55 protein-coding genes, 1 tRNA gene and 1 pseudogene (2 of these 57 only partly in view) are annotated in these 54,299 nt (G+C 69.6%); 34 read left to right on the forward strand and 23 right to left on the reverse strand.

From position 1 onward, the window contains the following. Positions 1-180, reverse strand: partial view of a PLP-dependent aminotransferase family protein gene (locus ACGFN2_RS17285; RefSeq protein WP_362602794.1) — the beginning only. 1,041 nt of this gene lie to the left of the window's left edge; the window shows 180 of its 1,221 coding nt (coding positions 1-180); it begins with the start codon at positions 178-180; its stop codon lies off the left edge, out of view. Positions 181-342: 162 nt separating this feature from the next. Between ACGFN2_RS17285 and ACGFN2_RS17290 the strand changes: the two genes are divergently transcribed. Next, positions 343-1,221 (forward strand): hypothetical protein, encoded by an 879-nt coding sequence (locus tag ACGFN2_RS17290; RefSeq protein WP_393361016.1) that lies wholly within the window; start codon positions 343-345, stop codon positions 1,219-1,221. A 147-nt stretch (positions 1,222-1,368) separates the two neighbouring features. Here ACGFN2_RS17290 and ACGFN2_RS17295 read toward each other — a convergent pair whose 3' ends face one another. From ACGFN2_RS17295 to ACGFN2_RS17305, 3 genes are all read right to left on the reverse strand, one after another. Next, complete coding sequence (locus tag ACGFN2_RS17295) at positions 1,369-1,578, reverse strand: DUF397 domain-containing protein (protein ID WP_362602788.1); 210 nt, start codon at positions 1,576-1,578, stop codon at positions 1,369-1,371. 235 nt (positions 1,579-1,813) lie between these two features. Continuing rightward, positions 1,814-2,680, reverse strand: a complete 867-nt coding sequence (locus ACGFN2_RS17300; RefSeq protein WP_362602785.1) for a helix-turn-helix transcriptional regulator — start codon at positions 2,678-2,680, stop codon at positions 1,814-1,816. 261 nt (positions 2,681-2,941) lie between these two features. Then, complete coding sequence (locus ACGFN2_RS17305; protein ID WP_362602782.1) at positions 2,942-3,709, reverse strand: GPP34 family phosphoprotein; 768 nt, start codon at positions 3,707-3,709, stop codon at positions 2,942-2,944. A gap of 222 nt (positions 3,710-3,931) precedes the next feature. Here ACGFN2_RS17305 and ACGFN2_RS17310 point away from each other — a divergent pair, with 222 nt between their 5' ends. Together ACGFN2_RS17310 and ACGFN2_RS17315 are read left to right on the forward strand one after the other, a co-directional pair. Continuing rightward, positions 3,932-7,126, forward strand: a complete 3,195-nt coding sequence (locus ACGFN2_RS17310) for a D-alanyl-D-alanine carboxypeptidase (protein WP_393361020.1) — start codon at positions 3,932-3,934, stop codon at positions 7,124-7,126. A gap of 358 nt (positions 7,127-7,484) precedes the next feature. Then, positions 7,485-8,903, forward strand: a complete 1,419-nt coding sequence (locus ACGFN2_RS17315; RefSeq protein ID WP_393361457.1) for a hypothetical protein — start codon at positions 7,485-7,487, stop codon at positions 8,901-8,903. Positions 8,904-8,978: 75 nt separating this feature from the next. Here the strand turns inward: ACGFN2_RS17315 and ACGFN2_RS17320 are convergent, their stop codons facing one another. After that, positions 8,979-9,368, reverse strand: coding sequence for an ADP-ribosylation/crystallin J1 (locus ACGFN2_RS17320; RefSeq protein WP_393361023.1), 390 nt, complete (start codon positions 9,366-9,368; stop codon positions 8,979-8,981). Between the two features lie 168 nt (positions 9,369-9,536). Here ACGFN2_RS17320 and ACGFN2_RS17325 point away from each other — a divergent pair, with 168 nt between their 5' ends. Then, positions 9,537-10,373, forward strand: coding sequence for an isocitrate lyase/phosphoenolpyruvate mutase family protein (locus ACGFN2_RS17325; RefSeq protein WP_393361026.1), 837 nt, complete (start codon positions 9,537-9,539; stop codon positions 10,371-10,373). Between the two features lie 95 nt (positions 10,374-10,468). Here ACGFN2_RS17325 and ACGFN2_RS17330 read toward each other — a convergent pair whose 3' ends face one another. From ACGFN2_RS17330 to ACGFN2_RS17345, 4 genes are all read right to left on the reverse strand, one after another. Next, entirely contained in the window at positions 10,469-10,753 is a 285-nt protein-coding gene (locus ACGFN2_RS17330; RefSeq protein WP_393361029.1) for a hypothetical protein, read from the reverse strand. Positions 10,754-10,940: 187 nt separating this feature from the next. After that, entirely contained in the window at positions 10,941-12,977 is a 2,037-nt protein-coding gene (gene recQ, locus ACGFN2_RS17335; protein WP_393361032.1) for a DNA helicase RecQ, read from the reverse strand. 323 nt (positions 12,978-13,300) lie between these two features. Beyond that, on the reverse strand, positions 13,301-13,867 hold the full coding sequence (locus tag ACGFN2_RS17340) for a hypothetical protein (RefSeq protein ID WP_393361035.1): 567 nt from the start codon (positions 13,865-13,867) through the stop codon (positions 13,301-13,303). After that, positions 13,864-14,526 (reverse strand): hypothetical protein, encoded by a 663-nt coding sequence (locus ACGFN2_RS17345; protein ID WP_393361038.1) that lies wholly within the window; start codon positions 14,524-14,526, stop codon positions 13,864-13,866. The genes ACGFN2_RS17340 and ACGFN2_RS17345 overlap by 4 nt, the downstream gene beginning before the upstream one ends. Positions 14,527-15,218: 692 nt before the next feature. On the opposite strand from ACGFN2_RS17345, the gene ACGFN2_RS17350 reads away from it, so the two are divergent. Together ACGFN2_RS17350 and ACGFN2_RS17355 are read left to right on the forward strand one after the other, a co-directional pair. Further along, positions 15,219-16,634 carry a sensor histidine kinase gene (locus tag ACGFN2_RS17350; protein ID WP_393361041.1) on the forward strand — a complete coding sequence of 472 codons (1,416 nt, stop codon included), beginning with the start codon at positions 15,219-15,221 and terminating at the stop codon, positions 16,632-16,634. Next, positions 16,631-17,302 (forward strand): response regulator, encoded by a 672-nt coding sequence (locus ACGFN2_RS17355; protein WP_393361044.1) that lies wholly within the window; start codon positions 16,631-16,633, stop codon positions 17,300-17,302. Before ACGFN2_RS17350 ends, ACGFN2_RS17355 begins: the two co-directional genes overlap by 4 nt. Positions 17,303-17,367: 65 nt before the next feature. Here the strand turns inward: ACGFN2_RS17355 and ACGFN2_RS17360 are convergent, their stop codons facing one another. Further along, the gene (locus ACGFN2_RS17360) at positions 17,368-20,112 is read right to left on the reverse strand and encodes a KGGVGR-motif variant AAA ATPase (RefSeq protein ID WP_393361047.1); all 2,745 of its coding nucleotides are present in this window, start codon (positions 20,110-20,112) and stop codon (positions 17,368-17,370) included. 20 nt (positions 20,113-20,132) lie between these two features. Further along, entirely contained in the window at positions 20,133-20,555 is a 423-nt protein-coding gene (locus ACGFN2_RS17365) for a hypothetical protein (protein WP_393361050.1), read from the reverse strand. Between the two features lie 273 nt (positions 20,556-20,828). On the opposite strand from ACGFN2_RS17365, the gene ACGFN2_RS17370 reads away from it, so the two are divergent. Further along, positions 20,829-21,554, forward strand: a complete 726-nt coding sequence (locus ACGFN2_RS17370; RefSeq protein ID WP_393361053.1) for a DUF6333 family protein — start codon at positions 20,829-20,831, stop codon at positions 21,552-21,554. Between the two features lie 619 nt (positions 21,555-22,173). On the opposite strand, the gene ACGFN2_RS17375 is transcribed toward ACGFN2_RS17370, so the two are convergent. Beyond that, positions 22,174-22,953, reverse strand: a complete 780-nt coding sequence (locus tag ACGFN2_RS17375; RefSeq protein ID WP_393361056.1) for a hypothetical protein — start codon at positions 22,951-22,953, stop codon at positions 22,174-22,176. 337 nt (positions 22,954-23,290) lie between these two features. On the opposite strand from ACGFN2_RS17375, the gene ACGFN2_RS17380 reads away from it, so the two are divergent. After that, positions 23,291-23,800: a DUF4236 domain-containing protein gene (locus ACGFN2_RS17380; RefSeq protein ID WP_393361059.1), complete on the forward strand. Its 510-nt coding sequence runs from the start codon at positions 23,291-23,293 to the stop codon at positions 23,798-23,800. A gap of 589 nt (positions 23,801-24,389) precedes the next feature. Here the strand turns inward: ACGFN2_RS17380 and ACGFN2_RS17385 are convergent. Beyond that, complete coding sequence (locus tag ACGFN2_RS17385) at positions 24,390-25,145, reverse strand: GntR family transcriptional regulator (RefSeq protein WP_393361062.1); 756 nt, start codon at positions 25,143-25,145, stop codon at positions 24,390-24,392. A gap of 78 nt (positions 25,146-25,223) precedes the next feature. Between ACGFN2_RS17385 and ACGFN2_RS17390 the strand changes: the two are divergent. From ACGFN2_RS17390 to ACGFN2_RS17415, 6 genes and pseudogenes are all read left to right on the forward strand, one after another. Beyond that, positions 25,224-25,501, forward strand: a pseudogene (locus ACGFN2_RS17390) (hypothetical protein). A gap of 262 nt (positions 25,502-25,763) precedes the next feature. Then, positions 25,764-25,988: a hypothetical protein gene (locus ACGFN2_RS17395; protein ID WP_393361065.1), complete on the forward strand. Its 225-nt coding sequence runs from the start codon at positions 25,764-25,766 to the stop codon at positions 25,986-25,988. Beyond that, positions 25,988-26,728 carry a GntR family transcriptional regulator gene (locus ACGFN2_RS17400; protein WP_393361068.1) on the forward strand — a complete coding sequence of 247 codons (741 nt, stop codon included), beginning with the start codon at positions 25,988-25,990 and terminating at the stop codon, positions 26,726-26,728. Before ACGFN2_RS17395 ends, ACGFN2_RS17400 begins: the two co-directional genes overlap by 1 nt. Then, positions 26,725-27,039: a hypothetical protein gene (locus ACGFN2_RS17405; protein WP_393361071.1), complete on the forward strand. Its 315-nt coding sequence runs from the start codon at positions 26,725-26,727 to the stop codon at positions 27,037-27,039. Before ACGFN2_RS17400 ends, ACGFN2_RS17405 begins: the two co-directional genes overlap by 4 nt. 343 nt (positions 27,040-27,382) lie before the next feature. Further along, the gene (locus ACGFN2_RS17410) at positions 27,383-28,729 is read left to right on the forward strand and encodes an AAA family ATPase (RefSeq protein WP_393361074.1); all 1,347 of its coding nucleotides are present in this window, start codon (positions 27,383-27,385) and stop codon (positions 28,727-28,729) included. Next, positions 28,726-29,571 (forward strand): hypothetical protein, encoded by an 846-nt coding sequence (locus tag ACGFN2_RS17415; RefSeq protein WP_393361077.1) that lies wholly within the window; start codon positions 28,726-28,728, stop codon positions 29,569-29,571. Before ACGFN2_RS17410 ends, ACGFN2_RS17415 begins: the two co-directional genes overlap by 4 nt. A 461-nt stretch (positions 29,572-30,032) precedes the next feature. Here the strand turns inward: ACGFN2_RS17415 and ACGFN2_RS17420 are convergent, their stop codons facing one another. Then, positions 30,033-30,500, reverse strand: coding sequence for an NUDIX hydrolase (locus ACGFN2_RS17420; RefSeq protein ID WP_393361080.1), 468 nt, complete (start codon positions 30,498-30,500; stop codon positions 30,033-30,035). A gap of 18 nt (positions 30,501-30,518) precedes the next feature. On the opposite strand from ACGFN2_RS17420, the gene ACGFN2_RS17425 reads away from it, so the two are divergent. From ACGFN2_RS17425 to ACGFN2_RS17470, 10 genes are all read left to right on the forward strand, one after another. Next, the gene (locus ACGFN2_RS17425) at positions 30,519-31,298 is read left to right on the forward strand and encodes a GntR family transcriptional regulator (protein ID WP_393361083.1); all 780 of its coding nucleotides are present in this window, start codon (positions 30,519-30,521) and stop codon (positions 31,296-31,298) included. 139 nt (positions 31,299-31,437) lie between these two features. After that, positions 31,438-31,794, forward strand: a complete 357-nt coding sequence (locus tag ACGFN2_RS17430; protein ID WP_311626120.1) for a hypothetical protein — start codon at positions 31,438-31,440, stop codon at positions 31,792-31,794. A 2-nt stretch (positions 31,795-31,796) separates the two neighbouring features. Beyond that, positions 31,797-33,152, forward strand: coding sequence for an FtsK/SpoIIIE domain-containing protein (locus ACGFN2_RS17435; RefSeq protein ID WP_393361086.1), 1,356 nt, complete (start codon positions 31,797-31,799; stop codon positions 33,150-33,152). An 81-nt stretch (positions 33,153-33,233) separates the two neighbouring features. Further along, entirely contained in the window at positions 33,234-33,902 is a 669-nt protein-coding gene (locus tag ACGFN2_RS17440) for a DUF2637 domain-containing protein (RefSeq protein ID WP_393361089.1), read from the forward strand. Between the two features lie 18 nt (positions 33,903-33,920). Further along, positions 33,921-34,112, forward strand: coding sequence for a mobile element transfer protein (locus ACGFN2_RS17445; RefSeq protein ID WP_393361092.1), 192 nt, complete (start codon positions 33,921-33,923; stop codon positions 34,110-34,112). A gap of 17 nt (positions 34,113-34,129) precedes the next feature. Then, entirely contained in the window at positions 34,130-34,285 is a 156-nt protein-coding gene (locus ACGFN2_RS17450) for a hypothetical protein (protein WP_328547736.1), read from the forward strand. A 23-nt stretch (positions 34,286-34,308) separates the two neighbouring features. Further along, positions 34,309-34,617: a SpdD-like protein gene (locus ACGFN2_RS17455; RefSeq protein WP_393361095.1), complete on the forward strand. Its 309-nt coding sequence runs from the start codon at positions 34,309-34,311 to the stop codon at positions 34,615-34,617. 89 nt (positions 34,618-34,706) lie between these two features. Further along, positions 34,707-36,119, forward strand: a complete 1,413-nt coding sequence (repSA, locus tag ACGFN2_RS17460; protein WP_393361098.1) for a replication initiator protein RepSA — start codon at positions 34,707-34,709, stop codon at positions 36,117-36,119. After that, positions 36,116-36,304 (forward strand): AlpA family transcriptional regulator, encoded by a 189-nt coding sequence (locus ACGFN2_RS17465; RefSeq protein ID WP_109891876.1) that lies wholly within the window; start codon positions 36,116-36,118, stop codon positions 36,302-36,304. Before repSA ends, ACGFN2_RS17465 begins: the two co-directional genes overlap by 4 nt. Next, complete coding sequence (locus ACGFN2_RS17470; protein ID WP_393361101.1) at positions 36,304-37,455, forward strand: tyrosine-type recombinase/integrase; 1,152 nt, start codon at positions 36,304-36,306, stop codon at positions 37,453-37,455. Before ACGFN2_RS17465 ends, ACGFN2_RS17470 begins: the two co-directional genes overlap by 1 nt. Positions 37,456-37,523: 68 nt before the next feature. On the opposite strand, the gene ACGFN2_RS17475 is transcribed toward ACGFN2_RS17470, so the two are convergent. The 3 genes from ACGFN2_RS17475 to ACGFN2_RS17485 form a co-directional block, all read right to left on the reverse strand. After that, positions 37,524-37,599: transfer RNA gene (locus ACGFN2_RS17475), tRNA-Arg, on the reverse strand. 191 nt (positions 37,600-37,790) lie between these two features. Continuing rightward, positions 37,791-38,108, reverse strand: coding sequence for a hypothetical protein (locus ACGFN2_RS17480; protein WP_393361104.1), 318 nt, complete (start codon positions 38,106-38,108; stop codon positions 37,791-37,793). Then, positions 38,108-38,305 carry a hypothetical protein gene (locus tag ACGFN2_RS17485; protein WP_393361489.1) on the reverse strand — a complete coding sequence of 66 codons (198 nt, stop codon included), beginning with the start codon at positions 38,303-38,305 and terminating at the stop codon, positions 38,108-38,110. The genes ACGFN2_RS17480 and ACGFN2_RS17485 overlap by 1 nt, the downstream gene beginning before the upstream one ends. A 67-nt stretch (positions 38,306-38,372) precedes the next feature. Here ACGFN2_RS17485 and ACGFN2_RS17490 point away from each other — a divergent pair, with 67 nt between their 5' ends. Next, the gene (locus ACGFN2_RS17490; protein ID WP_393361107.1) at positions 38,373-39,053 is read left to right on the forward strand and encodes a TetR family transcriptional regulator; all 681 of its coding nucleotides are present in this window, start codon (positions 38,373-38,375) and stop codon (positions 39,051-39,053) included. A 108-nt stretch (positions 39,054-39,161) separates the two neighbouring features. Here the strand turns inward: ACGFN2_RS17490 and ACGFN2_RS17495 are convergent, their stop codons facing one another. Then, a complete protein-coding gene (locus tag ACGFN2_RS17495) occupies positions 39,162-40,409 on the reverse strand; it encodes a M6 family metalloprotease domain-containing protein (protein WP_393361110.1) in 1,248 nt (415 codons plus the stop codon). 345 nt (positions 40,410-40,754) lie between these two features. On the opposite strand from ACGFN2_RS17495, the gene ACGFN2_RS17500 reads away from it, so the two are divergent. Both ACGFN2_RS17500 and ACGFN2_RS17505 read left to right on the forward strand, forming a co-directional pair. Next, the gene (locus tag ACGFN2_RS17500) at positions 40,755-41,429 is read left to right on the forward strand and encodes a TetR/AcrR family transcriptional regulator (protein ID WP_393361460.1); all 675 of its coding nucleotides are present in this window, start codon (positions 40,755-40,757) and stop codon (positions 41,427-41,429) included. 165 nt (positions 41,430-41,594) lie between these two features. Then, complete coding sequence (locus tag ACGFN2_RS17505; RefSeq protein ID WP_393361113.1) at positions 41,595-43,133, forward strand: MFS transporter; 1,539 nt, start codon at positions 41,595-41,597, stop codon at positions 43,131-43,133. A 165-nt stretch (positions 43,134-43,298) separates the two neighbouring features. Here ACGFN2_RS17505 and ACGFN2_RS17510 read toward each other — a convergent pair whose 3' ends face one another. Continuing rightward, positions 43,299-43,796: a MarR family transcriptional regulator gene (locus ACGFN2_RS17510; RefSeq protein WP_362602685.1), complete on the reverse strand. Its 498-nt coding sequence runs from the start codon at positions 43,794-43,796 to the stop codon at positions 43,299-43,301. A 179-nt stretch (positions 43,797-43,975) separates the two neighbouring features. Here ACGFN2_RS17510 and ACGFN2_RS17515 point away from each other — a divergent pair, with 179 nt between their 5' ends. Then, positions 43,976-44,743: a DODA-type extradiol aromatic ring-opening family dioxygenase gene (locus tag ACGFN2_RS17515; RefSeq protein ID WP_393361463.1), complete on the forward strand. Its 768-nt coding sequence runs from the start codon at positions 43,976-43,978 to the stop codon at positions 44,741-44,743. Positions 44,744-44,807: 64 nt separating this feature from the next. Here ACGFN2_RS17515 and ACGFN2_RS17520 read toward each other — a convergent pair whose 3' ends face one another. Then, positions 44,808-45,860 carry a questin oxidase family protein gene (locus ACGFN2_RS17520; protein WP_393361116.1) on the reverse strand — a complete coding sequence of 351 codons (1,053 nt, stop codon included), beginning with the start codon at positions 45,858-45,860 and terminating at the stop codon, positions 44,808-44,810. Positions 45,861-46,071: 211 nt separating this feature from the next. On the opposite strand from ACGFN2_RS17520, the gene ACGFN2_RS17525 reads away from it, so the two are divergent. Then, positions 46,072-46,617, forward strand: a complete 546-nt coding sequence (locus ACGFN2_RS17525; RefSeq protein ID WP_393361119.1) for a pyridoxamine 5'-phosphate oxidase family protein — start codon at positions 46,072-46,074, stop codon at positions 46,615-46,617. A gap of 20 nt (positions 46,618-46,637) precedes the next feature. Here ACGFN2_RS17525 and ACGFN2_RS17530 read toward each other — a convergent pair whose 3' ends face one another. From ACGFN2_RS17530 to ACGFN2_RS17540, 3 genes are all read right to left on the reverse strand, one after another. Next, positions 46,638-47,150 (reverse strand): PPOX class F420-dependent oxidoreductase, encoded by a 513-nt coding sequence (locus ACGFN2_RS17530; protein ID WP_393361122.1) that lies wholly within the window; start codon positions 47,148-47,150, stop codon positions 46,638-46,640. A gap of 88 nt (positions 47,151-47,238) precedes the next feature. After that, positions 47,239-47,817 carry a hypothetical protein gene (locus ACGFN2_RS17535; RefSeq protein ID WP_393361125.1) on the reverse strand — a complete coding sequence of 193 codons (579 nt, stop codon included), beginning with the start codon at positions 47,815-47,817 and terminating at the stop codon, positions 47,239-47,241. A gap of 126 nt (positions 47,818-47,943) precedes the next feature. After that, entirely contained in the window at positions 47,944-48,546 is a 603-nt protein-coding gene (locus ACGFN2_RS17540; protein ID WP_393361128.1) for a GNAT family N-acetyltransferase, read from the reverse strand. Between the two features lie 183 nt (positions 48,547-48,729). On the opposite strand from ACGFN2_RS17540, the gene ACGFN2_RS17545 reads away from it, so the two are divergent. The 5 genes from ACGFN2_RS17545 to ACGFN2_RS17565 all read left to right on the forward strand — a co-directional run. After that, positions 48,730-49,731, forward strand: coding sequence for an RNA polymerase sigma factor RpoD/SigA (locus tag ACGFN2_RS17545; RefSeq protein ID WP_393361131.1), 1,002 nt, complete (start codon positions 48,730-48,732; stop codon positions 49,729-49,731). Positions 49,732-50,064: 333 nt separating this feature from the next. Beyond that, positions 50,065-50,844 (forward strand): DeoR/GlpR family DNA-binding transcription regulator, encoded by a 780-nt coding sequence (locus tag ACGFN2_RS17550; RefSeq protein WP_393361134.1) that lies wholly within the window; start codon positions 50,065-50,067, stop codon positions 50,842-50,844. Next, entirely contained in the window at positions 50,841-51,788 is a 948-nt protein-coding gene (gene pfkB, locus ACGFN2_RS17555; RefSeq protein WP_393361136.1) for a 1-phosphofructokinase, read from the forward strand. Before ACGFN2_RS17550 ends, pfkB begins: the two co-directional genes overlap by 4 nt. Positions 51,789-51,993: 205 nt before the next feature. Next, the gene (locus ACGFN2_RS17560) at positions 51,994-54,021 is read left to right on the forward strand and encodes a fructose-specific PTS transporter subunit EIIC (protein ID WP_393361139.1); all 2,028 of its coding nucleotides are present in this window, start codon (positions 51,994-51,996) and stop codon (positions 54,019-54,021) included. A 180-nt stretch (positions 54,022-54,201) separates the two neighbouring features. Further along, positions 54,202-54,299 carry the beginning of a helix-turn-helix domain-containing protein gene (locus ACGFN2_RS17565; protein WP_393361142.1) on the forward strand. The gene runs 745 nt beyond the window's last position, so 98 of the gene's 843 nt are visible here — the first part of the coding sequence; its start codon is at positions 54,202-54,204; its stop codon lies off the right edge, out of view.

Genomic DNA, 54,299 nt, shown 5'->3' on the forward strand with positions numbered 1-54,299 from the left:
GGCGGCCGCGAGCCCCGCCGTGTCGAACAGCTCGGGCGCGGGCAGCCCGCCGGCGAACGAGATGACCTCGGGCCGCGCGGTGAGCGCCAGGATGTCGCGTACCGGCGAACTGCCGGTCCGTGCCGCACGGGCGGCGAGCCCGGGGACGGGGGCGGTGCGGTCGACTATCGCGTCCGGCATGACGACTCCTGTCACTCGTGTTCTGCACATAACCCTCGTTCACCGCATATGCGCGGCAGCTTAGGCGGCCCGGGGCGGGAGCGCAGGGGTGACCGCATGATGAGCCGGGCGGGGGCGCGGGCCCCTCCCCATCTGATGCGACGTCAGCTACACCTGTCTGTCATGACCGCAGACAGCGAACGAACGCCAGAGGTCACCACCGCCGCGGCCGCCGACGGGCCCGCCGCCTACGCCGAGCTGGCCGCCGTCGGCCCCTACGGCGTGCGCCCCGGCCATGCGCTGATCACCATGGTCGAACCGCACCCCGGCCATGAACACGCCTACAACCGCTGGTACGAGGACGACCACTACATCGCGGGCGCGATGGCGATGCCATGGATCTTCGCGGGCCGCCGCTGGGTCGCCACCCGCGAGCTGCAACTGCTGCGCCGCCCCGAGAAGTCCGCCGTCGCCAGTCCCGTCACGGCCGGCTGCTACCTCTCCACGTACTGGCTCACCGAGGGCCGCTACGACGAGCACATGAAGTGGACCGTCGGCATCAACACCCGCCTCAACCGGGACGGCCGGGTCTACCGGCACCGTACCCATGTCTTCACGGCCTTCCAGGACCATCTGGCGACCGTCTACCGGGACGGCGCGGCGGGCCCCCGCGACTTCCACGCCCTGGACCACCCGTACGCCGGGCTGCTGCTGGAGGTGATCGACGCGGACGGCCCGGAGCAGCGGGACCAGCTGCTGGAGTGGCTGTGCGCCCGGCATCTGCCGCGGCGGCTGCCGGGGTCGTCCGCCGCGATGGTCACGGTCTTCCGGCCGACGCCGCTGCCGGGGGACCGGATGTCGTACGTGCGGCAGGTGGAGGGCGTCGACACCCGGCTGACCCTGCTCTGGTTCCTGGAGCAGGACCCGCGCGAGGGCTGGACCGAACGGTTCGCCGGCCTGGAGGAGGAGGTCGCGGAGTCGGGGCTGGGGCGGGTGGAGCTGGTGGCTCCGTTCCTCCCGACCGTGCCCGGGACCGACCGTTACGTGTCCGAACTGCGCTGACCGGTACGGCCGGCGGCCGCACCCGGACGTCTGCCGGCCCACCGGTCCGCCGGAAGCCGAGGCGGGCATGGCCGAGCCCCCTCGGCCGGGACGGCGATCCAGTCGAGAGGGCTCACATCTGCGGAGTGCGGACGGTGACGGCTCAGGTCACGCCGCGTCGAACGCGCCACCGGCGACGTCCGACACAAAGTGGCTCCAGCAGGAGTTGTCGAAGGTGAGGCGCGGACCGTCGGGGTCCTTGGAGTCCCGCACGGCGATGGCCGCGGCAGTCGGCACGGCGATCTCCACGCAGGCGCCGTTGCCACCGGAGTACGAGGACTTGGTCCAGGAGAATGCGGAATTGGGCTGCACGGCCATGTTCACTCCAGCTCACTCTGAGTTACCGGGGATTCGGTACCGACGACGCTACGCGCCAACATCACGAGCCGCAGAGGCCGTTCACCCGTACGAAGGGCATATTTCTTGATCTCTTTTCACCGGGGCGACGGCAGGTGTACCGTGCGATCCCACTTCTCCGGAATCCCGGATTCCGTGCAATTGGCGCCCTGGATTGCCCTCCGGATTCACCGCCCGGACGGTCTCCCGGCGGGCGTCAACTCATCGCATCCGCATGAGATTTCGCCGCATCCGCGATGAACTCCCGGCTGTGCTCCGCACTCAGCGCCTGCGCACGCAAATGCTCGTACATGATCGTGTATTTGTGCACATCGTTGGTCTTCTCCAGATAGAGGTCACTGGTGACGCCCTCGATGTACACCACGCTGGAATCGGCGGCATCGTCGAATTCCAGGATGGAGAACGTTCCCGACATGCCGGCGTGCGCACCGGTGTCGTACGGGAGAACCTGGACCGTCACATGCGGCAACTGGCTCATCTCGACGAGATGGTCCAGCTGCTCGCGCATGATCAGGTGGCTGCCGACCACCCGTCGCAGCGCACTCTCGTCCAGCACCACCCACAGCCGCAACGGGCGCTCGGGGTCGGTGACCCGTTCCTGGCGGCGCATCCGCACCTGGATGCGCTTCTCCAGATGGTCGGGCGCCAGCTCGGGGACCGTGCCGGGAATGACCGCCTCGGCGTAGCCGGGGGTCTGCAGCAGACCGGGCACCAGCAGGGACTCGTAAATCCGCAGTGAGGCCGCCTCGGTCTCCAGGCCGATGTAGACGCTGTAGGGGATGTCGCCGAAGGCGTGCCACCAGCCCTGCTGACGCGAATCCTTGGCCATCTGCATCAGCGAATCCACAATGCGGTGGTCCTCGACCTCGTAAACCCCGCACAGATCGCGCACATCGCGCTGACTGATGCTGCGGCGGCCGTTTTCCAGTCTGCTGATCTTCGACTGCGAGACCAGCAAACGCTCGGCCACTTCCTCCGCCGTCATGCCTTTGAGCTCACGGAGCCTTCGCAGCTCCTGGCCCAATCGGCGTCGCCTGACGGTGGGATTGACATGGGACGCCACGGGACGTGCACCTCCGGCTCCGTACTGCTGTCGTTTTCTGTTCAGCAGACTGCCACTCCGAGGTGACACCGCGCAGTGAAATGCACACAGAAGGCGAGCGAACGCAGGCGCGGGGTGGCGGACCGGCCGTTGTCGGTAACGGTCGGCCCGCCACCCCGCGCGTGGTGCTGCGGCTCCCGGACGGGACGTCGGGAACGGGTGGTACGAGCGGCGCGAGTGCCGCGCCGGGTGGTGCGAGAGGCCGTACGGCGTGCTCCCGCGTCAGCGGGCGCCCACCCGGGCCATCCGGCCGTGGCCGTGCCGTGACGGGACCGGCGCGCCGGCCGGGTCCGCCGTGGCCCGTGCGGCCGGTTGCCGGACGGCTCCCGCGCCGGCGGCCGCCGCCTGGGGCCGCCGGGGTTGGGCCGCGACGCCGTTCTGCACATCCATGACGGCATGTGCGACCAGGCCGCCCATCGGGTCGTGCCGGATCAGATCCCGGAGACGGGAGCGCGATGAACGCCCTTCGTTCCCTGGATACAGATGCTTGCCGAGCCCGACCGCATGGGCCAGCGCGGCGAGTGCCGCGGTCCGCGGGTCCGGGGGTACGCCGGTGCGGATCGCGTTGTCCAGCCGGGCCCTGATTTCCCGGCTGATGGCCGTCTCCGTCGCCTGGTAGCGCGTCGTCGGCAGTACTCCGCACATCTGGCCCGCCACGGCATGCACCATGCCGCACCGTTCGAGATGCGTGAGGTAGGTCTGGCGCAGCCCGAGTCGGGGCCCGCCGATCCAGTGGACCGCGCGCACCGGACTGCCGCGTCGGCGCAGCAGTTCGAGCGCGGAGTCCAGAGTTGGATCTCCTGTCGGCCGTGCCATCACCACGGCGATACGATCCCCGTCTGGGGCTATCCGTCCTGCCAGAGCCAGCTCTACTAGCTGTGCCCCGGCCAGGCCGAGGTCGAGCGACTGCGGCTGCGCTGTGGTACCCGTTGCCGGGTCCAGAGCGAGCAGCAGAAGCTCCTCCGGAATTGTTCTGCGGCTCCTGCCCATCCATGCCTCCCCGCGTGGATGAATGACAGGGTGACCCCTCTCACATTCATCTGTCGAGAGTGCGTGGGGGGTTCGGTATGGAACCGGTAGGTATGTCGTTCTCGTCTTGCACCTCGGCGACATCTTTCTGAGGGGTGCGGTACCTACCGGTACGCGTGGCGGCGAGATGGGGCCACGTGGACACAGGACACTTGGGAACACTGGGCCAGCAGCGTGGGACGTATGAAGGAGACATCGGTGGCGGGCGAGTCCCCCGACAAGTCGGACAAGAAGCAGTCGTCGGGGAAGACGGCGCGGAGCGAACGCGATCCGCGGCTGTCGGCCTTCCGCGGGAAGCCGGACGAACCGGCGAAGGAATCGGGTTCCGGGAAGAACCCGAAGCCTGAGGACGGGGCGGAGGCCGCGGCGGAGCCGAAGCCTGCTCCGGCGCCGGAGTCCACGGCGAAGAAGAAGCCGGCGGCCAAGGCGAAGTCCGGGGCGAAATCCACGTCCGGGGCGAAGGCGAAGCCCGGGACGGACGGTGCGGAGAAGCCGGAATCCGGGGCTGAGCCCGCTTCGGCGGACGATGCCGGGGCCGGGGCCGCGTCGGGGTCCGAACGCGCGTCTGAGGAGCCTCAGGGGGCCGAGGAGGGCACTGAGGGCGCCGAGGGCTCCGGGGGCGGCGACGAGCGGCTGCGCGCCGCTGTGGCCGCCTGGGTGGCGAGCAAGGACGACGAGGACGCCGAGGATGCCGAAGCGGGCGCCGAGGCGGGTGAGGGCGGCGACAGCGGCGTCGATGCCGCCGCGGCGTCGGATGCGGAGTCCGAGGACGCGGACGGGGATGCCGAGGGTGCTGCCGCAAAGACGGCAGCAAAGGCGGAGGTGCAAGCGAAGGTCGGCGCCGACGTGCCTGCCGACGCCGACGTGCCTGCCGACGGTGACGCCGAGGCCGACGGTGACGCCGACTCCGGTCGTGGCGACGCCAAGGCCGATGCCAAGGTCGGTGCCAAGTCCCAGCCGGAGCCCAAGGGTAAGAGCGAGCCCAAGGGGAAGAGCGAGGGCAAGGGCGGCCAGGGCAAGGCCGAGCCCGCGGTCGAGCCCGCGGCCGGGGAGGAGCCCGAGTCCGGGGCCCAGGGTGAGTCGCGGTCCGAGGACGCCGAGGTCGTGGACCAGCCGACCGCCGTGTTCAAGACCGTCGGGCCGCAGAAGGGCAAGCCCGGTGGGGCTGCCGCTGCGGCGGGTGCGGGCAAGAGCGGTGGCAAGGGTGACAGTGTCGGTGAGGGCAAGGGCGGCGAAGAGGCCGCTGCCGGTGCCGAGGAGTCGGAGGTCGACAACGCGACCCGGGTCTTTGCCTTCGCGAAGCTGAAGGGGAAGGGTGCCGAGGTCGAGGCCGTCGATCAGGCGACCACCGCGTTCAAGATCTCCCCGCCCGCCAAGGGCGGCGACGCGGCCACGAGCAAGGCCAAGGACAAGGACAAGGCGGACGCCAAGGCGGAAGCCAAGGCCGACACCAAGGACAAGCCGGAGAACGTCGGCAAGCCCGGGAGCAAGGGCGCGTCCGGGAGCAAGGGCGCCTCCGACGCCATGGACAAGGCCGGTGCCGAGGGCAAGGCCGGCGCCGAGTCCAAGAGCGGTTCCCAGAGCGCGTCCAAGCCCGAGGCCAAGACCACGGCCAAGGAAGATCCCAAGGCCGCGGCCAAGGACGACGCCAAGGCCAAGACCGAGACCAAGGACGATGCCAAGGCCAAGGCCAAGGCTGCGAACGTCGCCGAGCGGGACTCGGAGCGGACCAGCCAGTTCGTGGCGCTGAAGTCGGCGGACGACGGCACGGCGGGCAAGTCGCTGGGCAAGACGGCGCCGAAGACTCCCGCCCGTACGCCCGACAAGGCCGGCGACAAGGCCGAGGAGAAGCCCGGGGAGAGCGACGAGCCCGGGGAGAAGGCGAGCGACAAGGCCGGTGCCGAGCCGGCCGGCAAGGCGAGCGGTGCGCTGCCGGCCGCCGAGCCCGCGAAGTCCGCGAAGGCCGCCGCGCCGTCCAAGCCCGCGGACCGGCCGGGCACCGTGCCGCCCGCCGCCACGGCCGCCCCGTCCGAGCTGCCCGAGGCCGAGCGCACCAAGCAGCAGCCGCTGCCGCCGCTCGACCTCCTGGCGCAGCTCACCAACACCCCGCCGCCGCCCGAGACCCCGCTGCGTACGGTCGTCCGCCGGTTCAAGATCTGGACCCCGCTGGCGGCGCTGCTGGTGATCGTCTTCGTGGTCGCCCAGGCGGTGCGCCCGCTGCCCGACCCGACGCTCACCGTCGGCGACGCCAAGTCCTCGTTCACCTTCGAGGGCGGCAAGCTCGCCGTCCCGTGGCCCGCGAAGGGTCAGGCGGCGGTCAAGGTGGTGGGCTCCGGGGACGTGGGGACGTTCGGCCCGCAGAAGCCGGTGCCGACCGCGAGCGTGGCCAAGATCATGACGGCCTATGTCATCCTCACGGACCATCCGCTCAAGAAGGACGACAAGGGCCCGCAGATCGGGGTCGACGCCAAGGCGGTGACCGAGGGCGGCTCCACGGACGAGTCGCGGATCGAGGGGCTCAGGGCGGGACAGAAGTTCAGCCAGCAGGACATGCTGAAGATGCTGATGATCCCGTCCGGCAACAACATCGCCCGGCTGCTGGCCCGTTGGGACACTCAGTCCGCCAATGAGGGGGCGTTCGTCAAGAAGATGAACGCCGCCGCCAAGGACCTGGGCATGAAGAACACCACCTACACCGACCCCAGCGGCCTGGACCCCAAGACGGTGAGCACCGCGGTCGACCAGCTCAAGCTGGCCGAGGCCGTCATGAAGTTCGACGCCTTCCGGCCGATCGTCGCCATGCCGAACGCCGAGATCCAGGGCCTGCCGGAGCGGATCAACAACAACAACGACGATCTGCTGCTGGCCGGGCTGAGCATCAAGGGCATCAAGACCGGCTCCAGCACGGCGGCCGGCGGCGCGCTGTCCTGGGCGGCCTACAAGACCGTCGACGGCAAGGACCAGCTGATACTGGGCACGATGATGGACCAGCACTTCAAGGGCCTGGACCCGAACGCCTCCAACAGCCTCACCATGGTCAAGAACAACAGCAAGAAGGTCATCGAGGCCGTACGCAGCGCGCTGACCTCGGCCACGGCGGTGAAGAAGGGCCAGGTCGTCGGGTATGTCGACGACGGCCTGAACGGACTCACGCCGGTCGTCGCCACCAAGGACCTGAAGGCGGTCGGAGTCCCCGGCCAGAAGCTGACGTTGAGCGTCGGTGACGGGGGCAAGACCGTCCCGCACACCGCTAAGGCCGGTACCGAGGTCGGTGTGCTGACCGTCGGCAACGGCGAGAGCATGCAGAAGGTGCCGGTCGCCCTGCAGAAGGACCTCGTCGAGCCGTCCTTCGGAGCGAAGCTCATCCGCATCACCTGAGCGTGACGGGGGCCGCGGGTGTCCGTCCCGCGGCCCCCGGATCACCGCCCGCGGGCCCCTGGTTCACCGGTTCCGACCGGTGAACCAGGGGCCTGGTTCCTTCTTGCCCCGCGGCCCTCGTGTGCGTTCCTCCCCGGCTGCGGCCCCGCTCGCCCGTCTGGTTGTCCACAGGCGGCCCGGCGGCCCGGCGGTACGCCTTATCGTGAGCCTGCCTTTCTGACTGTCTGTCCGTCCGTCCCGCGCGTGACCGGAGTCCGTCATCGACGTAGCGCAAGCGCAGAAGACGTATGTGTCCCCCGTCGCCGCCCGCGGCACCTGGGTGGCCCAGGGCGCGGTGGTGCTGGTGCCCTCCGGGTTGATGCTGTTCCTGGGGGCGTGGGGAATCCGCCGGCAGGACGCCATATGGCGGGACGAGGCCGTCACCTACGACATGGCGCACCGCGGCCTCGCCGGTCTGTGGTCCACGCTCCAGCACGTCGATGTCGTGCACGGCCTCTACTACGCGCTGATGCACCTCTGGTTCGCCGGCTACGACGCCACCCTCCGCGGCGCCCTCGGCGACGCGGTCGGTCTGCGGCTGCCGTCCGTGGTGGCGATGACGGTAGCCGCCGCCGGGGTAGCGCTGCTGGGACAGCGCCTGGTCGGCCGGCGGGCGGGACTGCTGGCGGGCCTCACCTTCGCGCTGATCCCGGTCGTCCAGCAGTACGCGCAGGAGGGCCGCTCGTACGCGATGGTCTGTGCGCTCGTCGTCTGGGCCAGCCAGGTGCTGGTGCTCGCCGCCGCCGGCCCGCGCAGGGCGCTGTGGTGCGGCTATACGGCGCTGATGCTGACCGCCTGCCTGCTGCACGAGTTCGCGGTGCTGGCGCTGCCCGCGCACGGCGCCGCAGTGGTCCTGGCGCGGCTGCCACGCCGCGTCCTGCGCGCCTGGCTGCTCGCCTCCGGCACCGTCCTCGCCGGCGTGGCCCCGCTCGCGGTGTTCAGCACCCGGCAGTCGGCGCAGATCAGCTGGCTGATGTGGCCCGACCCGCTGCAGCTGCTGACGTTCGCCGTGCTCGCCGTCCTCGGTCTCGCCTGCGCCCGCGTCCGGGTCCGCTCCCGCGGCCCCATCGGGCTGCGCGCCCTCGGCGTCCCCCTGCTGCTCCTGCCCACCCTCCTCCTGCTGCTGCTCTCCCATGTCGAGCCGGCCTACGTGGACCGCTATGTCCTCTACTACGTGGTCGGGTTCGCGCTGCTCGCGGGCGCCGCGCTGGCACGGCTGCTGCGGCCGGACGGCGAGCGGGGCCGGGCCGGGGCACGGCGGCTGCGGCGGGGGACGGCGGTGGCGCTGCTGCCGGCGGCGCTGTTGCCGGTCGATGTCCATCTGCGCAGCCCGGACAGCCGGGTAGACGATGTCACCGCGGTCGCGCACGCCGTACGCGAGTTGGCCGAGCCCGGCGACGGGCTGCTGTTCATGCCGTCCCGGCGACGGATCTGGCGGGCGACCCTGCCGCGCGACTTCCGCGGCCTGCACGATCTGGCCCTGGCCGAGAGCCCGTCGGCCTCGCACACCCTCTACGGCACCGAGCGCTCCGGCGACGAGATCTGCGACCGGATGCTGGCCGCCCGCCGGATCGTCGTCGCCGGCGACCCGGACGGCCAGCCCGCCGACGACAACGACCAGGAACTCGCCAAGCGGTCCACGCTGCGCGCCGCGTTCGGGGTCTGCCGCACCAAGGAGGTACGCGGCGCCCGGATCACGGTGTACGGGCGGGCGGGGGAGTGCGGCGGGGGGAAGTAGGGGGCGGCGTATGCGCGTCGTGTCACCAGCGGTGTCCGGACGGGCCGTAGCGGGCAGCGGCCGCGCCCGCGCCCGTCACCCGTCCTGCGGCGGACGGAAGCTGCGGACCAGCTCGATGCGCCCGACGATATGCCGGTTGAACTCCGCCAGCTCCTCGGCGGGCACCCACAGTTCGAGGATCGTGCGGCCGCCCGCCTGCCGCACCGGATAGCGCCCGGCGAAGTCCGCCTCGACCTGGAAGCGGGTGACATGGCCGACGCCGGAGGCCGGCACGTTCCAGTCGCGGGCGATCCGCATCGCGTAGTCCTCGTTGAGCACGGGATAGAAGATCGGCTGGTCGGGCAGGCGGGGCGGCCAGGCGCGCCAGTCGGAGGCCTCGACCAGGGCGAGCTCCTCGGGGCCCGTGGGGCGCCAGAGGGTGAGGGTGGCGGGCGCGGTCCCGCTCCGGGGCGGCGTCTCGGTCATGCTCGTACGGTACGAGGCCGGGGCGGGCGGGCGCCCGGCGATTTCGGGGGCGGGCGCGGGCGGGCCGGGCGGTGGCGCGTGGTGGCTGTACGCCGGAGTGGTCATGACTCCGCGGTCCGCCGCGAGTCTTCGACACCTACCCCTGGGGCTCCGGCCTACGGTGCCCGTATGAGCACCTCCCCGGAGTACGCCACCTTCCACTTCCACGCGCTGCACCACGCCGATCAGCCGCTGCTGCTGCCCAACGCCTGGGACGTCATCTCGGCCGTGGCCCTCGCCAAGGCCGGATACGCGGCGGTCGGCACCACGAGCCTGGGCGTCGCCGCGGCCCACGGTTACCCGGACGGGCGCGCGCTCGCCGAGGCACGGGACGCCACGGTGGCACTGGCGCTACGGCTCAACGGCCGGCTGACCTGCCCTTACACGGTCGACGTGGAGGGCGGATTCGGCGGCGACCCCGGCCAAGTGGGCGACCTGGCAGCCGAGTTGGCGGAGGCAGGGGCGGCCGGACTGAACCTGGAGGACGGGCTTCCGGGCGGCGAGGGGCTGCAGGACGTGGAGCGGCAGGCCGAGTCGATCAGCGCGGTGAAGGAGCGGGCGCCGGGCCTGTACCTCAACGCCCGGATCGACACCCACTGGCTGGCGGACAGCCCGCCGCCCCTCTCGGTCACGCTGGCCCGCGCCGAGGCGTACCTCGCCGCGGGCGCGGACGGCATCTTCGTGCCGGGCGTCGTCGCCGACGAGGAGATCTCGGCCCTGGTAGCCGGGGTCCCCGCCCCGCTCAACATCCTCTTCGCCCCCGGGCGGCACACCCTCAGCCGTCTGGCGGAGCTGGGCGTACGCCGCATCAGCACCGGCTCACTGCTCTTCCGGACCGCCCTCCAGGCCACGCTCACGGCGGCCGACGCCATCCGTACCGGCGGGCAGCCGACGGAAGCGGCCGGGGCGGGCGGCGAGGTGCTGGGCTACGAGGAGGTCCAGCGGCTGGTCACGGAGGAGGAGTAGGGACGCCGGGGAGGGCAGACGCCCGGGCCGGGACCGGCTGCCGGACCCGCGGGGCCGCCCCGGGCGTCGCGCCGCGGGACCCTTCGCGTACGGGCTCAGGCCTGCTGCCCGTGGCTCCCCTGGCGCCGGCGGTGCACGGCGAGGGCCGCACCGGCCACACCCAGCACCCCCGCCCCGCCGATCAGCCCCGCCTTGGGCAGCTGACCGGCCCTCTCCGCCAGTCCGGCCAGCCCGTTGTCGGGCAGCATGATCGAGGTCCGGCTCTCCGAGGGACCGGTGGTGTCCGCGGCGAAGGCGGCACCCGCCGGCAGCAGCAGCACGGCCAGTGCACCGGTCGCGACGGTGGCGGTACGGATCACGGAGCGGCGCTGGGCCCGCATGGGTACTCCTCGTCGTGGGCGGCTCGGGCCGCCGTAGGGATGAGATAAGAGTCAGCACGCTACGGAGCGTCCTTAACGGCGATCCATCCGTTGTGTAACAGTCACCAGGATCTCTGCGATCGGTCGTGTGAAGGAACGCCCTCCCGAACCGGCCCGAATCCGCCCCTTTCCCCCTCTGCATCCGCTCTCACCAGTCGATGTCGTCCGGCGGCTCCGGCAACTCCTCGTCCTCGGGCTCCGGAACGTCGTACTGCTCCGCGGCGCCCCGGGCTGGAGCCGCGGCCGCGGTTCCGGCCGACGCCGTACCGCCGGCCCCCGTACCGCCGGCCCCCGTACCGCCCTGGGACTCCGTCTCCCGCCCGGCCAGCACATCCAGCAGGGACTCGCCGTACTTCGCGAGCTTGTTCTCGCCGACCCCGTTGACCGTGCCCAGTTCGGCCGTCGTCGTCGGCCCGAGCGTGGCGATCTCCCGCAGCGTCGCATCGTGGAAGATCACATACGCGGGCACGCCCTGCTCCTTGGCCGTACGGGCCCGCCAGCCGCGCAGCGCCTCGAAGACCGGCAGCGCCGCCTCCGGCAGGTCCACCGGCGCCGCGCGCTTGCCCTTCGTCTTCGCCTTGGCCGCCCGCGCCGCCTTCTCCGGCTCCCGCCGCATCAGCACCTCGCGCCGGCCGCCCAGCACCTCGCCGCTGGCCTCCGTGAGCACCAGCGTGCCGTAGTCACCCTCGACGGCGAGCAGTCCCTGTGCCAGCAACTGCCGTACGACGCCCCGCCATTCGGCCTCCCGCAGGTCGTCTCCCACGCCGAAGACGCTCAGCCCGTCGTGATCGAACTGGATGACCTTCGCGGTCTTCTTGCCCAGCAGGATGTCGATGATCTGGCCCGCGCCGAACTTCTGCCCGCGCTCCCGCTGCAGCCGTACGACCGTGGACAGCAGCTTCTGCGCGGCCACCGTGCCGTCCCAGGTCTGCGGCGGGGTCAGGCAGGTGTCGCAGTTGCCGCACGCGCTGCTCTCCTGCCCGAAGTAGGCCAGCAGCCGCACCCGTCGGCACTGCACCGTCTCGCACAGCGCCAGCATCGCGTCGAGATGGGCCGACAGGCGCCGCCGGTGCGCCTCGTCCCCCTCCGACCCGTCGATCATCTTCCGCTGCTGCACCACGTCCTGGAGCCCGTACGCCAGCCAGGCCGTCGACGGCTGCCCGTCCCGCCCGGCACGCCCCGTCTCCTGGTAGTAGCCCTCCACGGACTTCGGCAGATCCAGATGGGCCACGAACCGGACGTCCGGCTTGTCGATGCCCATGCCGAACGCGATCGTGGCGACCACGACCAGCCCGTCCTCCCGCAAGAAGCGGCTCTGGTGCTCGGCGCGCGTCCGCGGATCGAGCCCCGCGTGATACGGCACCGCCGCGATGCCGTTGTCCACCAGGAACTGCGCGGTCTTCTCCACCGAAGCCCGGGACAGGCAGTAGATGATCCCCGCGTCCCCCGCATGCTCGGTCCGCAGCAGCTCCAGCAGCTGCTTCTTCGGCTCGCTCTTCGCCGCGATGCGGTACTGGATGTTCGGCCGGTCGAAGCTCGCCACAAAGTGCCGGGCGTCGGCCATCCGCAGCCGCGAGGTGATCTCCTGGTGCGTGGCCTCGGTCGCGGTGGCGGTCAGCGCGATCCGCGGTACCTCGGGCCAGCGCTCGTGCAGCATCGACAGCGCCAGATAGTCCGGCCGGAAGTCGTGGCCCCACTGGGCGACGCAGTGCGCCTCGTCGATCGCGAAGAGCGAGATCTTCCCGCGGTCGAGCAGATTCAGCGTCTGCTCGACCCGCAGCCGCTCGGGCGCCAGATACAGCAGGTCCAGCTCCCCGGACAGGAACTCGGCCTCGACGAGCCGCCGCTCCTCCAGATCCTGCGTCGAATTCAGGAACCCCGCCCGCACACCGAGCGCCCGCAGGGCGTCGACCTGGTCCTGCATCAACGCGATCAGCGGCGAGATCACGACCCCCACACCGCCTCTGACCAGCGAGGGAATCTGGTAGCAGAGCGACTTGCCGCCACCGGTGGGCATCAGGACGACCGCGTCCCCGCCCCCTATGACGTGCTCGATGATCTCTTGCTGGCTGCCGCGGAACGCGTCATACCCGAACACCCGGCGCAGCACCTGCACCGCCTCGCTTGCGTCCGAAGCGCCTTCCACATCCATGTCCACGACCACTTCCACGTCCGCCAGAGCCATTCCGAAAGCCTACGAGTTCCGCGGGGGTCCTCGTCGACCCTGTGGATAACTCACCTCTGCCGGGCATGGATGCCTGGCATGACCGGCCGCCGTCGTCCGGCTGCAGGGCCGGCCGGATGTGCAGCCGACGAGGTCCGCGTGCGCGGCTGGGGCCAGGCCCTTCGACGGGCTCCCCGTCCCGGGGTCAGCCCCCTTGACGGGCTCCCGTATGCGGCCTGGTCCCGGCTCCTCACGGACGTGTGGCTCGCCTGTGGCTTCGTGCCTCGCCGTCACCCTGCGGTCCGGTGCGTACGGCCTTCCGCCGGGCCCCGGCCTCGCCCGGCTCACCGCACCGTACGCGCTGTTCCGCGCCACCCCACTCCCGCCCCTTCGTCCGAGCTGCGGCGCCGACGCCAGTACGCCACCGCTACCCACCCCAGGAGCGGGCCCCACGCGAGCAGCGGCAGATAGCAGGCGGTCATCAGCCAGGCCGCCGCACCTCGCGGGGCGGCGGGGTCGGTCATCTCCTGCTCCCAGCCGAACGAGGAGACCACCGTGATCACGGTGACCGCGGCCGCGCCCAGCGACGCGGGGACGACCGCGGCCAGGACGGGAACGTTCCGCCTGCCCAGCACCGGTACCCAGCGCGGCACCCGCTCGCCCCATGGCCGGACCAGCCCGAGGGTGAGCAGCCCGAGCCCCTCGGCAACCAGGCTCAACCCGATCAAATACAGCGACATCCAGCCCGGGAAGTTGCTCTGGTGCAGCGGATGACTCACCGCGAACCCGGAGGGCGCCCCGAACGCCACGGCGCACCGCCACAGCCCCGACGGCAGCAGCGTCAGCGGCGCGGCATGCGCCGCCCACCGCACCGGCCGGGGAACAACCGGTCCCGGCTCGGCCGCCCTCATCGCGCACCTGCCTCATCGACCGCACCGGCCCGCTTACCCCACCCCGCCGGCAGCGGCGGCAACTCCCCATGCCTGACCTTGAAGCCGCCCTTCCTCACCGTGGCGAACGGAGCCGGTGCCATACAGGTGCCGACGTGCGGGAAGGCGGCCTTGCCGTCGACGACATCGACGTTCGACACCGCCCAGGAGAAGCCGAACCGCCCTCGGCCAGGACCGCCGCTCGTGACGCTGAAGCCCAGCCGCTCCCCGATCTCCCCGGGGTCCTCGGACTGGGTGACGACGGCACTGAGCGTCGCGCTGCCGCCCCCGGTGACCAGGCAGTCCACCGCGGCCTCGGCACGTCGGCCCTGCTTCTTCTCCGGCGACCAGTGGTAGATCGTGACCTTGCCCCGCGCGTCGGTGGGCATCCCCTGAGGCAGCCCGTCGACGGGCCGGCTGAACGGGGCAGCCTGTGCATCGACGGAGAAACGGATGTCGTCCCGCGGCGAGTAGGGGTAGAAGACCCGCCCCCGACCACTCACCTTGGCGAGCCCGGCCGACGCCTTGGCGGCGGCCGCAGCGCTTGAGGGCGCGGCGGATACGGCCGCTGCGACGGACGCCGCGGGAGTGACCCCCGTCAGCGCGGCGACGGCGGCCGAGGCGGCGACGACCCCAACCACGGCCCTACAACGGCGCCGCGAGCCGGAACCGGCCCGGACACCGGAGCCACGACCTGAGATCGCCGAGGAAGGCGGAACGGAAGAAGCATTGATGCTGGTCACGACGAACTCCCCGTATATGCGGCCGCCTTGGAGGCAGCTGCGCCCATTCGCTAACCCCTCCAACCTGCTGCCGGACCACCGCACCGGACCATCTGCCGATCAGCGGATTCCTGGCACCGAAGCGGCTGCCATCTCTGCCGTTCGGGGGAGGGGGCGCCCGCGCGACCGCTCGTAGGATCGACGCGTGGTCGACGCGTGGTCGACGCGTGGGCGGCGAGAGGGCGACACGGGGGCGATGAACTCCGTGGCGTTACATGGGGGGTGGGCCTGGATGACGTGCCACATGAAGTGCGGCATGACGTGCGGCATGACGTGCGGCATGACGTGTGCCATGACGTGTGACACGACGAGCCGCATTGCGTGCCACATGAAGTGCCGTATCGGGGCGGAGACGAGATGAGGCACCTCGTGGGCAACGAGCCCGCTACGAGCTGCCGCATGCCGACGGCCGCATTATGAGACGCCGCAATCGTGCCCCGGCTCCGGAACGGGCCCCGGCCCCGGCCCTGGGGCAGGCCCCGGCCCCGGGACAGGCCCCGAATCCGATGCCGGCCCCGGGGACGCCACCGCCACCGCCCCCGCCTCGGGCCGTGACCACCGCCGCCGGACCAGGCAGCCGCCGCACAGCCCTGACGCGCTTCGCGCTCACCCTCACCGCCGCCCTGCTCCTCACCCTCGCCTTCGCCCTCAGCCACGCGTACGGCACGTGGGTGGCGGCCATCCCCTACGGGGCCGTCCCGGCCCTCTCCTCCGCCGCCCTGCTCCTCTGGGCCGTTGTCCGCTGGCCGCACTCGCGTGACTGCCTGGCCCGCCCACTGGCGTTCGTCGGCGGCCTGTCACTGCTGACCACAGTGTTCGCCGACCCTCCATCGACCCCATGGGGCTCCGTATGGCGGCTGGCCGAAACGGCGATGCTGCTGATGCTCCTTGCCGTAGTGGCCCGTTGGGCGCCGCTCCGGCAGGCGATGGCCGCGGGTGCGGTGGCAGGCGTGGCGGTCGCGACATGGACGCTGCCCCTGCTCCCGGCGCCGTCCGTACTACCGCTGGCCGGTGCCGCCGCCTTCTGGACACTGCCGGTACTGGGCGCGACTGTCATCGGCGGCTATCTACGACTTGCGGAGAGCCGGCGGCGCCTCCTGGTCATCGAGACCCGTCGCTCCCAGCAACTTCAACTCGCCCAGGATCTCCACGACTTCGTCGCCCACGACATCAGCGGCATCGTCGCGCAGGCACAGGCCGCCCGCTTCGTGGCCGCATCCGACCCGTTCCAGGCACTGCCGGCCCTGGAACGCATCGAAACAGCCGGCCTGAACGCCCTGGCATCCATGGACCGCACCATCCACATGCTCCACGAGGCAAACGGCCACACCCTCCCCCACCCGAACACCCCCACCCCACCACTCACCCCCGCCCCACCACCCGCCCACACGCAACCAGGCACCCACCCCCCACCAGGCATCCCCGCACCCCAGGAAGCCCCCACCCCAACGCCCGCCCCCACACCCACACCCCAGCCCGGCCCCCAGATTTCCCCCCACCCCGAGCCCCTACCAGGCGTGGACCAACTCCCCACCCTCATAGAACGCTTCACCGCCTCGGGGTCCATCGAGGCCCGGCTCACCATGCCTCCCACCACCCCCGAATCCCGCCTCTCCCGGGAAACCAGCTCCACGGCCTACCGAATCGTCGTGGAAGCCCTCACCAACATCCGCCGCCACGCCCCCGGCGCCACCCACGTCGAGGTGACCCTCACTCCGGCCGCCCGCCCTGCCCCCGCCTTGGCCGTCGAGGTCACCAACGACGCCGGAACGGCCCCCACCACCCCGCAACGCCCCCGCCCCCACTACCGACGCGGGCGCGACGGCCACGGCGGCCGCGGTCTGCACGCCCTGCGCGCCCGCGCACAGGCGACCGGCGGAACCCTCACCTACGGCCCCTACGGGGGCGGTTGGCGAGTACGGGCCGTACTCCCGCAGCCCCACCCGCACCCCCAGGAGACGCCATGAGCGGTACGCGCACCCGCATCCTCCTGGCCGACGACCAGGACGACGTCCGCAGCGGCTTCCGGCTGGTCCTCGACTCACAACCGGACATGACGGTCATCGGCGAGGCCGCGGACGGCGCCACCGCCCTCGACCTGGCCCGTCACCTCCGGCCGGACGTCGTCCTGGCGGACATCCGCATGCCCCGCCTCGACGGCCTGGAACTCACCCGCCTGCTGGCGGGGCCCGAGGCCACCACGCCGACCAGGGTGGTCGTCGTCACCACCTTCGACCTCGACGCCTACGTACACACCGCCCTGCACCACGGCGCCTGCGGCTTCCTGCTCAAACGCTCCGGCCCGGCCCTCCTGATCGAGGCCGTCCGCGCAGCCATGGCGGGCGACGCCCTGATCAGCCCCCAGATCACCGTGCGCCTCCTCCGCCACCTGTCCCCACCGCCAACCCACCCCCACGCCGGCCCCGGCCCCGACACCCTCACCGCCCGCGAACGCGAAATCGTCCGCCTGGTCGCCCGAGGCCACACCAACCAGGAAATAGCCACCGCCCTGGTCATCTCACCGGGCACAGCCAAGACCCACCTGGCCAACATCCAGTCCAAACTAAATCTCCGCAACCGCGTAGAAATAGCCGCCTGGTCCTGGCAAACAGGCCTCACCTCACCGGCGACGTAATCTGCCTTGTCGCCGGTAAGGCTGTTGTGCTCAATCCCGAGTGGCGGATGCGTGCAGCAGGAGCTTCACCTCCGCCACAGCACCTTCGCCCTACGCTCACTGCCGAACCCCAGTCCATGCCGGTAGATCTCGGCTACCCAGTAGCGGCCGTCGTTGCCCCGGGCGAAGACTCCGGACTCCACGAGAAAGTCCGCGTCCCGTACCTCAAGCCCCACTTCCTCCAGCCAGAAGGGCACGGTTACCGGCTCGCGCACCTGCTGAAGTCGGCTCAACAGGTCTCCGATCTCCTGACTCTCGTCCTGGATCGCGCTGATTTTGATCTTGCTGCAGGCCAGCAGGGCTTTGCGCATGGCACTCGGCACCAGCACGCGGTCATCCCACGTCGTCTGCGGAATGGACTGACGCGCCGCCTCCGCGAGGAACACCACCACGTCTCTGGCCTGTACCTGATCCTTGAAGTCCCCGAGGGCTGCTGGAACCCAAAGATGGGAGCGTGCTTCCTTGGATTTCTCCGTTCCCATCTTCCATCCCCACACCGGGATGAGGGATTCCACCAGAGCGTCGTATGACTGCTCGGCGATTTCGGACTCTGCCGCAGCTGTGGGCAGCGCGTCGGCATGAGCGGTGACCCATAGCGCGAGCCGCAGCGCTTCCTCCTTGTCCCAGCGCAGGGCGTAGGGCTCGTACCGGGCGAGGAGTTGCTCGCTGTTCTGTTGGACTGCCCGCTTCACCAGGTCTCGTCGAACAAAGACGACCAACCCGAGCGGGTGCCCCCGAAGTGACCGCAGCCAAGCGAGCACGTCGATGAGAAGTACGCGCAACGCCGTGCGCTTGACTTCGCTGTCCAGTGACTGAAGCAGGTCCTCGAGCCCGTCCATGACGAACACGGCCCGAGCCCGTTTGCCGAGTTCCGTCAGCGCGGCTTCCGTGGTGTCACCGCCGGACAGCGAAACTCCGGCTGCGATGGCCAAGCACTCGAGCCACAGCTGCCGCCACCCGAGTTCGTCCTGTGCGTCGAGAGTCGAAAGGCCCTTTCTGAGCCTGTCCTTGATCTCCTGAGAGGTTCCGCCCCCGTCAGATGTGCCGCTGTGGCGCGCGGCAAAGGCGTCCCGGAGATCCTGAGTGGTCAGGTCACCGTCCTCAAGGTTGTCCGACTCCAGCACCGGCACCACGGGCAGCTCCAGTCGGACGTCCTCGATGCCGGATTGCTCGGCGAACTCCTTCCACGTCCGGGCCGCGCACGCCTTCGCATACATGAAGGTCTTGCCGGCACCCTTGGCACCTACGACAAGGGCAACCGGCGGTTCCGTACGGTGGTCTCCCAGCAGCCTGCGCAGCGGGTCGGTCACCAAGAAGCCGCTGGCCGATGACATGCCTTCCCGCTCGGCATAGATGAGTGGCTGTGCGGTGTCCGCGAGACGCTTGCGCAGTGTCGTGTAGTCCACAACCGCCGGCGGCCCGCCTGTGTCCGGTGACGGCGGCCTGATCGGAGTCGGCACGATCGGCCCCAGGGCATCGGCGACCTTGCAGCTGTCCAGGACTCGCAGTACGGAGTCCCACGAAGACGGGAGAGCGAGCAGCTCCTCCCGGAACGGGCTGAGCAAGGGCTGCGACAAGATGTCGAAGTCCACCTCCCCGGTGTCGTCAGGATCGGCGTCGGTCACCCCGCCCGTGCGCCTGAGTGACGAGAACAGCGCGTTTCGCAGCTCGTTCTGCGCCTGTTCCGCCTGTGTCTCGTGAACGTCCTGCCGGTACTGGGTGATGATCACGGCGCTGGCCGGGTCAGTCCCCTGCAGGGCTGGTGCCCGGTTTCCCAGCTGCGTCAACAACGTCTTGGTGCCGGCCAGGGACTGATGGCTGAGAGTGGTGACGAAGACTCGTTGGACTCGGGGGTCGAGCAATACAGGGGCGGACAACTCCGAGGCACCGGCCCGCAGATCCACGACGACGGTGTCCGCACCGGCACTGGCGGCGAGCGCCGCCAGTGCCTCGGTCAGGAAATAGGGAGAGCGTCCCGGTGTGGCCAAGTCCGCCGGCTCGATGCGGGGCGGGCCCAGCTGTGGCCTCCTGCTGGTGGGGACCACGATCACACGCCCCCCATTGGGGTACCGTCCGACCTGCTGGTTCGGCAGATACGCCGCGGCGATGCCCACTGCATCCGACCAGCTGCCGTCCTCGGAGCCCTGCAGAAGGGCCAGCAAGTCCTCGTAGCAGAAGTCGAGCTGTCCGCCTTGGGCGCGGTGCATCCACGTGATTCCTGGGGCCTCGAGGTCGGCGTCGACCAACAGGACGTTGCCGCCGCGACGGGCGACTGCGTCGGCCATGGCCACCGCGTGCACCGTGCGCCCGACTCCCCCTTTGAAGGAGTGGAACGCCACTACTTGCACATCGGCATGGAACCGACCGTCGGCGGGCCGCTCCAGTGGCTGTGCCAACTGAGGCGTGATGTGCTTTTCGCGCAACAAGGGGACGCGACGCGGCTGGTCGGGGGTCTCCGGCGCAGGGCTCAGAATGACAGGCGTGCCTTTGAACTCGCTCGTCCGAGGGTCGTCCAGCCCGAGCACGATCGTGCCGTCACGCCATTCGGTCGACCCTGCCCCGAAGGCCTCGTCCAGCCATTGCTTGGCTTCCTCGGCCTCCGTACCACTGGAGACGACCAGCTCCAGGCCGTCCCACCAGCCGTCCGCCGCGTGCAGCCACTCGGGCCACCGGCCCGCGGTTGCCAGGACCGCGAGATGCTCGTCGATGTCCACCCAAGTGAACAGGTGCTCTGGGGGCGTCGGCCCTTCCAGGTCGATCAGTTCAGCCACGGCTTCGTACCCTTCTGGCCTTAGTCCCTTTCGCTCCATGTGATCAGAGCGCGGAGGGCTTCCTGGGCTTCCTTTTCGTCCGCCGCGTCAAGCGTCGCACCGTAGCGCCACGCCTGATGCAGATCGGCCAGAGCGACGGAGCCACGCGCCGGCACCCGCAACCGGCAGCTCTGGAGCCCTTCGAGACGCGCGCCCAGGGCTGGTGGCAGCCGAAGCTCCTTGGCCAGCTTGCGGAGGTCGTGAGTGGGCGTCAAAGCCGCGGTATCACGGTGTCCCTGCCGGGTCAGGAGCCGCTCCTTCAGTCCACATTCAGCAGCGTAGAACAGGAGGAGCCCGACCGTCGCAAGATCGCCCAGCGCCCCGCCTGCTCCCACGCTTTCCGCTGAGTCCCGGAGCTCGGTCCGCCGCTTTCGGAGCGCTTTGGCCCCCACCTGAAGCACCATGACACCATCCTGGCATCGCAGATCAACTGGTCGCATCAGAACGGCAGATGTGATGCGGGCATGCGGCGCCCCAGGTCAGCTAGGTCGACGATGTCGGGGTCCGTGTTCGAACAGGCGCCCTCATGCCTCGCCCAGAAGCGCTCGCTGCTCCATACGATCCATCAGAGGCGCGCGCAGACGTGACTTCCGCCGGCCCTTTCCGGCCCACTGCGCCGTCCGCCGACGCGGCCGAGCACCCCTCGGGCGGACCAGGAACCCGTTACGTTGACCCGCATGTCTGAGACCGGCTTCTGGACCGTCCCGCCCGACCGCATGACACGAGGCAGCGGCGTCCGCTACGAACTGACCGTGCTGCGACCGCCGTTCACGGTCGAGGCCGACGGTCTGCCGCCCAACGACCCGGAACGAGCGGCGGAGTTCGCTCGCTCCCTGGACACGATCGACGACGTGATCGAAGACCTCGGGCCCCGTAGGCAGAGCGACACGATCACGGTTGTCACGAGAGCTGACCTGGACCTCGTGCGGGCTGGGGCGTGGGGGAATCTCATGTCGGTCTCCGATCCGGCGTTCGCGGACGACGGCAACGGCATGCCGCTTCTGGCGGAGGCCACTCGGCTGCGGGAGCGCTTCCCCGATGCGCGGATCGTGGGCCGGGTGGAGGTGCACTGCGGAGCCGAGCACACCGAGGACCTCGTGTGGCTGCCGGACGGCACCATGTTCCACGCCTGCGGCTGGCCCGGTGACGAACCGTTCGTCGTGACCGGCGACCCGCAGGCGGTGCTGTCCGCCCTCGGGATCACGGCGGAAGCCCTCGAAGACCTCGACGCGTACGTCGACCTGGACGACGAACCGAACCAGAACGACTGGGCCGCCCTCGCTACGGCCTGCCTCGCCGGCGCGGACCCCTGGGGGAGGGCCGACCTGGACGCCTCCACGCTCCGGGTACGGCACAGCGAGCACGCCACCAGCCACATGGAAGCCCTCTACCTCAGCGACTGAAGCGACCGATCGACCGAAGCGACTGATTACGTTTCACGTTACGTTTCACGCCCCCGTGTCCCGCCAGGCGCTTGTATCGAGGCCCCTGATGGTGGGCAGCGTCTGCGCCCGGCCCACGGGCCCATCGGACGTTCATGCAAACGGCCCCGGACGAAGAGCCCGGGGCCGAACAGAGCGCCTCCCCGGGGGAGAAACCCCAGTTCAGAGCGGTAATGCATGGTGCCCCCGGCAGGATTCGAACCTGCGACACCCGCTTTAGGAGTTCGATCACTCCTCGGCACCATCGGGGATCCATCCGGTCAGACTGGCCATGCCAGACCGCCTGGGAGTGCTGGCGTCCAGCGCTGTTGATGTCACTCGTTGATGTCAGAGCGACGCACCTGGTGCGCTCGGAGATCGGGGGCGCTGACGGAGGGGGCTGGGAAAGTGTGCAATCGCTGACGCCTGCCCTGCCCTATGAGATCGTCCCTGCCCCCGGTGTGGATGCGGTCCACCGGGGGCACGGGTGCCGCACGTGGCTGCCGGTTGTCGCCGCTGTCTGTGGGCGTTGACGTCAACGTTGTTGGATGTCAGTGAAACATCTCCGTGGCGAGGCGGGTCATGCGGCTTGTGCCTGCGGTCATCCCCATCGCGCAGCTCGGAGCCAGCCAGCCTCTGATGTCCACACGATCGTCGGACTCTCGCTTGCCGTTGTCGATAGCCATACTCCGTCGATGCCCGACGGCAACGTGGGTGCGAGACCTGGGAGCGCTCCATCTTGGCTCAGGGGGACCGCCTCCATGTACTCCCACCCGTAGATCAGGAAGGCGTGGCGTTCGTCGGCGTCCGCTGCTGCCAGCTGCCTGCGCAGTTTGATCATGGCTCGGCTGTTCATCAGCTCACAGGCGGACGAAACGGCCTGGTCGATCTCTGGTACGCCCCCACCCCACGACGCGGGCATCACGTAGTAGCCCGGAGGATGCTTCTCCGTCGGCGGTACGCAGAACACTGCGTCGATGCCGAGTTGCCCAAACTCCAAGAGCAGTTCGGCATCGCGCTGCCAAAAGTGATGCGCCGTGCGTGGGGTGGCTCCATGTGCCTCCAGCTCAACGAGGAGCGAGGGAGTGCGCGCCAGGGCGCGCTGCCACTTCTTCTCTTGTGCGAGGTGAATGGTCCACGAGTACGTGAGGTTCGGTTGAAGCGTGTACCCCAGCTGGCTCGACTTGGCGTCGGCAGCTCGGTGCTTCGGGTCCACGACGAGCTTGACCTCGACGGCAATGGTCCGTCCCCCGTAGGTCAGCAACAGGTCGTGCGCTCCCTGCTGGCCATCTGCGTCATTCACCTCGACCGGTACGCCCAAGGTGCGGCTGATGCACCGACTGGCGAGCTGAGCGGCGACGTCCGTCTTCTGCCTTGGCATGACACGACGGTACGAAGGACGCTGCCCCGAGTGCATCAGGTTTGTTGTTAGTAATCGGCTCAGTGGACGACGCATGTGAGCTGGTGAGAAACACCCCATCCTGCCGTACGGCCCCCTGTGCGGAAACGCGTATGGCCGGGCGCCTCTGGCCTGGGGTTTCGCTGGTGGCAGCGGTGGCTCGTCCGTCAGTGTTGGTCGCCGTTGGTCGGTCTCCGGCACGCTCGCACGGCCCAGGGACGGCCCCAGCGTCGGCCCTGGTTTCTGCTGATCTCAGCCGGAGATGCACGAATCGTCGGGTACCCGGGCTAGCCTGCTGCTCCACCATCTGGGGGCATGTATGGGACTGCGCATCAACAAGTCGTTCAAGATCGCACCTGGCGTCCGCATCCGTCTCGGCAGTAAGTCGAGCAGCCTGAGCGTCGGAGGCAAGGCCGGCCGAGTCACCCTCAACAGCCGCGGCCGCCGTACTACGACGGTGCGCCTCGCCCCCGGTGTCTCCTACTCCTCTTCAAGGACGACACGTCCGAAGCCAAGCCGTGCTTCCGCTGGCGCGCCTGCGACTCTTCCTGACAGAGCACCGCTCGGCCCACTCATCGCACCGCGTCGGAACTTCACAGGTGGTTGGCTGGCGGCCGACGAGCGTGGTGTTGTCGTCCATCGGAGCGAGCTCGACGACATCCGCATCCCCCTGGTGCACCTTGTCTCCGCAGAGCTGGATGGGAAGGAGATCACGCTGAAGACGTCAGACGGAACGACCTACTGTCTAGGGCTTACTACGTTCTCCGCTGCGCGGGATCTCCGGTTCGTATCGGCCTTGGCTCGCGCTGCTCGAATGACCCAGAGCTGACAGCCGCCATGACCCCTCGTAGCTCACGCCTTATACCAGCTTCAAGGAATTCGATCCGACCAGCATGAGCGATCGGTGGCCCGTCATCCTCACCGCAGCTCTCGGAGTGGCTGGCACCGTCGTCGTTGCTTACATCGGCATCCACGGCAACCGCCGGCAGACCACGGACGAAGCCGCTGTCGAGCATGAACAATGGCTGCGCGGACAACGGCAAGAGGCCTACGTTGCTCTCGGTCGCTCAGCACTAGAACTGTTCGCCGACATTGATGTCAGCCGTAGGTGTCAGCGCCCCTGCCCGACTGGCTCGATGACATCGGCCCACTCCCTGGCTGACCAGGGGTTTCCACCCACCCCAAGCCTCGCAGCCACTACGTCATCGAGGAAGCGTGCGTTGGAGACCTCCAGCGCTTCATGTGGCCACCAGAAGGAGTCACATTCAGTGCACAGGCAGAACGTAGTCCCATCGTCCCTGAACCGGTACGGATGAACCCGGTCCTGCTCGCAGCGGGGACACAGTGGAAGCAGTGTGGGCATACACGTCTCCGTTCGCTAGTCGTGCGGGAACACCGGGTTGGGAACGCCAGCTCCACTAACGACCGATGGGAATCTCGTAGACGATCTCGCACAGAGAGGCGGGGACGACGATGTCCGCCGTCTCCACCGGCCGCCCCTGGTCGCTGTAGTACGTCCGCCGGATGTGCGTGACCAAGCCGCCCTTCTGGATCCCGAGGAGCGATGCCTCCTCGGCATTCGCTTGCCGCGGCTCCGGCTGCTCCACTGCGTGGCTGACCGTGATGCCGATCTCGACCATGCGGTTCACCACGCCTGCACCTGCGTGCGGCCCTCCCTCGGGGAGGACGACGATGGTGCCGGCGGTGAGGTCATACGGCTCCCAGCTCGTCGACAGCTGCACAGGCTTGCCGTCGGCGAGGAACTCATACACGGTGCGGACGCACAGATCACCCTCGGCGATACCGAGGCGCGACGAGATCTCGGCCGGCGCCGGCACCTTCGCCTCGGTCCGGCTCTCCCAGTCTCCCAACTTGCCTGCGGCCTTCATGTCCGCGCGGAACGGGGAACCGTCAGGCTGCTCGCGCGCCGAGGAACGGACCACGCGTACGCGCTGACGAGGGGCGGCAACGTACGTACCGGATCCGGCACGACCCTCCAGCGCTCCCTGAGAGATCAGTAGCTCTTGAGCGCGACGAACCACGTTCTCGCCGACGCCGCATTCCTCGGCGATCTGGGCACGTGAGGGGAGCCGGTCTCCCGGTGTCCACTCCTGCTCCGCGATCCGTCGCCGGAGCTCGTCAGCGATGCGGAGATACGGCGGCTGCTCAGGCATATGGAAAATCTAGTCCACTAGCTCTAATCTAGTTAACTAGCTTCACTCCAAGCGACCGCCAGTGACGGAGGCTGCCCTGTGCCTGCTTCGGAATCAAGAGCCGAAGGCATCGCAGCCCGGCTATCCGCCGCCGGTCTCACCCCGCGCGTGGAGCACCACCACGTAGTCACCTCGATCGAAGCGGAGGTACCGGAAGAGCTCTCCGCCGAGTCATGGCGGGAGGTCTTGGAAGTAGTGGCGGAGGCCGACCGATTCGGGCTCTTCGCCAACAGCTTGAACGGCCGCACCTTATGGGCCGCCGTACGCAGAGGGCCCCCGCGACGGGCGATGTCCGGGGGCCTGGCCGTCAGCGATAGGAGCTGATCAGCATGTTCAACCGTATCCGCCACAACTGGCCCGCGACGGCGGAGGCCCTTTGATGCCTCCTCGTCAGAAGCACTGCGTGACCATCCCGAAGGCCGTTACCTATCAATCGAGTTCCTGCCGGATCGGTAGGCACAGTGAGTGCGCGCATTCCTCGCCCGCGGCTGCACCGATCGGCGTTCCCATCGTCTACGAGGCGTGCAGTTGCTCCTGCCACACAGCGGCCTCCCGTAGTGATCGAAAGGACGGATTCCAGTGAGGGGCTGGGCGCCGGGTGATGCACCGGCCGCCCCTGTCGAGGTCACTTCTGCCAGCGTGCAGCGCGGCGACATCATCCAGATCGGTGGCCACTCGTGTCGTGTCACCGACCTGCTCCAGCTTCCAGGCGGAGCGAAGCGTCTGTGCTTCGAGTCGGGCGAACTGCTCACCATGCACGCCCGGTCTCGACTTGTAGCCCTACGCACGCTGAGAAGGCGGTGATGCCGCCCGTGACTGCTCGCCGTCACGTCATTGCCGATGACATTCGGACCAAGATCTCGACCGGCCGGATCAAGGCCGGCGCATGTCTCCCCTCCGAGGCGGAGCTCGCTTCCCGCTACGGGGTCAGCACGGCGACGTTGCGAAGCGCCCTCTCGGTCCTACAGGGCGAAGGGATCGTCGAGAAGATCCACGGCAAGGGCAACTTCGTCCGCTACCCCCTCCGCAGAATCACGTACGTCGGCGGCGGTCACACGCTCAGGACGGAGTGCTCGGCCGAGTCGGCGTTGCGCGTCAGCGTCCGCACCACCAACCTCCAGGCGCACGGTCAACTGACCTGTCTGCTAGGGGTGTCGCCCAGCAGTCCGCTCACCGAATTCCTCTGCCTCACCCACGAGGGGAAGTCACCGCACAGCCTCGCTCGCATCTACGTACCCAGCGACCTGTCGCCGACCGACGTTCCTGCCGAATCGCACTGCTGCAAGAGCGTTGAGGCGAAGCTGGCAGAGCTCCGCCCGCCACTGGCCAAGGTCTGCGAACGAGTCAGCGCTCGTCCTCCGACGCCAGAGGAAGCGGCGACCCTTCGCATCAGCTCGACCTTGTCAGTACTCGCGATCACGCGCGTGGCGGCCGACCACACAGGCCGCGTGGTCGAGGCGGCGCTCCTGGTGCTTCCCGGCGACCGTGCCGACGCACTGTTCACCACCCACCACATGACCAACGAGAGGACAAGCGGAGGATGACGACCCACAACGAGCTGAGGCTCCTCCCGTGGTCGGGGCCCGAGGGCAACCCCTGCTATCTGAGCACCGAGGGCAGCGGTGGCTACCTGTCCCGCCTGGCTGACACCACGGAAGCGGCGCAGCTGGAAATGTCAGGCGAACTCCTGGAGCACGCGCTCGAAGTACTCGGCCACGGCGAGAGGGAGCCGAACGACTTCCGGCTCCTGGTCAAGGACATGGCTGAAGCCCTGAGTGACGTGCGGCGTGTAGCAATCAGCCGCGGTCGCCGCCTGCCGCTGGCTGATCCTCCTGCTGGCGAAGACGGGCACTAGACCCGCGGCCGCCCGCGGCCGCCTTCGGCTAGCAGAGGCGCATCGAGCGGCAGGAGACCCTCACTCATTCTGAGGCTCCTGCCGCTTGGTCCGTGTGGGACCACGTGAACTTGGAACAGATCGTGGGTCGCCCCCTCGTCCGATCCCACTTCTCAATCTGCGCGGCAGCCGCATGAATCGCACAGGAGGACGATTTGGCTACGCTTCCCAGCGGGTTGAGGGCCAGCCTCATCGGAATCTGTGATGGCGACAATTTGACACTTTGCATGCCAAGCGCTACACGGCGTGTCACACTGTCCTGTGACATGGCGGCTAATGTTGAGCCTGAGAGTTCGGAGTTTCGATGAAACTGTCACGTGTTGAGGTTGAAGGGCTTCTGGGTCGGTTTAATCACGTAGTCGAGTTCACTACGGACCAAGAATTCGTGATCCTGTATGGGCCGAACGGAATCGGAAAGACTAAAGTTCTTGAACTGATTGATTACACTTTCAAGGGCCGAGTTCTCGCTGTGGATCAGGTTCCCTTCGATGTCGCCACATTTGCTTTTGATGATGGATCCACTCTCGTATTGGCCCGCGAGGGGCAGCGTGCTCTATTCGATAGAGCCGGAGATGAGTCAGCGCATGACCTCGTAATCATCCTCAAGACGCCATCTAGTGATGAAATCTCGTGGAGCATGCGAGAGTCTAGGCCTCAAATCCCGGTTTCTCGCGTCCTTCGCCTAATCGAACAAGAGTCGCCGGTATCCAGGGTCGGGCCAAATGAATGGCACGATATTGCCCACGATGACATCATCTCGCGCGAACAGCTCTTTGATCGGTATGGCGGAAATCTGCCCGTCGACTCTCGGCCATATCAACTTCCAGATCAGCTGCAAGATTTTTTTAATGGTCTAGAGTCGCATCTTATCGAAACGCAGCGACTATTGCGTGAGGCGCCTCGGATCAGATCGCCGCGTTCACTGGATAGGCCCGCAAAGTCGACCGTTGAGGTCTTCTCGCAGAACTTCTCTGAACAAATGGGAAATGTCCTTGCCCAAAACTCGCGCACGTCGCAAGAACGGGATAGGACTTTCCCACGGCGACTCCTGTCGTATGGAGTAGTTCCCGCAGAGGCGACAGAAGAGGCGATTCGGATTCGCTATGAGCAGCAGAGTGAGCTGCGGGCAAGATTGGCACGAATTGCTTTGCTGGAACAATCATCGACCGACCTCCCTCTCCCTGATCGAGAGCTGGAAGACTGGGAGCGATTGGTGCTATGGACCTATCTAGATGACTCTCAAGAAAAGCTGGCCAACCTGCTGGACTTCCTCGAGCGGGCAGAGCTATTCACGAGTATCATGAACTCGCGCTTCGAATACAAGCAACTGCACCTCAGTCGAGAAGGCTTCAGCATCTTGAGTGATTACGGGCAGGACATCCCAGTCTCTAGCCTGTCGTCGGGGGAGCAACATGAACTCGTGCTTACGTATGATCTGCTGTTCAATGTTAATCGAGAAGCTCTCGTTCTTATCGATGAGCCGGAAATCTCATTGCATGTTGCATGGCAGCAAGAATTCATGAACGATATTGCAAATATCGCCAAAACTGCTTCACTTCGCTTCATCGTGGCCACTCACTCCCCTCAAATCATCCATAAATGGTGGTCTCGCGCCGTAAGTCTAGGATCTGCGAGTGAAGGTGAACGATGAGGGAACTGCTGACGGCCGATGATCTCTTCGCCCACCTGATGATTCTTCGAGGGGTCAGCAATAAAAGGTTCATCTTGGTGGAGGGTGATGATGATTTCGGGATGATCGACCCTCACCTGGATGAGAAGGTATGCGAAACTTTGCCGACCGGCGGGAAATCGGTGGTGCTGCGAGCGGCGGAGATAGCGCAAGAGCAAGGCGTGACAGGCGTCGGCGTAGTGCTGGATCTAGATTGGGCGGATTTGCTATATCCGCGATTTCAGAGATCCTACGTATTTTATACTGACTTTTACGACATCGACGCGACAGCCTTCGCCCCCAGGCAGAGCGTGATCGGGGTGATTACCAATAGCGTGAAACGTGAAAAGTTGCGTGAGTGCGCACAAGATGGCATGGGGAGCTTGCTGGAGAGCATAGTCGAAGCCGCAAAATTCGTCGGCATTTTGCGCTTTCTGTCAGAGCGGAATCGATGGGAATTGCATCTTCGCGACTTTCCTGTTCACCTGGTAATTGGCGAAGGGTTCCACATTGATCTAGATAGGCTCGCTAGTGTTGTCATGCAGAGATCACCTAGGGCGCAGATTGAGATTGAGATTCTCCTGAGTAGATTGAAGGAGGAATCGCTTAAGGTGCACGATTCCTATAGGTACTGCTCAGGGCATGATCTTCTAGCTGCGACTGCGGCAATCATTAGGAAAATAGGGGGTCAGGTTAGTTCCAAGTCGGTGGGGGCATCTCTGCGTTCAGCTTTCAGCTGCCATGATGTGAGTAGCTCGAAACTCTTTTCCGACATTGCCAACTGGGGCCAGTCGCAGGGAGTCAAACTGCTTACTTGCACCTAGCACCAAGGTCGGCGGAGCGGCTTTGGCCGGTGTCCTGCCCGGTTTGGGGTCGAGCATGATCAGGGGGCCGTACGCTGGCCGGCAACTCGGGCAGGCTTGTGAGCTGCCCGGAATTTGAACGAGTGGCCCCCTGGTCTTGCTCGACGCGGGACCCGAACCGGGGAGGTGGGTAAAGCCGTGGAGCCGACCGCCCCACCCCCGGCCTGGTCTTTCGCCCCTTGTGGGCGCGGGCGTCGACGGCGCGCGGCCCCGGCGGCGGAGACGAGGAGGGAGCCGTGCGGCGGCGACGGCCGGCGCCGCCGCGCTGTGCGCGGCACCTCTGATCTGTGATCTGACTGCTTGCAGTTCCAGGAGGCCGGGAACGTCAGCGCTCCTGTGCCAACGTGTGGTGTGCTCCTGAACTGCCCCTGCCGCGGGGCCGGGTAGCGAGCGGAGCGAGCCTTGATGAAGTAGGGAAAGTTCTATCGCGCCGGTGTCAGCCGCTTGCCGTCGTGGCTTCGCACGTGAGGGCCCGCCCCGTCCAAGGCATCCAGGAACCGGACCGCGTAGACCTCGGACATGGACTCCGCCACTTCATCGGGCGTGAGCCAGGTGACCGCCGTCGACTCGTTGGACGTCCGCTCCTCGCCGCCGACCGGATTGCAGCGGAAGACCAGGGCCACGATGCCTCGTGCCGTGTTCTTATAGACCCCGGTGAGCTCGTCCACCTCGACGTGGATGCCCGTCTCTTCCCAGACCTCGCGTCGTACGCCGGCCTCCGGGGCCTCGTCGAGTTCGAGCACCCCGCCCGGGAGCTCCCAAGCACCGTTGTCGGCCCGCCGGATCGTTAGAAGCTTGCCGTCCTCGCGGACCACCACTCCGGCCACGGACACGGAATGCAGTGGCGTTGACTGGGCTTCCGGAGCGCTGTTACTCATGTACAGGAGCATAGGAGGATGGGAAGAGCTATGGGAACCGCGGTAGGAGGGGGCAGGGCCGTACCTCGATACGTGCAGATCGCCGACGACATCGTGCAGCAGATCAGGGCTGGGGTCCTCAAGCCCGGCGAGATGGTGCCGAGTGAATCCGAGCTGGTCGAGCGCTACGGCGTATCGGGCGGCACGATCCGTAAGGCGATGGTGGAGGTCCGTGCGAGCGGCCTGGTGGAGACCCGCCACGGCAAGGGCTCGATCGTGAAGGACCGGCCGCCGGTACGGCATCGCTCTTCCGACCGCTTCCGACGCTCTCACCGGCAGGGGGGCAAGGCCGCGTATCTGGCGGAGTCCGTGCAGTCGGGTGCCACGGCCAAGGTCAGCGTTCTGTACATCGGGCCCATGGAGGTTCCGGAGGACGTGGCCGACCGTCTCGGGGTCGAGCCGGGTTCTCAGGTCCTTGCCCGCCGGCGGCTGTACTTCCGTAACGGCACTCCGGTCGAGACAGCCAGCTCGTACCTGCCGTGGGACGTCGTGAAGGACATCCCCGAGCTCTTCGCCGAGAACCCCGGCGGTGGCGGCATCTACGCCCGACTCGAAGACCACGGTCATGAGTTCGCGGAGTTCGTCGAGACCTTGCAGGCCCGGTCGGCCACCAAGGCCGAAGCGTCCGAGCTGGCGCTCAGCCCTGGTGCCCCCGTCGTGCATCTCGTCCGTGAGGCGCTGACGACCGAAGGCCGTGTGGTGGAGGTCTGCGACACCCTCATGGCCGCTGACCAGTTCGTTTTCAGCTACCGCATCCCCGCCACGGACTGACGCCCGCTCAACTCTCCTCAGCCCGCCCCGACTTCTTCGTCGAGGCGGGTTGACTCATGTACAGGAGTCAGGCACTCTTCTTCATGTCACTCATGTACATGAGTGACGGAGTTCAGCGTCTATAGAGGAGTGATCCGTAGTGCGTCAGATCCCCGTCGACACCTCCGCCGCGACCGTGATGGTCGCGAAGCAGCCGCAGATCAAGGTCAAGGACCGCCGTACCGGTGAGGTCGCCCTCGACGCCGAGACCGGGGCGAAGCTGATGACCGTGGACGTGATGTTCGCCGCCAACGACGCGGTGGAGATCCTGTCCGTCACCGTCCCCGAGGGCGGGGTCTCCGGTGAGCTGGGCATGGGCACTCCGGTGGCGCTGACCGGCCTCATCGCCCGGCCGTGGGAGAACGAGTTCAACGGGCAGAAGCGGCACGGCATCGCGTTCCGTGCCGTGGCGGTCACCTCGCTCGCCGCCGGTGGCTCGCAGGCCGAGGCGGCCTGATCATGGCCCGCCTCTCGGTCGTACTGCTGCTGGTCGTCGCCACCGCGCTCGTACTGCGGTGGCGGCGCCCCGCCTGGTACTGGATGACCTTCGGGGTCGTCCTCGCCGCGCTGCGGGTGTTAGCCCGGTACGCCTCGGTCATGGACGCCTGCGGCCTGACCGTCCCGCCCTCGCGCTGGCGGCTCGCCCTCGCCCGTATGACCGACCGCCCGGCCCCCGAGTCGCGCGCCCCACGCATCCTCCGTCTCCGGCCGACCCGTACCGGGCTCGTCCTGCGGCTCAAACTCCGGCCCGGCCAGGACGCATTCGATGTCTCCGCCGCCACCGATCGGCTGCGGCACTCCTTCGGGATGTACGGCGTCACCGCCCGGGAGATCCGCTCCGGGGCCGTCGAACTGCGGATGACAGGCTACGACGTGCTCAAGCGCGTGCAGATGCCTGGCAAGATCGACCGCGCTCCGATGCGCGTACCCGTCGCACTGCGCGAGGACGGCTCGGTCCACTACCGCGACTATCGCACTGTCCCGCACGGGCTCACTCTCGGGGCCACCGAGTCGGGCAAGTCCGTCTACCAGCGCAACCTGGTGGCCGGCCTCGCCGCTCAGGACGTCGCCCTCGTTGGTATCGACTGCAAGCAGGGTGTCGAGCTGTTCCCGCTGGCTCGCCGCTTCTCCGCGCTCGCCGACAACCAGGACACCGCTCTCGATCTGCTCGAAGCCCTGGTCTCGCACATGGAGTCCGTCTATCAACTCGTCCGCGAGGAACAGCGCATCAGTGTGAACGTCCCGGACGCGGAGATCGCTGCCGACATCTGGGATCTGGCTGAGGACCTGCGTCCCAAGCCCGTTGTGGTCCTGGTGGACGAGGTGGCCGAACTCGCTCTCTTCGCCTCCAAGGAGGAGGAGAGGCGCCGGGACCGGATCATCACCGCGCTCGTCCGCCTGGCCCAGCTCGGCCGTGCCGCCGGCATCTACCTGGAGATCTGCGGCCAGCGCTTCGGCTCCGAACTCGGCAAGGGCATCACGATGCTTCGGGCCCAGCTCACCGGCCGTACCGCTCACCGGGTCAACGACGAGACCAGTGCCAATATGGCCTTCGGCGACATCTCCCCGGACGCCGTACTGGCCGCTATCCAGATACCCGCAGACGCCCCCGGCATCGCCATCGTTGGTGACTCGACCGGTGGCTGGTCCCGCATCCGGGCCCCGCACACCTCGCTGCGCGAGGCAGTGAACCTCTGCAACAAGTACGCCGACCGCACGCCGGACCTGCCCGTGCTCGCGCCCTTCCGGCCCGCCGTCGCCCCGCCGGCCTCCGCCGCCGTATCGCTCACAAAGGCGTCCACCGCGACTGCCTGACCCTCCCGCTCCAAGGTCGGCGCCACCTCTACGCGCCAGGTCCCTACCCCCTCCATGCCAGATCCCGGAAGGAGAACCGTCATGGGACGCATTCGCCCGGACCCCGTTCTCGTACAAGCCGTCATTGCCGGAGCGCTCTCCTTCGCCCACCTCCACGACCTGGCCGCCGCTGCCGGACAGGACGGCTGGAAGGCATGGGCCTACCCGATCAGCGTCGACCTGCTACTGGTCGCGGCCTGGCGGCGACTCCGCAACGACGGCTCGTCCCGGCTCGCCTGGTGCTGGTTCCTGATCGCCCTGGTGGCCTCGCTCGGCGCCAATGTCGCGACCGCTGGCTTCCTCGATCTCCGGCACCCGCCCGCCTGGCTCCGCTTTGGCATCGCCGGATGGCCGGCGCTCGCCTTCCTCGGCGGGACCCTGCTGGCCCATACGCGGAGTGCAGCTGAAGCGGCCGATCCCGCCCGGCCAGCCGACGTGACGCCGGCACCCGCTCGGGTCCCGGCAGCTGAGCCTTCGGACGTACCGGCCGAGTTGGAGGCCGTCGACCTCCCCGCACCTGAACCACCCACCGAACCGTCCCAGCCGGCACCAGCACCCGCGCCCGTCCCGGCCGCGCTCATCGCCCACGCCCGCAAGGTCGCCGACGAACACCGCGCTCGGACCGGGGACCGGATCGACGCCGACACCCTGCGGGTCCGCCTCGGCGTCCCGACCCAGCTCGCCGACTCCATCGCCGCCCAACTCACCTGACCAGCAAGGAGAACCACCATGCCCGCTCGCGACCACTTCCACTCCGTCATGCGGATCGGTCCCGTACAGATCGGCACCCACCGCGACCGCCACGGCCGCACCAAGCACGCCGCCGTCTGCACCGCCGACCGCTGCGGTTGGTCGGCCGACTTCTCCAGCCGCTCGGCCGCCCAGCTCGCCGCCCGCACCCACCGCTGCTCCGTCCGCTGAACGACCGAGGAGACCTCATGGACGTCCCGCTCTGGCTCGCTCTGATCGCCGTCGGCTACCTCGGCATCAAGCTCATCCGCCCGCCCTGGTGGCTCGTAGCCGTGTTCCTCCTCGGCGGCTACCTCCTCGCCGACAGCTTCCTGGCCTCCGCCATCAACACAGCCGTCAAGTAACGCCCGAAGAAAGGAGATCCGCCATGTTCCGTCCCAAGGTCCCGACCAACCCGACGCCGACCGGGCTCGCCATCCAGCCCTCCGTCGAACCGATCGCCACCGTGCGGCGCACCTCGCCGCCGGCCCCGGTCGCTCAGTCCTCGACCCGCCCCGCGGTTCAGCTCACCCCCGGCACCGCGCTCGCCGTCGTCGGCGGCGGCACGGCCGTGGTCCTGGTCGTCGGCACCGTCCTGGTCTCGATGCTCCTGGCGGTCGCCATCACCGGGGTGTCCGTCGCCGTCTGCGCGGTCGCCCTCCGCTCGCTGCTCGCCTCCGGGCGCTCGCACCCCTGACCGGCCCCCGGGCGGCCTCAACCGCCAAGTCTCCGCCGCCCGGGAGCCGTGCTCCTGCCCGAACCACAGATCCGGAAGGAACCCCCATCATGACCGACCGCACCCACGTACGTGGGAGGTCGCCGGTGCCTGAGCCGCTCCTCGACCCGACCACCCTCGGCGACCTGCTGAGGGTGGCTTCGGCCCCCGACTACGACCGCTGGGCAGACCAGATCCACCGCACTGGCGGCTGCTCCGACCCCATCCACCTCACCGGCTGGACCCTCACCAAGGACCGCACGTCCGGCAAGACCCTGCACCACTACTCGACCGCGTCCGAGCCCGGCGGCCGACTCCGCCTGGCCTGCGGCAACCGCCGAGCCTCCCGCTGCCCCGCCTGCGCCTGGACCTACGCCGGGGATACCTACCACCTCATCCGCGCCGGCCTGGCCGGAGACGACCGCCGCGACATCCCCACCGCCGTCCGGGACCACCCCCGCGTCTTCACCACCCTCACCGCCCCCTCCTTCGGCCCCGTGCACAACCGGCCCGACCGAGGCGTCTGCCGCTGCGGCACACAGCACCACACGGACGATCCGGCGCTCGGCACCGCCCTGGACCCCGAGACGTACGACTACGCCGCCGCAGTCCTGTTCAACAACCACGCGGGCGACCTCTGGCAACGCTTCACCACCCGACTCCGCCGCGAACTGGCGACCCGCGCCGGCCTGACCCAACGCGACCTCAAGGAATCCGCTCGCCTCTCCTACGGCAAGGTCGCCGAGTTCCAAAAGCGCGGCGCCCTGCACTTCCATGCCGTGATCCGCATCGACGGACCGGACGGCCCCGGAACACCGCCGCCTTCCTGGGCGAGCGCCGACCTACTGACCGATGCGATCCACGCCGCCGCCACGCACTCCTACACCTCGGTCACAGCCCCGGCCGCGGGGGACCAGCCCACCCGGACCTTCCGCTGGGGCACGCAACTGGACGTGCGACCGGTCAAGGCATTCGGCAACGGCACCGACATCACCGAGCAGGCGGTGGCCTCCTACGTGGCGAAGTACGCGACCAAGGCCGCCGAGACGACCGGCAGCCTCGACCGCCGCATCGGCGAACTCGCCGAACTGGACCACCACCAGGTACCCGAACACACCCGCCGCCTGATCACGGCGTGCAAGACCCTGGACTCGCTCTACCCCGACCGCCGCCTCTGGGCCTGGGCCCACATGCTCGGCTTCCGCGGCCACTTCTCCTCCAAGTCCCGCCGCTACTCGACCACCCTCGGCGACCTCCGTACGGCACGCGCCGACTTCCGCGCCGCCCAAGAACGCCAAGCCCTCGGCCTCGAACGCCCGGAGCCGGACACCGTCCTCGTCCTGACCGACTGGCAGTACGCCGGCCACGGCCACACCCCCGGCGAAGCCACCCTCGCCGCCACCATCGCCCGCGACATCCAGACCAACCGCGACACCGCACGCCAAGCACGCGCCGAACTCGAAGCCGAGGAGGACTGGACATGACCACCGACACCAGCCAGTTGCTGACCGTGCCCGAGGTCATGGCGCAGCTCAAATTCGGCCGCTCCAAGGTCTACGACTTGATCCGCTCCAAGCGCCTTATCTCCATCACCGAGGGCCGCGCCCGCCGCATCCCCGAGAACGCACTCCAGGACTACATCCGCGACCGGATCGAGGAGGCCGCCTGATGTCGCACCAGCGCAAGCGCAACCCCAACGGCGCCGGCACCATCACCAGGCGCAAGGACGGCCGCTACCAGTGCGCGGTCTACGTCCTCCAGCCCGACGGCACTCGCGCCCGCAAGTTCGCCTACGGCAAGACCTGGGCCGAGTGCGACACCAAGCGGCGCGAGCTCCTCGCCAAGGTCGACAATGGCATTCCCGTTCCCACACGTTCCGCGAAGCTCGCCGAGTGGCTGCCGTACTGGCTCGACAGCATCATCAAGCCGCGTCGAAAGCCCAGTACCTACGACAAGTACGAGGCTCACGTCCGCCTCTACCTGGTGCCAATGATCGGGGCCAAGCGGCTGGAATCGCTGGGCGTCGCTGATGTGCGCCGATTCCTCGCACAGCTGGAGAGGAAGACCACGGCCGCGACGGCCAAGGAGTCGCACCGCGTCCTGCGAACCGCGCTGACTTCCGCCTGTCGGGAGGAGCTGATTACCAGGAATGTGGCCGGCTTGGTCGAACCTCCACGTGCAGCGTCGCGAAAGCTGAGTCCCTGGACGCTCGATGAAACGCTGGACTTCCTTGCTGCTGCCCGGAAGGACCCGTTGTACGCGGCCTTCGTTCTCGCGATCACGATGGGGCTGCGCCGGGGAGAGGTCGTCGGGCTCCGCTGGGCTGACGTCGATCTGGAACAGCGTGTGCTCTACGTTCGCCAGCAGACGCAGCGTCGCCGCGGTGTTCTCTATGACGACGATCCCAAAGGGCGTCGGCGCCGTGCTGTTCCGCTTCCCGCGATGTGCATCGCGCCGTTGCGCTGGCACCGGATGAGGCACGCGAATGCCAAGGAACGCGCGGGGGAGAAGTGGCAGGAGGGCGGCTACGTCTTCACCACTCGGACCGGTCGACCGGTCGAGCCCCGGAATGTCTACCGGTCCTTCACCCGCGTTGCCCAGTCAGCCGGCCTCCGCGTGATCCGGCTCCACGATGCCCGCCACGGCTGCGCGACGATCCTCACGGCTGCTGGCGTCGCCCCGCGTGTCGTGATGGAGATCCTCGGGCACAGTCAGATCAGCATCACCATGGATGTGTACACGCACGTCGTCCAGGACACTCAACGTGAGGCCATCAGCCACATGGACCGGCTGCTCAAGAGGCGCCCAGACCGCGGTTGATCGTCGCCGTTGATGTCATCTCTGGATGTCAAAGACCCCCAACCATGATCGGTTGGGGGTCTTTCCGCTGGTGCCCCCGGCAGGATTCGAACCTGCGACACCCGCTTTAGGAGAGCGGTGCTCTATCCCCTGAGCTACGGAGGCATGGGATGGAACCCCTGACAGGGTAGCTGATGCGTTCGCTGGAGATCGCTTGTGTGGGCGATGTGGGCGATGTGGGCGATGTGGGCGATGTGGGGTGGTGGGTGTGGTTTGGGCCCTGGGGGTGGGGGCGGAGATGGCGGTGGTCCCTGGGGCCACCGCCACCGTTGTGTGTCCTCACGTCCCGGCTGGGGTCAGCCGGTGAGGGACCAGCTGACTGTGCCGTCCGTGGTGATGAGGAGGGCCAGGAGGAGGAGGTCGGTGGCGCCGAGGGTGAGGCCCAGGAGGGCGCGGGCGCGGCGGGTGGTGCCGTGGGTCAGGGCCAGGGTGCCGAGGACCAGGGCGCAGGGGCCGAGGAGGACGTTGAGGACCAGGGTGCCGAGCAGGCCCAGGATGAAGGAGGCCACGGCCATGCCGTCGGCCTGGGCGTGGAGGCGGGACGTGGCCCGGCCGGTGGCGGTCTTGGCCGGCTTTGCCGAGGGGGTGCGCAGGGTTTCGCTGAGCGTGGTCATCAGGAGGTCACCTCGTCGTGGTGGCGGCGTTCGCGGAGGAAGAAGACGAGCAGCCAGCCGGCGATGACGGCGGCCGCGGCGAGGGTGACCGGGACGGGGAGATGTGCCGCGGTGCCCAGCAGGATTCCCATCAGGAGGAGGGCTGCGACGAGGAAGAGCATGATCTTCCTTTCCGATTCCAGAGGACAGTTGTTCACTCAGTTCCTTCAGTCTACGGCCGCCTCCGGGTGGAGTAGTTCAGAGAACGGCTGTTTACTGGATGACATGAGTCACAGTCTTGGAGTCCGGCAGGCCCAGAAACAGAAGACCCGTCAGGCGCTGCTCGACGCGGCGCTCGGGCTGCTGGAGGAGCAGAGCCTGAGCAGCCTCGGGCTGCGGGAGGTCACGCGGGTGGTGGGGGTCGCGCCGACCGCGTTCTACCGGCACTTCAAGGACATGGGGGAGCTGGGTGTCGCGCTGGTCGAGGAGGCGCTGGGGAGCCTGCATGTGATGGTGCGGGCGATCCTGGCCGAGCAGGACGCGGCGGAGGAGCGGATCGACCGGACGGTCGCGGTCGTGGAGCAGCATGTGCGCCGGCATCCGCTGCACATCCGGTTCGTGGCGCGCGAGCGGCACGGCGGGGTGCGAGCCGTGCGGCAGGCCATCGCGGGTGAGCTGGACCGGTTCGCCGAGGAGGTCGCGGCGGCGCTGAAGTCCCAGCCGGTGTCGGAGGGCTGGCGGGATGACGATGTGCGGATGCTGGCCGAGTTGTATGTGGACCGGCTGGTGGCGACGGCCGCGGCGCTGCTCGACGCCGAGGCGGACGGTGCGGAGGGGGCGGCCGAGCAGGTCGTACGGGTGGCGCGCCGTCAGATGCGGCTGATCAGCATCGGCCGCCGGCACTGGCGAGCCGAGGGGAGGGGGAAGGGGAAGGGGAAGGAGGGGGGTGTGGTGTGTGGGGAGTAGAGCGGGGGGCTCGGCGTCGGGGCGGCCCTGTGTTGGGGGCTGGGCTGTTCGGCGGTAGTCGTGGGGCGGATTTGTGTGGTGTGGGCGTGCGTGTGCCGCCGGGTGTGATCAGGCGCGGGCCGGGGTGACTCGTACGCGGAAGGTGCCGTCCGGGTTTTCGGTCAGGACCGTGACGGCTGCGCCGGTGGTGCGGTCCGTGTAGGTGTCGCCGGGGCGGAAGGGGGCGTCGGTCAGTTCCGGGTCGACGTATCTGTTGTCGCGGTAGCAGCCGCCGCTGTGCGGGGTGGCGTCCACGATGCGGAGGGGGCCGCGGCCGGAGGGGACGTGGGTGGCGACGCGGTAGATGAGGACGCCGGGGCGGCAGACCGTCGGGTCCAGGAGGCCGCGGGTGCGGGCCTCGGCCACCAGGGCGGTGTGCGGGGAGGTCGGGATGACGACGATCTTGGTGCCGCCGGGGGCGGCGACCGGGGTGAGGGTGTGCTCGTGGGGCGTCCCGCGGCGCGGTGCGCAGTGCACCTGGCCGGGGGAGAGCCAGCCGAGCTTCCACTTGTGCCAGCCGACGAAGTCGTTGCTCGGGCCCCAGTCCTCGTCCATCGGGTCCCAGTGCCCGGCGGGGGGCGGGGCGTTGCGGCCGTCCGTGAAGTAGAGGTCGGGCAGGCCGAAGCTGTGGGCGTTCTCGTGGTTGAGGACGCGGAAGGCGCTCGCCCCGGACTGCCGGCTCCAGATGAAGGACGCGTTCCGGAACGGCACCCCGTCGGCGGTCCGCAGCCCCATGTCGCCGCCGCTGAAGGTGACCGAGAGGACCGTACGGGTGGCGGGCGGCCCGGCGTTGGGGGTGGCGATGATGTTGATGACGTCGTAGTCGCGGAAGTCGACGAGCGGGTCGACGGCGCGTACGACCTCCCGGGAGAGGGCGTGGTAGCCGCCGTCCGAGGCCGGGTCGAAGCCGGCGCCGCGCTGGATGCGGTACGCGGCGAGCGGCCGGGACATACGGAGCCACCGGAGCAGCGGTCTGGGGCGGTAGGTCAGCCTGCCGTACGAGCTGGTGCGGAAGTAGTCCGTCGCGGCCGGGAAGAACTCGGCGAAGCGGGCGCCGGGCGACATCGTGGCCGGGGCGTCCGGGAAGTCGATGAAGAGGGTGAGTGCCTCTACGGTGCCGGACGAGCGGGAGAAGCCCGCGGGGGTGTCGGCGGATTCGGCGACGTCGTCGCTGATGCCGCGCAGTGCGCACGGGCCGCTGGGCGGGGCTCCGGGCACGGAGGGTATGGCCACGGCGCTGGGCGGTGAGCCCAGGGCTATGGCCGCGGCTGCGGTGGCCGCACCGGCGGCCAGAACCGCGGTTACCTTGTGCCTCATATCGATCACCTTGGTTCGGCGGGTGATCGCTCGCGCGCGGGATTACATCAACCGGAGTCATGGCGGGGCCGGATGGGTCGGGGTGGGCCTGCTCGGGTGTGGGCGGTGGGTGGGGGCCCGGGGAGCGGGCCGCCGTGGGGCTGAGGGAGATGGTCGCCGTGGGGCCCCGTTCCGCCGGGCGGACCGCCGCCCCCAGCTGTGGCGCAGGTCACATGAGGGCGGGAAATATCCGGGGAGGGTGTCCCCGTTTAATCAGACGTCCGGCTGAAACGGGGAGCTGATCCCCGGTTCGCGCCGGAGACCTGAACGGACGAGAGGCGAGAGGAGTGAGCTGCCGTGACTGCCGTGGCCGCAGGTGCGAGGTCCGGGGAGCCGGAGCGGAAGGCCGGGAAGCCGGAGCAGCAGCCCCGGCTGCGGGCCGATGCCGCGCGCAACCGGGAGCGGATCATCGCGGCCGCCCGCGAGACGATGGTCGAGTTCGGGGCCGAGGTCCCGCTCGATGAGATCGCTCGTCGTGCGGGTGTCGGCAATGCGACGCTCTACCGTCACTTCGCCGATCGTCTGGAGTTGATCCACCACGTCACGCTCTCCGTCATGTCCCGTACCGCGGACCGTGCGGAGAGCGCCCTCGCCGAGGAGTCCGATGCCTTCCAGGCGCTGCGGCGCTTCGTCCACGACGCGGTGGAGGAGCGGATCGGGGCGCTGTGTCCGCTGCTCTCCGACGGCGTCGACCGGGATCATCCCGAGCTGGTCGCGGCGCGGGAGCGGCTGGAGGCGGCCGTGGAGGCCGTCATGGCCGCCGCGCGTGACAGTGGCGGGCTGCGGACGGATATCGCCGTCGGCGATCTGATGGTCGCGATCACCCAGCTCACCCGGCCGCTGCCGGGCAGCCGCTGTGGGAACTTCGACCAGTTCGTGCACCGGCATCTGCAGCTGTTCCTGGACGGTCTGCAGACGCCCGCCCGCTCCGAACTCCCTGGCACCGCGGCCACGTTGGACGACCTTAGGCGCCGCTCGTAAGCCGGAGGGGTGCGCGGGGGTCGTCCCGCCGCCCCGGTACCGCCCGTCCCGGCCGAGTGCCTCCCGGCCGCCGACCTCCGATTCCCTCCCGACTCCGTAGTTCCACCGTCCCGCCGTCCCGTCTTCGCTCCTGTTCGCTCACCGCACCAGTAGGTGGATACCGCCATGCCTGAAACCGCCCCGTCCGTCGATCCCCGGCGCTGGAAAGCGCTGATATTCATCGCTCTCGCCCAGCTGATGGTCGTGCTCGACGCGACCATCGTGAACATCGCGCTGCCCTCCGCCCAGCAGGACCTCGGTATCACCGACGCCAACCGGCAGTGGGTGATCACCGCCTACGCGCTGGCCTTCGGCGGCCTGCTGCTCTTCGGCGGCCGCGTGGCCGACCTGTGGGGCCGGAAGCGGACCTTCGTCATCGGGCTCGTCGGGTTCGCGGTTGCCTCCGCGCTCGGCGGGGCCGCGGTCAACCAGGGGATGCTGCTGGGCGCGCGTGCGCTCCAGGGTGTCTTCGGTGCGCTGCTGGCACCGGCCGCGCTGTCGCTGCTGGCGGTGACCTTCACCGAGGCCAGGGAGCGTGCCAAGGCGTTCGGTATCTTCGGCGCGATCGCCGGTGGTGGCGGCGCCGTGGGCCTGATCCTCGGCGGGGTGCTGACCGAGTACATGGACTGGCGCTGGACCTTCTTCGTCAACATCCCGTTCGCCGTGGTCGCCGCGACCGGTGCCCTCCTGGTCATCCGGGAGCCGGCGGAGGGCCGCAACCCGTCCCGGCTGGACGTCCCCGGCGTCATCCTGGCCACCCTCGGACTGGTGTCGCTGGTCTACGGGTTCACCCGCGCCGAGTCGGACGGCTGGCTGGCCGGCCCGACCCTGGGTCTGTTCGCGGCGGCCGCGGTGCTGCTGCTGGCGTTCGTGCTGGTCGAGTCCAAGGTGAAGGCCCCGCTGCTGCCGCTGCGGGTGGTCACCGACCGGAACCGTGCCGGTGTCTACGCCTCGCTGGGCCTGGCCGTGATCGGCATGTTCGGGCTCTTCCTGTTCCTGACCTACTACCTGCAGATCGTGAAGGGCTACACGCCGGTCACCACGGGCCTGGCCTTCCTCCCGATGATCGTCGGCATGATCACCGGCTCCACGCAGATCGGTGCCCGGCTGATGAACCGTGTCCGGCCGCGGCTGCTGATGGCGCCCGGTTTCGCGGTCGCCGCGCTCGGCATGCTGGTGCTGACCGGGATCGATCTGGACACGTCCTACCCCACGCTGATCCTGCCCGGCTTCCTGCTGATGGGCCTGGGCATGGGTACGGCGTTCATGCCGGCCATGTCGCTGGCCACGCACGGGGTGCAGCCGCGCGACGCCGGTGTCGCCTCCGCGATGGTCAACACCTCGCAGCAGGTGGGCGGCGCGATCGGTACCGCCCTGCTGAACACCATCGCGGCCAGCGCCACCACCGCGTACGCGACCTCGCACGCGGCCGGCGCGCGCTCGGCGGATCTGCTCAAGCTCCAGTCGATGGTGCACGGCTACACCACCGCCATCTGGTGGGCGGTCGGCATCCTGGCCCTCGCGGGCGTGATCGCCTTCACCTTCATCAACACCGGGCGGCCGGGCGCCGGTTCACCGGTGGCCTCCTCCGCTGACGGGGAGGGCACGGCCCTGGGCTCGTCCGAGGCGGACGGCGAGATCCAGGTTCCGGTGATGGTGCACTGAGCCTACGGGCGCAATCCCGTACGGGAACCGCATTACGGCTCGTACGGGATGCCCCTACGGGCCGGGCGGGCGGTCCGGGCCGGCCCGTAAGGCATCCCACCGCCCGGTCCCACTCGTCCGCACCGCGCATCCCCGGCGTCGCCCTCCCCCGGCTCCGCTGATCCGTCAGCGCAGCCAGGGGAGGTCGGCGCCTTTCGGCTGCAGTCCCTCGGTCATCACCCGGCAGATCTCGGCCAGTTGGCCGACCTGCTCCGGGGAGAGGCGGTCGAAGATCGCGGAGCGTACGGCGGCGACATGGCCGGGGGCGGCCTTCTCCAGAACCCGCATCCCCTCATCCGTGAGCAGGGCGTTCTGGCCCCGCTTGTCGGAGGGGCAGTTCTCGCGCCGCACCCAGCCGTTCTTCTCCAGGCGCGCGACCGCGTGCGAGAGCCGGGAGCGGGTGATCTTGGCGTTCTGGGCCAGCTCGGTCATCCGCATCCGGCGCCTCGGTGCACGGGAGAGCTGGACCAGCAGGCCGTAATACACGTGCGGCATCCGGGCGTCCCGTTGCAGCTGACGGTCGAGGTGATCCTCCAGGAGCGTGGTGGCATGGAGGTAGCACTGCCAGGCGTACTGCTCCTCGTCGCTGAGCCAGCGCGGCTCGGCTGCGGGTTCGTTGCTCATACCATCCACTCTCTCACCACTCGGAGAGCTATTTAAGTTTTAACAATGTCGCGTTATGCTGCTGAGGTAACGCTTGAACTTTCAAGCACAGGGTGGTGCGGGTGCCGCGGTCCTCCGCACCGACTACTGCCAAGTGTGACGCCGTCGAGCGGTGATCTGGTGAGGTAGCGATGTCCGTGATGCCGGCCCTCTTTCTGAGCCACGGTGCGCCGCCGCTCGCCGACGATCCGTGGTGGCCGGGGGAGCTGGCCGCCTGGTCCGCCGCGCTGCCGCGCCCGCGGGCCGTGCTGATCGTCTCCGCGCACTGGGAGGAGGCCCCGCTCGCGCTCAGCGCCACGGAGACGGTGCCGCTGGTCTACGACTTCTGGGGCTTCCCGGAGCGCTACTACCAGGTGCGCTACCCCGCCCCAGGGGCGCCCGAGCTCGCCGACCGGGTCCGTCGGACGCTGCGGACGGTGGGCATGCCCGTAGTGGACATCCCCGACCGGGGGCTCGATCACGGTGCCTATGTCCCGCTGGTGGAGATGTTCCCGGGTGCCGATGTCCCGGTGCTCCAGATGTCCCTGCCGACCCTCGACCCGCGCCGGCTCCATGAGATCGGCCGCAGGCTCGCACCGCTGCGGGAGGAGGGCGTGCTGATCATCGGCAGTGGTTTCTTCACCCACAATCTGGCCGCGCTGCGGCACCCCGGGGGCGGGACGCCCGCCTGGTCGGCGGAGTTCGACGACTGGGGGCGGCAGGCCCTGGAGGCCCAGGATCTCGACGCCCTCTTCGACTTCATGCACAAGGCACCGGCCGGGCGGCTGGCCCATCCGCGTACCGAGCACTTCGCGCCGCTGTTCGTGACGCTGGGGGCCGCCGACGCGTACGGGCAGCTGGACAGCGTGCGCAGTGTGATCGACGGGTTCCGGATGGGACTGGCGAGGCGGTCGGTGCAGTACGGGTGAGGTGGGCAGCGAGCCGGGTGAGGGGCCGGGCGCGGGGGCCCGCGCCCGAGCGGGGGCGGGCCCGTCAGTCGTCGTCCGGGTCGATCAGTGCGAGGGCGTTGAGGGCCGCCGACAGGGCGCGGGTGTCGCCGTCCCCGGAGGCCGCCGCGACGTCCAGCGCGGTGTCCGCGAACTTGATCGCGTGCTCGTTGCCGTGGGCGACCGCCCGCGCGAACACCTCCTCCGGGGTGATCGTGCCGGCGTCCGGCGCCGGACGCGGGGCGTCCGCGGCGTACAGCGTGGTGAGCGCCGAGGCCGCCGCCCAGGCCACCGCGAACGAGCCCGCCCACAGCTCCCGGGGGAGCGCCGGCAGGGTGCGCAGCACCGCGTTCGGCGCGGTGGCGGCGTGCACCAGCAGGATGCCGTGACCGTGGCCGTGGTCCGCGTAGTTGAGGGTGGCGGCACGTACCAGGGCGGTCAGCCCGTCGCGTGCGGCCTCGGGGTCGTCGGGGACGTACAGCGACTCGGTGGTGCGCAACCAGCCAGGGGTTACGGGCAGTTGGGCGTAGCCGTCCAGGGGGGACGTGGGCCGGCCGGCGACCCGGGGGAGGGCGGCCAGCGCCGCCGCCGGGGTGGCGCTGCCCGACGGGTGCACCGTGGTGGGCAGCGGCAGATGGCGGGCGGCCCAGTAGCCGAGAGCGTGCGCGAACTCCGCGGTCAGCGCCGGGTTCTCGCCCTCCGCCAGCAGGCTGCGTACGGCATGGCCCACGCGGATGACGGGGTGGGTGGCGGCTCCGGCGATGCCCGGCAGCAGCCGTGGCCACCACGCGGCGAGGAGTTCGCGCCAGGGGTGCTCGGCGGTCTGCTCGGTGAAGTAGCGCGTCCAGTCGGTGACCCGGCCTGGATCGCCCAGTGCCTGCCGCCAGTTGGCGTCGGTAATACGGGCCCGGGGGGCCGGTACCTCCTCCAGCTTGGGCGCGTAGCCGTCGAGCCAGCGGTGGACGGTCCGGGCCTGGCCGTTGCGGACCATGGCTTCCACGGCCATCGGCCCGTGGTTGCTGAGGTAGCCGGCGAACTCGGGTCCGGAGGCATGCAGTCGTAACAGGGCCTCGTCGAGCGTGCCGTTCGTCGTGTCCATGGCCCGAGGCTAGGTTCGGCGGGCGGCGCCAGGCATCGGGCCTTCGGCCTACACCGCTGGTCGGCGGCTTACGGCGCTGGTCGTACGGTCGCGGTGGAGGGCGGGCGGTGCGCCGCGGCGCCGCCCCAGGCCCCGGCTCCCGCTGCCCGTCTCCCCACCGGCTTCTCCATACCGGACAGGAGGTGTCGGGTATCGGGGAGAGGGTGCTGCCATGACGGAGAAGAGCAGCGGTAGGGCATACCGGGAGAGCGGCGTGGGCGGGGCGGTCGGCTGGTCGGTGGTGGAGGCAGCGGTACCGGAGCTGGCCGGGCGGGTGCGGGAGCGGTTCGGGGCGTACCGGCACCACGTCCTGGCGACCGTACGGAAGGACGGCGCGCCCCGGCTCACCGGCCTGGAGGCGGACTTCCGTCACGGGGAGCTGTGGCTGGGCATGATGACGGGCTCGCGCAAGGTCTGCGATCTGCGGCGCGACCCCCGGTTCTCGCTGCATGCCAATCCGGGGCCGAGTACGGATCTGGCCGGCGGGGACGTACGGGTGTCCGGGCGGGCGGTGGAGGTGACCGATCCCGGTCCGGTCGCGCGCTATGCGGCGGCGGTGCGGCCGCCGGAGCCGTTCCACCTGTTCCGTGCGGAGCTGACGGAGGTGGTGCGGACGTCCGTCGAGGACCCGTACGTGGTGGTGGAGACCTGGGCGCCGGGCCGGGCGCCGCGCATCATCCGGCGAACGTCCCACGACCCGGCGCGCCAGGTGGAGTGAGGAGGCGGGGCTGCCCGCGCTCAGCCGACGTCGCGGCCCTGTGAGCGGCCGTCGTCCGGTGCGAGGTGCCAGCTGATGACGCGGCGCGGATGGATGCGGAGCACGTCGTTGCTGAAGAAGTCGGGGGCCATCGGGGGCGCGTCGAGGGTCAGCGGCTCGGCGCGGCCGCGGATCTCCACGCCGCGGCCCCAGCCGGGCGCGACCGGGTCGTCGGCGGGGGCCATGTCGTCGATGAGCAGGGAGACTTCGGGGCGGGCCGCCGCGTTGCGGTACTTCTGGGTGCGGCGCATCGTGGGCCCGCCGATGTCGAGGGTGTCGTCGTCGTTCAGCACGAAGCCGACCGGGCGCACCTGCGGGCCGCCGTCCGGGCCGGTGGTCGCCAGGCGGGCCAGCGGCTGGCCGACGAGGTAGGCGCGCTCCGTGGGGGTGAAGACCTGCCCGGGGGTTCCGGGGGCGGACGCCGCCGCGGAGGACGGGCCGGCGGCGTCCGGGGCCGGGGTGCCGGGGGCCGGGGAGGGAGAGGGCGTGGTCATGTCGCCGAGGCTAGGACCTCAAGCGCGGTTGAGGTCAAGGGGTGTGGGGTCGTGTGGCCGCGGCAGGGGCGGCGGCCTCCGCCGGGCGTCAATGGGTGGCCACCGGCAGGCGGTGGGACCGTTCGCCCCGGCGGTGGTGAGGGTGCTCGTGCGGCCGGTGCAGGCCGTGCGGCTCGCGGGTGCGGTGGGTGCGGAAGACGTAGAGGGCGGCCACGAACATCACGGCGCCCATGGTGAAGCCGAAGGCGCACGACTTGAGGATGGCCTCGCCGCCGAGGCTGTAGACCCAGCCCATCGAGCAGCCGAAGAGCGTGCCGTAGGCGGCCGCCCGGGTCTCGGTGATCAGGGTCGACTGGAAGTGGACCACGATCAGGCCCAGCGCCCCGGACACCACGGCCCCGGAGAGCCCGTACAGCATGGCCGGGCCGCCCTTGATGCCGGCGGTGTGGGTGCGGAAGATGATGAAGCAGCCGAAGGCGAGCGCCGTGATGACCGGCAGTGAGACGGTCGCGGGGATGTGCCTGGCCCGCTCCTTCATGCCCATCGTCCCGGCGGTTCGCGGGGACTTCTCCAGGCTGCGGGTGGCGGCCGTCGCGCCGTGTTCGGTTTCGACCGTGCCGTGGGAGCGGGCGGCCCTCGCGCCGTGCCGCTGGGCGTGCTGGTCCATGGCGGGCTCCTCTCGGTTTCCCCCGCGGCCCCTTCTGTCCAGGCGACACCCGGGCGCCGCCCGCGGCAACCGGAACGGGCGGTGGCGGGGCCGGGAGCGGCGCGAACGGCCGGTTGACCCGTGGGGTCAGCCCAGGTCCTTCTGGTACCAGGCCACGTCCCAGTAGCGGCCGAACTTGCGGCCCACCTCCGTGAACGTGCCGATGTGCCGGAAGCCGAAGCGGGCGTGGAGGCGCCGGGAGGCCTCGTTGGGCTGGGTTATCCCGGCGTAGGCGCGGTGCACGTCCTCACCGGCCAGCGCCTCGAACAGGGCCCGGTAGAGCAGCGTGCCGATGCCGCGGCCGCCCGCGTCCGGGGCGCAGTAGACGGTGACCTCGACGGACGGGCCGTAGGCGGCCTTCGGGCGGAACGCGCTGCTGGTCGCGTAGCCGAGCAGCGCCCCGTCCGGGCGCCCTGCCCCGCCGGGGGCCGCCGCGGCTATGGAGGGAGCGGGCGGCGGCCCGTTGTGCGGGTTTTTCGTCCGTTCTGTCGCCTCTTGGGCAACCAGAAGACGGTGCGGGCCGTCTTGGGGGTGGGAGAGCAACCACGGGCGGCGCTGTTCCGGAGTGAAGGGCTCCAGGTCGAATGTGAGGGAGGTCTCACGGATGAAGTGGTTGTAAAGATCTGTGAGGGCCGGAAGGTCCGCCTCCACGCCCGCTCTGACCTGCACTTCCCCGTGCTGTTGCCGCATGTGACCTCCTAGAGGGAGGCGCAGGGTACTGCATGATCAGAAAAATAGCGGGGCCGCCTGGGAATTCTGTCCGGATTCCAGCCGTTGTTTCCTTCGGACGGGCCACTCGGCAAGCATCGGTATTCGATCACCACTGGCCCGCCCACCGTCCCGCGACCGACTCATCGCAAAGGGAGCACACGCATGGCAACCCGTGCCGTCGCCCGCCGTCAGGAAAGCCGCAGCGGTTCTGACGGGGCCAACAGTGTTCGCGCCGTAGGCGGGGAGATCGCCGACCGCGACCTGGTCGGCATGTACCTCGACGAGATCGCGCGTACGCCACTGCTCGACGCGGCCAAGGAGGTCGAGCTGTCCCAGACCATCGAGGCGGGCGTCTACGCCCGGCAGATCCTGGACGGCGAGGTCACCGACGGCAATGCCGCGGGGGCCGACCGCGAGGAGCTGGCGGCGCTGGTCGAGGAGAGCGACAAGGCCAAGGACATCTTCATCCGCTCCAACCTCCGCCTCGTGGTGGCGGTCGCCCGCCGCTACCCGCGCGCCGGGCTCCCCCTGCTGGACCTGATCCAGGAGGGCAACGCCGGTCTGGTACGCGCCGTGGAGAAGTTCGACTACACCAAGGGCTTCAAGTTCTCGACGTACGCGACGTGGTGGATTCGCCAGGCCATCACCCGCTCCATCGCCGACCAGTCGCGCACGATCCGGCTGCCCGTGCACCTCGTCGAGGAGCTGGGCCGGATACGCCGGGTGCAGCGCGAGTTCAACCGTGAGAACGGCCGTGACCCGGAGCCGGCGGAGGTCGCCGGCGAGCTGGGCTCCACGCCCGCCCGCGTCACCGACGTCCTGGACTGGGCGCGCGACCCGGTCAGTCTCAACATGTCGGTGGACGACGACGGCGACACCCAGTTCGGTGACCTGCTGGAGGACACCTCCGCGGCCTCGCCCGAGCAGTCCGTGCTCACGCTGCTGCGCAGTGAGGAGCTGGAAGACCTGATAGACCGTCTCGATCACCGCACCGCCTCGATCATCAAGGCCCGCTACGGCATCGAGGACGGCCGCGAGCGCACGCTGACCGAGGTCGGCAAGCAGCACGGCCTGACCCGTGAGCGCATCCGCCAGATCGAGAAGCACGCGCTGCTGGAGCTGAAGCGGATGGCGCATGACACGGGATTCGACGCGGCCGCATAGCGAGCGCGCGGGTGCGCGCGCCGAGATCCGAGGCCCGGTCCGTGACGGACGAGCCCCGACGCCCCTTCCGGCGTCGGGGCTCCGTCGCGTCCGGGGCCCGCGGGGGTAGGTAGCACCGCCGGCCACATGGGGAGGCCGCGCGTCCGCAGCGGCCGCCCCGCATCCACCCCGGCGACCCCTCCCGCATCCACGCCGGCCGCCCCGCACCCGCACCCGCCTCCCTCCCCATGTCTGTTTGAGTCCGATCGAAGCCCGGATCTGTTTACTTTAGGGATATGCGGGCGTAGCATCCCGCGGAAACCACAGGCTCGGGCATGGAACGGACACACGCTGATGTACGCACCGGAGCGCCAGCAGGAGATTCTGCGGCTGGCCCGTGAGAGCGGCCGGGTCGATGTGCTCTCCCTCGCGGACGAGTTCCAGGTCACCGCCGAGACCGTGCGGCGCGATCTGAAGGCCCTGGACCGGGCCGGTCTGGTGCGCCGGGTGCATGGCGGAGCCATCCCGGCCGGCCGGCTGGACTTCGAGCCCGACCTCGCCGAACGGGACGCCGTCGCCGCCGACGAGAAGCAGCGCATCGCCCGCGCCGCGCTCGCCGAGCTGCCCGGCGGTGAGGGCGCCGGCAGCTCCGGGAGCGTGATCTTGGACGCCGGCACGACCGCCGCCCGGCTCGCCGCCGAGATCCCGCTGGAGGCCGAGCTGACGGTCGTCACCCACGGTCTGCCGGTCGCCGCGCGGCTCGCCGACCACCCCGGGCTCACCCTCCACCTCGTCGGCGGCCGCATCCGGCACCGTACGCGGGCCGCGGTCGACGACTGGGCGCTGCGCGCCTACCGCGAGATCAACGCCGATGTGCTGTTCCTCGCGACCAACGGCTTCTCCGCCGACGGCGGCCTGACCACCCCCGACCTCGCGGAGGCCGCCGTCAAGCGGACGCTGATCGCCGCCGCCCGCCGGGTCGTCCTCCTCGCCGACTCCGCCAAATACGGGCAGCAGCACTTCGCCCGCTTCGGCGAGCTGTCGGACGTGGACGTCCTCATCACCGACACCGGGCTGAGCCCCGACGACGCCCTCGCCATCGAACGCGCGGGCACGGAAGTGGTACGCGCATGATCCTCACCGTCACCCCCAACCCCAGCCTGGACCGCACGTACGAGATCCCGGCGCTGGACCGCGGGGCCGTGCTCCGGGCCACCGCCGACCGGGTCGACCCCGGCGGCAAGGGCGTCAATGTCTCGCGCGCGGTCGCCGCCGCCGGACACCGCACCGTCGCCGTCCTTCCGGTGGGCGGAGCCGCCGGTGCGGCGCTGGCCGGGCTGCTGGGCGCCGAGGGCATCGAGGTGGCGGGCGTTCCGGTGGCCGGGCAGACCCGCGCCAACATCGCGGTCGCCGAACCCGACGGCACCCTCACCAAGATCAACGCGACCGGGCCCGAGCTGACCGCCGAGGAATCGGAGGCGCTGCTCGCCACGGTCGGCGAGCGTTCCGTGGGCGCCGACTGGATCGCCTGCTGCGGCAGCCTGCCGCGCGGCCTGGCCCCCGAGTGGTACGCGGAGCTGGTCGCCCGCACCCACCGGGCCGGCGCCCGGATCGCCCTGGACACCTCGGGACCCTCGCTGACCGCCGCGCTGCGCGAACGCCCCGACGTCGTCAAGCCGAACGCCGAGGAGCTGGCGCAGGCCGTCGGCCGCCCGCTCACCACCCTCGGCGACGTGGTCAAGGCCGCCGAGGAACTGCGCACCTGGGGAGCCCGCGCCGTACTGGCCTCCCTGGGGGCGGACGGCCAGCTCCTGGTCGACGCGGACGGCGCCTTCTTCGGCAGCGCCCCGGTGGCCGCCGTCCGCAGCAACGTCGGCGCGGGCGACGCCTCGCTGGCGGGCTTCCTCACGGCGGGCGGTACGGGACCGGGGGCGCTGGCCGTCGCACTGGCCCACGGCGCGGCCGCCGTCCAGCTGCCCGGCAGCCAGATGCCGACCCCGGACGACCTGGACCCGGCCGCGGTCCGGACCACCGACGCGGTGCCGTTCGACCGCCCGCTGACGGAGCCGGTGCCGTGAGCACCGTGCGCCGGGCCGCTGCCGTGAGCATCGCGCGCCGGGCCGCTGCCGTGACCGCCGCGTACAGAGCGGTGGTTGCCGGGTCCGCGACGCATCCCCGCGTCCCCTCCGCCGTTGCCCCGGCCCCCGCCGGGCGGCGCCTCAGCCACCCCCCGTCCCGTCCCACCCGCCCGCACGGCGGTAACCGCGCGCAAGGGAGCCCGCGATGAGTGAGCTGATCACCGCGGAACTGGTCGACCTCGACCTGTCCGCAGCAACGAAGGACGCCGCCGCACGGTCCCTGGCCGGGCGGATGGCCGCCGCCGGCCGCGTCACCGACCTGGAGGGCTTCCTCGCGGACGTCGCCGCACGCGAGGCCCAGATGCCGACCGGCCTGGACGGCGGGATCGGCATCCCGCACTGCCGCAGCGCGCACGTCACGGAGCCCACGCTGGCCTTCGGACGCAGCGCCTCCGGTATCGACTTCGGGGCACCGGACGGCCCGGCCGACCTGATCTTCCTGATCGCCGCCCCGGCGGGCGGCGACGCCGACCATCTGTCGATCCTCTCGACCCTCGCCCGCCACCTGATGGACGACACCTTCACCGGCGCCCTGCGCTCCGCCACCGAACCGGACCGCACGGCGGCACTGATACGTGGCGACGAACCGGCGGCGGCCGAGCCCACCGCTCCCGCCGCAGCGGCCGACGCGTCCCCCACTCAGGCGGCCGACGAACCCGCCCCCGAGTCGGCCGACGAGCCCGCCCCCACCCCCGCCCCCTTCCGCATCGTCGCCGTCACCTCCTGCCCCACCGGCATCGCGCACACCTACATGGCCGCCGAGTCACTGGAGAAGGCCGGACAGGCGGCGGGTGTCGAGGTGTCCGTCGAGACCCAGGGCTCGGCCGGGTTCCGGCGACTCGACCCGCAACTGGTCGCGGACGCGGACGGCGTGATCTTCGCGCATGACGTCGAGGTACGGGACAGGGAACGCTTCGCCGGGAAGCCCACCGTCGACGTCGGGGTGAAGGCGGGCATCAACCGCCCCGCCGAACTCATCGCCGAGGTACGCCAGAAGGCCGCACACGGCGAGACCGGCGCCCCGGCGCGGGCCACCGCCCCCATGGACCAGCGCGCCGCCACGGGCGACGGTTTCGCCACCCGGCTGCGCACTTGGTTGATGACCGGCGTGAGTTACATGGTCCCGTTCGTCGCCGCGGGCGGTCTGCTCATCGCGCTCGCCTTCGCCCTCGGCGGCTACACGGTCGACAAGGCGCCGTCCGTCGCCGAGCACTTCCTCTGGACCGAGTCCGCCAGCTGGGCGGCGCTGCTCTTCCAGACAGGCAGTGTGGCGTTCGGCTTCCTCGTCCCGGTCCTGGCCGGATTCATCGCGTACGGCATGGCGGACCGGCCGGGCCTGGTCCCCGGCTTCGTCGGCGGCGCCATCGCGCTCACCATCAACGCCGGGTTCCTCGGCGGACTGATCGCCGGTCTGCTCGCGGGCGCCGTGGTGATGGCGCTGCAGCAGGTCCGCATCCCCCCGGTGCTGCGCGGCATCATGCCGGTCGTGGTCATCCCGCTGGTCTCCTCGGCGGTCGTCGGCCTCCTGATGTTCCTCGTGATCGGCAAGCCGGTCGCCGCGCTCCAGAAGGGCCTGACGGACTGGCTGTCCGGCCTCACCGGCGCCAACGCGATCATCCTGGGCGCGATCCTCGGCCTGATGATGTGCTTCGACCTCGGCGGCCCGCTCAACAAGGTGGCGTACGCCTTCGCGGTCGGCGGCCTCGCCAACCCCAACGAGGGCAGCCTGAAGGTCATGGCCGCGGTGATGGCGGCCGGTATGGTCCCGCCGCTGGCGATGGCGTTGGCCACGACCGTCCGGGGCCGCCTCTTCACCAAGACCGAACGCGAGAATGGCAAGGCGGCCTGGGTGCTCGGCGCCTCCTTCATCACCGAGGGCGCGATCCCCTTCGCCGCCGCCGACCCGCTGCGCGTCATCCCCTCCGCGATGGCCGGCGGCGCGGTCACCGGCGCCCTGTCGATGGCCTTCGGCTGCACCCTCCGCGCCCCGCACGGCGGCATCTTCGTCGTCCCCCTGATCGGCCAGCCGTTCCTCTACCTGCTCGCCATCGCCGCGGGCGTGGGCGTCAGCACGGCCCTGGTCGTCCTGCTCAAGGGGCTGCGGAAGCCGTCGCCCACGCAGCCGGGGTCCGCACCGGCCGACGAAGGGGCCGGGGTTCCGGTCGCTGCCTGATCCCAGCCACTTCTCGGCCACTTCTCCTCTCCATTTCCCTGCCCGAGCCCCTCGCGGACCACTACCGTGCGTATTCCGGCCCTTACGGGAAGGGCCCGGAATTGGGCGCGAATGCCGCTTGTCCGCGGTACTTCGCCGCCACGCACCGTTAGTTCCACACCTTCCACGGAGGAGGTCGCCATGCCGCCGAGGCGAGCGGTCACCGGTCGAAGCCAGGAGCCGCGCCAGCGCTACGTAGAAGAGCTGCGATTACTGCGGAAGCAGAAGGGCGACAGCCT

The sequence above is a fragment of the Streptomyces sp. NPDC048612 genome (assembly GCF_043199295.1).
Lineage (GTDB): Bacteria > Actinomycetota > Actinomycetes > Streptomycetales > Streptomycetaceae > Streptomyces.

What these genes read in the sequence shown, in the direction of transcription:
- ACGFN2_RS17515 (WP_393361463.1), top strand. Translation starts at nt 43,976, where the DNA reads ATGCCGGCCCTCTTTCTGAGCCACGGTGCGCCGCCGCTCGCCGACGAT.
- ACGFN2_RS17455 (WP_393361095.1), top strand. Translation starts at nt 34,309, where the DNA reads ATGTTCCGTCCCAAGGTCCCGACCAACCCGACGCCGACCGGGCTCGCC.
- ACGFN2_RS17490 (WP_393361107.1), top strand. Translation starts at nt 38,373, where the DNA reads ATGAGTCACAGTCTTGGAGTCCGGCAGGCCCAGAAACAGAAGACCCGT.
- repSA (WP_393361098.1), top strand. Translation starts at nt 34,707, where the DNA reads ATGACCGACCGCACCCACGTACGTGGGAGGTCGCCGGTGCCTGAGCCG.
- ACGFN2_RS17365 (WP_393361050.1), bottom strand. Translation starts at nt 20,555, where the DNA reads ATGGTGCTTCAGGTGGGGGCCAAAGCGCTCCGAAAGCGGCGGACCGAG.
- ACGFN2_RS17510 (WP_362602685.1), bottom strand. Translation starts at nt 43,796, where the DNA reads ATGAGCAACGAACCCGCAGCCGAGCCGCGCTGGCTCAGCGACGAGGAG.
- ACGFN2_RS17305 (WP_362602782.1), bottom strand. Translation starts at nt 3,709, where the DNA reads ATGGGCAGGAGCCGCAGAACAATTCCGGAGGAGCTTCTGCTGCTCGCT.
- ACGFN2_RS17505 (WP_393361113.1), top strand. Translation starts at nt 41,595, where the DNA reads ATGCCTGAAACCGCCCCGTCCGTCGATCCCCGGCGCTGGAAAGCGCTG.
- ACGFN2_RS17410 (WP_393361074.1), top strand. Translation starts at nt 27,383, where the DNA reads ATGAAACTGTCACGTGTTGAGGTTGAAGGGCTTCTGGGTCGGTTTAAT.
- ACGFN2_RS17560 (WP_393361139.1), top strand. Translation starts at nt 51,994, where the DNA reads ATGAGTGAGCTGATCACCGCGGAACTGGTCGACCTCGACCTGTCCGCA.
- ACGFN2_RS17315 (WP_393361457.1), top strand. Translation starts at nt 7,485, where the DNA reads ATGCTGTTCCTGGGGGCGTGGGGAATCCGCCGGCAGGACGCCATATGG.
- ACGFN2_RS17540 (WP_393361128.1), bottom strand. Translation starts at nt 48,546, where the DNA reads ATGCGGCAACAGCACGGGGAAGTGCAGGTCAGAGCGGGCGTGGAGGCG.
- ACGFN2_RS17405 (WP_393361071.1), top strand. Translation starts at nt 26,725, where the DNA reads ATGACGACCCACAACGAGCTGAGGCTCCTCCCGTGGTCGGGGCCCGAG.
- ACGFN2_RS17370 (WP_393361053.1), top strand. Translation starts at nt 20,829, where the DNA reads ATGTCTGAGACCGGCTTCTGGACCGTCCCGCCCGACCGCATGACACGA.
- ACGFN2_RS17400 (WP_393361068.1), top strand. Translation starts at nt 25,988, where the DNA reads ATGCCGCCCGTGACTGCTCGCCGTCACGTCATTGCCGATGACATTCGG.
- ACGFN2_RS17340 (WP_393361035.1), bottom strand. Translation starts at nt 13,867, where the DNA reads ATGAGGGCGGCCGAGCCGGGACCGGTTGTTCCCCGGCCGGTGCGGTGG.
- recQ (WP_393361032.1), bottom strand. Translation starts at nt 12,977, where the DNA reads ATGGCTCTGGCGGACGTGGAAGTGGTCGTGGACATGGATGTGGAAGGC.
- ACGFN2_RS17375 (WP_393361056.1), bottom strand. Translation starts at nt 22,953, where the DNA reads ATGCCAAGGCAGAAGACGGACGTCGCCGCTCAGCTCGCCAGTCGGTGC.
- ACGFN2_RS17435 (WP_393361086.1), top strand. Translation starts at nt 31,797, where the DNA reads ATGGCCCGCCTCTCGGTCGTACTGCTGCTGGTCGTCGCCACCGCGCTC.
- ACGFN2_RS17450 (WP_328547736.1), top strand. Translation starts at nt 34,130, where the DNA reads ATGGACGTCCCGCTCTGGCTCGCTCTGATCGCCGTCGGCTACCTCGGC.
- ACGFN2_RS17415 (WP_393361077.1), top strand. Translation starts at nt 28,726, where the DNA reads ATGAGGGAACTGCTGACGGCCGATGATCTCTTCGCCCACCTGATGATT.
- ACGFN2_RS17290 (WP_393361016.1), top strand. Translation starts at nt 343, where the DNA reads ATGACCGCAGACAGCGAACGAACGCCAGAGGTCACCACCGCCGCGGCC.
- ACGFN2_RS17385 (WP_393361062.1), bottom strand. Translation starts at nt 25,145, where the DNA reads ATGCCTGAGCAGCCGCCGTATCTCCGCATCGCTGACGAGCTCCGGCGA.
- ACGFN2_RS17550 (WP_393361134.1), top strand. Translation starts at nt 50,065, where the DNA reads ATGTACGCACCGGAGCGCCAGCAGGAGATTCTGCGGCTGGCCCGTGAG.
- ACGFN2_RS17440 (WP_393361089.1), top strand. Translation starts at nt 33,234, where the DNA reads ATGGGACGCATTCGCCCGGACCCCGTTCTCGTACAAGCCGTCATTGCC.
- ACGFN2_RS17495 (WP_393361110.1), bottom strand. Translation starts at nt 40,409, where the DNA reads ATGAGGCACAAGGTAACCGCGGTTCTGGCCGCCGGTGCGGCCACCGCA.
- ACGFN2_RS17535 (WP_393361125.1), bottom strand. Translation starts at nt 47,817, where the DNA reads ATGGACCAGCACGCCCAGCGGCACGGCGCGAGGGCCGCCCGCTCCCAC.
- pfkB (WP_393361136.1), top strand. Translation starts at nt 50,841, where the DNA reads ATGATCCTCACCGTCACCCCCAACCCCAGCCTGGACCGCACGTACGAG.
- ACGFN2_RS17520 (WP_393361116.1), bottom strand. Translation starts at nt 45,860, where the DNA reads ATGGACACGACGAACGGCACGCTCGACGAGGCCCTGTTACGACTGCAT.
- ACGFN2_RS17325 (WP_393361026.1), top strand. Translation starts at nt 9,537, where the DNA reads ATGAGCACCTCCCCGGAGTACGCCACCTTCCACTTCCACGCGCTGCAC.
- ACGFN2_RS17465 (WP_109891876.1), top strand. Translation starts at nt 36,116, where the DNA reads ATGACCACCGACACCAGCCAGTTGCTGACCGTGCCCGAGGTCATGGCG.
- ACGFN2_RS17320 (WP_393361023.1), bottom strand. Translation starts at nt 9,368, where the DNA reads ATGACCGAGACGCCGCCCCGGAGCGGGACCGCGCCCGCCACCCTCACC.
- ACGFN2_RS17425 (WP_393361083.1), top strand. Translation starts at nt 30,519, where the DNA reads ATGGGAACCGCGGTAGGAGGGGGCAGGGCCGTACCTCGATACGTGCAG.
- ACGFN2_RS17380 (WP_393361059.1), top strand. Translation starts at nt 23,291, where the DNA reads ATGGGACTGCGCATCAACAAGTCGTTCAAGATCGCACCTGGCGTCCGC.
- ACGFN2_RS17310 (WP_393361020.1), top strand. Translation starts at nt 3,932, where the DNA reads ATGAAGGAGACATCGGTGGCGGGCGAGTCCCCCGACAAGTCGGACAAG.
- ACGFN2_RS17420 (WP_393361080.1), bottom strand. Translation starts at nt 30,500, where the DNA reads ATGCTCCTGTACATGAGTAACAGCGCTCCGGAAGCCCAGTCAACGCCA.
- ACGFN2_RS17525 (WP_393361119.1), top strand. Translation starts at nt 46,072, where the DNA reads ATGACGGAGAAGAGCAGCGGTAGGGCATACCGGGAGAGCGGCGTGGGC.
- ACGFN2_RS17530 (WP_393361122.1), bottom strand. Translation starts at nt 47,150, where the DNA reads ATGACCACGCCCTCTCCCTCCCCGGCCCCCGGCACCCCGGCCCCGGAC.
- ACGFN2_RS17445 (WP_393361092.1), top strand. Translation starts at nt 33,921, where the DNA reads ATGCCCGCTCGCGACCACTTCCACTCCGTCATGCGGATCGGTCCCGTA.
- ACGFN2_RS17470 (WP_393361101.1), top strand. Translation starts at nt 36,304, where the DNA reads ATGTCGCACCAGCGCAAGCGCAACCCCAACGGCGCCGGCACCATCACC.
- ACGFN2_RS17295 (WP_362602788.1), bottom strand. Translation starts at nt 1,578, where the DNA reads ATGGCCGTGCAGCCCAATTCCGCATTCTCCTGGACCAAGTCCTCGTAC.
- ACGFN2_RS17545 (WP_393361131.1), top strand. Translation starts at nt 48,730, where the DNA reads ATGGCAACCCGTGCCGTCGCCCGCCGTCAGGAAAGCCGCAGCGGTTCT.
- ACGFN2_RS17480 (WP_393361104.1), bottom strand. Translation starts at nt 38,108, where the DNA reads ATGACCACGCTCAGCGAAACCCTGCGCACCCCCTCGGCAAAGCCGGCC.
- ACGFN2_RS17330 (WP_393361029.1), bottom strand. Translation starts at nt 10,753, where the DNA reads ATGCGGGCCCAGCGCCGCTCCGTGATCCGTACCGCCACCGTCGCGACC.
- ACGFN2_RS17355 (WP_393361044.1), top strand. Translation starts at nt 16,631, where the DNA reads ATGAGCGGTACGCGCACCCGCATCCTCCTGGCCGACGACCAGGACGAC.